The sequence below is a fragment of the Flavobacteriales bacterium genome, assembly GCA_020635795.1.
Classification (GTDB): Bacteria; Bacteroidota; Bacteroidia; order Flavobacteriales_E; family Vicingaceae; genus Vicingus.
Window position 1 is genome coordinate 1 of record JACJZD010000007.1, and the last position, 57,671, is coordinate 57,671.

General features: G+C 33.1%; 49 protein-coding genes (1 of these 49 running past the window's edge). 34 read left to right on the forward strand and 15 right to left on the reverse strand.

The window, feature by feature from the left end:
* Positions 1 to 183: 183 nt before the first annotated feature.
* The 6 genes from H6589_12300 (at position 184) to H6589_12325 (ending at position 4,482) form a co-directional block, all read left to right on the forward strand.
* A complete protein-coding gene (locus H6589_12300; protein MCB9175383.1) occupies positions 184 to 1,161 on the forward strand; it encodes a hypothetical protein in 978 nt (325 codons plus the stop codon).
* Positions 1,162 to 1,682: 521 nt separating this feature from the next.
* Positions 1,683 to 1,916: a thioredoxin family protein gene (locus H6589_12305; protein ID MCB9175384.1), complete on the forward strand. Its 234-nt coding sequence runs from the start codon at positions 1,683 to 1,685 to the stop codon at positions 1,914 to 1,916.
* A gap of 82 nt (positions 1,917 to 1,998) precedes the next feature.
* Positions 1,999 to 2,736 carry a hypothetical protein gene (locus tag H6589_12310; GenBank protein ID MCB9175385.1) on the forward strand — a complete coding sequence of 246 codons (738 nt, stop codon included), beginning with the start codon at positions 1,999 to 2,001 and terminating at the stop codon, positions 2,734 to 2,736.
* Between the two features lie 145 nt (positions 2,737 to 2,881).
* Positions 2,882 to 3,145, forward strand: a complete 264-nt coding sequence (locus H6589_12315) for a DUF2024 family protein (GenBank protein ID MCB9175386.1) — start codon at positions 2,882 to 2,884, stop codon at positions 3,143 to 3,145.
* Positions 3,146 to 3,751: a winged helix-turn-helix transcriptional regulator gene (locus tag H6589_12320; protein ID MCB9175387.1), complete on the forward strand. Its 606-nt coding sequence runs from the start codon at positions 3,146 to 3,148 to the stop codon at positions 3,749 to 3,751.
* Positions 3,748 to 4,482, forward strand: coding sequence for a YggS family pyridoxal phosphate-dependent enzyme (locus H6589_12325; GenBank protein ID MCB9175388.1), 735 nt, complete (start codon positions 3,748 to 3,750; stop codon positions 4,480 to 4,482). The genes H6589_12320 and H6589_12325 overlap by 4 nt, the downstream gene beginning before the upstream one ends.
* A gap of 550 nt (positions 4,483 to 5,032) precedes the next feature.
* On the opposite strand, the gene H6589_12330 is transcribed toward H6589_12325, so the two are convergent.
* The gene (locus tag H6589_12330; GenBank protein MCB9175389.1) at positions 5,033 to 5,653 is read right to left on the reverse strand and encodes a hypothetical protein; all 621 of its coding nucleotides are present in this window, start codon (positions 5,651 to 5,653) and stop codon (positions 5,033 to 5,035) included.
* Positions 5,654 to 5,776: 123 nt separating this feature from the next.
* Here H6589_12330 and H6589_12335 point away from each other — a divergent pair, with 123 nt between their 5' ends.
* From H6589_12335 to H6589_12360, 6 genes are all read left to right on the forward strand, one after another.
* Positions 5,777 to 7,126 (forward strand): 2-oxo acid dehydrogenase subunit E2, encoded by a 1,350-nt coding sequence (locus tag H6589_12335; protein ID MCB9175390.1) that lies wholly within the window; start codon positions 5,777 to 5,779, stop codon positions 7,124 to 7,126.
* A gap of 85 nt (positions 7,127 to 7,211) precedes the next feature.
* Complete coding sequence (locus tag H6589_12340) at positions 7,212 to 9,581, forward strand: PD40 domain-containing protein (protein MCB9175391.1); 2,370 nt, start codon at positions 7,212 to 7,214, stop codon at positions 9,579 to 9,581.
* A 14-nt stretch (positions 9,582 to 9,595) separates the two neighbouring features.
* A complete protein-coding gene (locus H6589_12345) occupies positions 9,596 to 11,929 on the forward strand; it encodes a PD40 domain-containing protein (GenBank protein MCB9175392.1) in 2,334 nt (777 codons plus the stop codon).
* A gap of 64 nt (positions 11,930 to 11,993) precedes the next feature.
* The gene (locus H6589_12350; GenBank protein MCB9175393.1) at positions 11,994 to 13,538 is read left to right on the forward strand and encodes a PD40 domain-containing protein; all 1,545 of its coding nucleotides are present in this window, start codon (positions 11,994 to 11,996) and stop codon (positions 13,536 to 13,538) included.
* Between the two features lie 26 nt (positions 13,539 to 13,564).
* Positions 13,565 to 14,332 carry a 3'-5' exonuclease gene (locus H6589_12355; GenBank protein ID MCB9175394.1) on the forward strand — a complete coding sequence of 256 codons (768 nt, stop codon included), beginning with the start codon at positions 13,565 to 13,567 and terminating at the stop codon, positions 14,330 to 14,332.
* A 1-nt stretch (position 14,333) separates the two neighbouring features.
* Positions 14,334 to 14,945: a fumarylacetoacetate hydrolase family protein gene (locus H6589_12360; GenBank protein MCB9175395.1), complete on the forward strand. Its 612-nt coding sequence runs from the start codon at positions 14,334 to 14,336 to the stop codon at positions 14,943 to 14,945.
* A gap of 2 nt (positions 14,946 to 14,947) precedes the next feature.
* Here H6589_12360 and H6589_12365 read toward each other — a convergent pair whose 3' ends face one another.
* The gene (locus H6589_12365) at positions 14,948 to 16,522 is read right to left on the reverse strand and encodes a tetratricopeptide repeat protein (protein ID MCB9175396.1); all 1,575 of its coding nucleotides are present in this window, start codon (positions 16,520 to 16,522) and stop codon (positions 14,948 to 14,950) included.
* Positions 16,523 to 16,713: 191 nt separating this feature from the next.
* On the opposite strand from H6589_12365, the gene clpB reads away from it, so the two are divergent.
* Positions 16,714 to 19,323: an ATP-dependent chaperone ClpB gene (clpB, locus tag H6589_12370; GenBank protein ID MCB9175397.1), complete on the forward strand. Its 2,610-nt coding sequence runs from the start codon at positions 16,714 to 16,716 to the stop codon at positions 19,321 to 19,323.
* A gap of 56 nt (positions 19,324 to 19,379) precedes the next feature.
* On the opposite strand, the gene H6589_12375 is transcribed toward clpB, so the two are convergent.
* Positions 19,380 to 19,724 carry a hypothetical protein gene (locus H6589_12375; protein ID MCB9175398.1) on the reverse strand — a complete coding sequence of 115 codons (345 nt, stop codon included), beginning with the start codon at positions 19,722 to 19,724 and terminating at the stop codon, positions 19,380 to 19,382.
* Between the two features lie 208 nt (positions 19,725 to 19,932).
* Between H6589_12375 and H6589_12380 the strand changes: the two genes are divergently transcribed.
* Positions 19,933 to 20,304, forward strand: coding sequence for a helix-turn-helix transcriptional regulator (locus H6589_12380; protein ID MCB9175399.1), 372 nt, complete (start codon positions 19,933 to 19,935; stop codon positions 20,302 to 20,304).
* Between the two features lie 81 nt (positions 20,305 to 20,385).
* A complete protein-coding gene (locus H6589_12385) occupies positions 20,386 to 20,760 on the forward strand; it encodes a hypothetical protein (protein MCB9175400.1) in 375 nt (124 codons plus the stop codon).
* On the opposite strand, the gene H6589_12390 is transcribed toward H6589_12385, so the two are convergent.
* The 3 genes from H6589_12390 to glmM form a co-directional block, all read right to left on the reverse strand.
* Positions 20,761 to 21,522 carry an MBL fold metallo-hydrolase gene (locus H6589_12390; GenBank protein MCB9175401.1) on the reverse strand — a complete coding sequence of 254 codons (762 nt, stop codon included), beginning with the start codon at positions 21,520 to 21,522 and terminating at the stop codon, positions 20,761 to 20,763.
* A 107-nt stretch (positions 21,523 to 21,629) separates the two neighbouring features.
* The gene (locus H6589_12395) at positions 21,630 to 22,766 is read right to left on the reverse strand and encodes a cysteine desulfurase (GenBank protein ID MCB9175402.1); all 1,137 of its coding nucleotides are present in this window, start codon (positions 22,764 to 22,766) and stop codon (positions 21,630 to 21,632) included.
* 77 nt (positions 22,767 to 22,843) lie between these two features.
* Positions 22,844 to 24,229, reverse strand: a complete 1,386-nt coding sequence (gene glmM, locus H6589_12400; protein ID MCB9175403.1) for a phosphoglucosamine mutase — start codon at positions 24,227 to 24,229, stop codon at positions 22,844 to 22,846.
* 375 nt (positions 24,230 to 24,604) lie between these two features.
* Between glmM and H6589_12405 the strand changes: the two genes are divergently transcribed.
* From H6589_12405 to H6589_12420, 4 genes are read left to right on the forward strand one after another with little or no spacing between them, the layout of a single operon-like run.
* Positions 24,605 to 26,020, forward strand: coding sequence for a tetratricopeptide repeat protein (locus H6589_12405; GenBank protein MCB9175404.1), 1,416 nt, complete (start codon positions 24,605 to 24,607; stop codon positions 26,018 to 26,020).
* 1 nt (position 26,021) lies between these two features.
* A complete protein-coding gene (locus H6589_12410; GenBank protein MCB9175405.1) occupies positions 26,022 to 26,804 on the forward strand; it encodes a phosphosulfolactate synthase in 783 nt (260 codons plus the stop codon).
* A gap of 9 nt (positions 26,805 to 26,813) precedes the next feature.
* Positions 26,814 to 27,113 carry a rhodanese-like domain-containing protein gene (locus H6589_12415; protein MCB9175406.1) on the forward strand — a complete coding sequence of 100 codons (300 nt, stop codon included), beginning with the start codon at positions 26,814 to 26,816 and terminating at the stop codon, positions 27,111 to 27,113.
* A gap of 9 nt (positions 27,114 to 27,122) precedes the next feature.
* Positions 27,123 to 28,043, forward strand: a complete 921-nt coding sequence (locus H6589_12420) for a DUF368 domain-containing protein (protein ID MCB9175407.1) — start codon at positions 27,123 to 27,125, stop codon at positions 28,041 to 28,043.
* Here H6589_12420 and H6589_12425 read toward each other — a convergent pair.
* From H6589_12425 to H6589_12435, 3 genes are all read right to left on the reverse strand, one after another.
* Positions 28,040 to 29,506 (reverse strand): aminotransferase class V-fold PLP-dependent enzyme, encoded by a 1,467-nt coding sequence (locus tag H6589_12425; GenBank protein ID MCB9175408.1) that lies wholly within the window; start codon positions 29,504 to 29,506, stop codon positions 28,040 to 28,042. The two genes, H6589_12420 and H6589_12425, sit on opposite strands and share 4 nt — an antisense overlap.
* A gap of 58 nt (positions 29,507 to 29,564) precedes the next feature.
* A complete protein-coding gene (locus H6589_12430; GenBank protein MCB9175409.1) occupies positions 29,565 to 31,193 on the reverse strand; it encodes a hypothetical protein in 1,629 nt (542 codons plus the stop codon).
* 117 nt (positions 31,194 to 31,310) lie between these two features.
* Positions 31,311 to 32,711, reverse strand: coding sequence for a T9SS type A sorting domain-containing protein (locus H6589_12435; GenBank protein MCB9175410.1), 1,401 nt, complete (start codon positions 32,709 to 32,711; stop codon positions 31,311 to 31,313).
* A gap of 90 nt (positions 32,712 to 32,801) precedes the next feature.
* On the opposite strand from H6589_12435, the gene H6589_12440 reads away from it, so the two are divergent.
* The 3 genes from H6589_12440 (at position 32,802) to uvrB (ending at position 36,987) form a co-directional block, all read left to right on the forward strand.
* Positions 32,802 to 34,253, forward strand: coding sequence for a hypothetical protein (locus tag H6589_12440; protein ID MCB9175411.1), 1,452 nt, complete (start codon positions 32,802 to 32,804; stop codon positions 34,251 to 34,253).
* A 356-nt stretch (positions 34,254 to 34,609) separates the two neighbouring features.
* Positions 34,610 to 34,768, forward strand: a complete 159-nt coding sequence (locus tag H6589_12445) for a hypothetical protein (GenBank protein ID MCB9175412.1) — start codon at positions 34,610 to 34,612, stop codon at positions 34,766 to 34,768.
* Between the two features lie 209 nt (positions 34,769 to 34,977).
* Positions 34,978 to 36,987 (forward strand): excinuclease ABC subunit UvrB, encoded by a 2,010-nt coding sequence (gene uvrB / locus H6589_12450; GenBank protein MCB9175413.1) that lies wholly within the window; start codon positions 34,978 to 34,980, stop codon positions 36,985 to 36,987.
* Positions 36,988 to 37,074: 87 nt separating this feature from the next.
* On the opposite strand, the gene H6589_12455 is transcribed toward uvrB, so the two are convergent.
* A complete protein-coding gene (locus H6589_12455; protein ID MCB9175414.1) occupies positions 37,075 to 37,968 on the reverse strand; it encodes a rhomboid family intramembrane serine protease in 894 nt (297 codons plus the stop codon).
* Between the two features lie 139 nt (positions 37,969 to 38,107).
* Here H6589_12455 and H6589_12460 point away from each other — a divergent pair, with 139 nt between their 5' ends.
* The 3 genes from H6589_12460 (at position 38,108) to H6589_12470 (ending at position 44,382) form a co-directional block, all read left to right on the forward strand.
* On the forward strand, positions 38,108 to 41,269 hold the full coding sequence (locus H6589_12460) for a T9SS type A sorting domain-containing protein (protein MCB9175415.1): 3,162 nt from the start codon (positions 38,108 to 38,110) through the stop codon (positions 41,267 to 41,269).
* Positions 41,270 to 41,397: 128 nt separating this feature from the next.
* Positions 41,398 to 42,672, forward strand: coding sequence for an adenosylmethionine--8-amino-7-oxononanoate transaminase (gene bioA, locus H6589_12465; protein ID MCB9175416.1), 1,275 nt, complete (start codon positions 41,398 to 41,400; stop codon positions 42,670 to 42,672).
* A gap of 165 nt (positions 42,673 to 42,837) precedes the next feature.
* The gene (locus H6589_12470; GenBank protein ID MCB9175417.1) at positions 42,838 to 44,382 is read left to right on the forward strand and encodes a hypothetical protein; all 1,545 of its coding nucleotides are present in this window, start codon (positions 42,838 to 42,840) and stop codon (positions 44,380 to 44,382) included.
* On the opposite strand, the gene rlmB is transcribed toward H6589_12470, so the two are convergent.
* The 3 genes from rlmB to rmuC form a co-directional block, all read right to left on the reverse strand.
* On the reverse strand, positions 44,371 to 45,114 hold the full coding sequence (gene rlmB / locus H6589_12475; protein MCB9175418.1) for a 23S rRNA (guanosine(2251)-2'-O)-methyltransferase RlmB: 744 nt from the start codon (positions 45,112 to 45,114) through the stop codon (positions 44,371 to 44,373). The two genes, H6589_12470 and rlmB, sit on opposite strands and share 12 nt — an antisense overlap.
* Positions 45,115 to 45,242: 128 nt before the next feature.
* Positions 45,243 to 46,541, reverse strand: a complete 1,299-nt coding sequence (locus tag H6589_12480; GenBank protein ID MCB9175419.1) for a GWxTD domain-containing protein — start codon at positions 46,539 to 46,541, stop codon at positions 45,243 to 45,245.
* 11 nt (positions 46,542 to 46,552) lie between these two features.
* On the reverse strand, positions 46,553 to 47,902 hold the full coding sequence (gene rmuC, locus H6589_12485; protein MCB9175420.1) for a DNA recombination protein RmuC: 1,350 nt from the start codon (positions 47,900 to 47,902) through the stop codon (positions 46,553 to 46,555).
* A 133-nt stretch (positions 47,903 to 48,035) separates the two neighbouring features.
* Here rmuC and H6589_12490 point away from each other — a divergent pair, with 133 nt between their 5' ends.
* From H6589_12490 to H6589_12505, 4 genes are all read left to right on the forward strand, one after another.
* Positions 48,036 to 49,100 (forward strand): peptidoglycan-binding protein, encoded by a 1,065-nt coding sequence (locus tag H6589_12490; protein MCB9175421.1) that lies wholly within the window; start codon positions 48,036 to 48,038, stop codon positions 49,098 to 49,100.
* Positions 49,100 to 50,002 (forward strand): hypothetical protein, encoded by a 903-nt coding sequence (locus H6589_12495; protein ID MCB9175422.1) that lies wholly within the window; start codon positions 49,100 to 49,102, stop codon positions 50,000 to 50,002. Before H6589_12490 ends, H6589_12495 begins: the two co-directional genes overlap by 1 nt.
* Before the next feature lie 107 nt (positions 50,003 to 50,109).
* Entirely contained in the window at positions 50,110 to 50,571 is a 462-nt protein-coding gene (coaD, locus tag H6589_12500) for a pantetheine-phosphate adenylyltransferase (protein ID MCB9175423.1), read from the forward strand.
* A complete protein-coding gene (locus tag H6589_12505; GenBank protein MCB9175424.1) occupies positions 50,549 to 52,045 on the forward strand; it encodes a TlpA family protein disulfide reductase in 1,497 nt (498 codons plus the stop codon). The genes coaD and H6589_12505 overlap by 23 nt, the downstream gene beginning before the upstream one ends.
* Positions 52,046 to 52,117: 72 nt before the next feature.
* Here H6589_12505 and H6589_12510 read toward each other — a convergent pair whose 3' ends face one another.
* Positions 52,118 to 52,735 carry an NUDIX domain-containing protein gene (locus tag H6589_12510; GenBank protein ID MCB9175425.1) on the reverse strand — a complete coding sequence of 206 codons (618 nt, stop codon included), beginning with the start codon at positions 52,733 to 52,735 and terminating at the stop codon, positions 52,118 to 52,120.
* A gap of 7 nt (positions 52,736 to 52,742) precedes the next feature.
* Here H6589_12510 and H6589_12515 point away from each other — a divergent pair, with 7 nt between their 5' ends.
* The 3 genes from H6589_12515 (at position 52,743) to H6589_12525 (ending at position 54,082) form a co-directional block, all read left to right on the forward strand.
* Positions 52,743 to 53,384 (forward strand): orotate phosphoribosyltransferase, encoded by a 642-nt coding sequence (locus H6589_12515; protein ID MCB9175426.1) that lies wholly within the window; start codon positions 52,743 to 52,745, stop codon positions 53,382 to 53,384.
* Positions 53,385 to 53,486: 102 nt separating this feature from the next.
* The gene (locus H6589_12520; GenBank protein ID MCB9175427.1) at positions 53,487 to 53,888 is read left to right on the forward strand and encodes a hypothetical protein; all 402 of its coding nucleotides are present in this window, start codon (positions 53,487 to 53,489) and stop codon (positions 53,886 to 53,888) included.
* A 17-nt stretch (positions 53,889 to 53,905) separates the two neighbouring features.
* Positions 53,906 to 54,082 carry a hypothetical protein gene (locus H6589_12525; GenBank protein ID MCB9175428.1) on the forward strand — a complete coding sequence of 59 codons (177 nt, stop codon included), beginning with the start codon at positions 53,906 to 53,908 and terminating at the stop codon, positions 54,080 to 54,082.
* Positions 54,083 to 54,337: 255 nt separating this feature from the next.
* Here H6589_12525 and H6589_12530 read toward each other — a convergent pair whose 3' ends face one another.
* Positions 54,338 to 55,099 (reverse strand): biotin--[acetyl-CoA-carboxylase] ligase, encoded by a 762-nt coding sequence (locus H6589_12530; GenBank protein MCB9175429.1) that lies wholly within the window; start codon positions 55,097 to 55,099, stop codon positions 54,338 to 54,340.
* Between the two features lie 228 nt (positions 55,100 to 55,327).
* On the opposite strand from H6589_12530, the gene rsfS reads away from it, so the two are divergent.
* Both rsfS and hflB read left to right on the forward strand, forming a co-directional pair.
* Positions 55,328 to 55,705 carry a ribosome silencing factor gene (gene rsfS, locus H6589_12535; GenBank protein ID MCB9175430.1) on the forward strand — a complete coding sequence of 126 codons (378 nt, stop codon included), beginning with the start codon at positions 55,328 to 55,330 and terminating at the stop codon, positions 55,703 to 55,705.
* 8 nt (positions 55,706 to 55,713) lie between these two features.
* Positions 55,714 to 57,671 carry the 5' portion of an ATP-dependent zinc metalloprotease FtsH gene (gene hflB / locus H6589_12540; GenBank protein MCB9175431.1) on the forward strand. It continues 109 nt past the right edge of the window, so only the first 1,958 of its 2,067 coding nucleotides appear in the window; the start codon lies at positions 55,714 to 55,716; its stop codon lies off the right edge, out of view.

Consider the following 57,671-nt stretch of genomic DNA (forward strand, 5'->3'; position numbering starts at 1 on the left):
ACGAAAAATAATAATTGAAAAATAAGTGCAGCCGCTAACAATGTATATAGCAAATAGGCGAAATAGTAGTAAATTCAACGGTTGTAGCCCGCTTCAACTTCATCTCGGTTTGATAGGTTTGAAGTCCGCAATCGCCTACTTGCCATATACTCACCGTTACCACACATTTAAAAACAAACGACAATGAAGAAATTAACAGTATTGACAATTTTAAGTCTTTTTGTATTCAACTTTACATTTGGACAAGACAGAGAAAAATATTCTGAACTGATAAAAACTGCTTGGAGCTTATATGAAAGCAAGGACTATTTGAAATCAGGGGAAAAGTATTCAGAAGCTTTTGTTGCTCTAGGTGGAAAAGGAATGGTAAATGACAGATACAATGCTGCTTGCTCTTGGTCCTTGGCAAATAAACCCGATTCTGCTTTTATTCAATTGTTCAAAATTGCAGAAAAAGGTAATTATACTAACTATGGGCACATAACAACAGACGCAGACCTAAATTCACTACACAGTGATGAACGGTGGTCAAAGGTAATTGAAATTGTAAAAGCTAATAAAAAGAAAGCAGAAGCCAACTTAGACAAACCATTAGTTGCAATACTTGATACAATTTATCAAGAAGACCAAAAATACCGACAGCAAATAAAGGGAATAGAGGAAAAATATGGTTGGGAATCTGATGAAATGAAAGCCCATTGGAAAATAATCAATGAGAAAGACTCAATTAACCTAATAAAAGTTAAGAAAATACTTGATGAACGTGGTTGGCTTGGAGCAGACATCATAGGAAACCAAGGAAATTCAACCTTATTCTTGGTAATACAACACTCTGACATTGAAACTCAAGAAAAGTATCTCCCAATGATGAGAGAAGCAGTAAGTAAAGGAAATGCAAGAGCAAGCAGTTTGGCACTTTTAGAAGATAGAGTAGCTTTAAGAAAAGGAGGAAAACAGATTTATGGTAGTCAAGTTGGAAGAGACCAAGAAACGGGAGAATACTATGTTTTACCTCTAGTTGACCCTGATAATGTTGACAAAAGACGAGCAGAAGTTGGACTTGGAACAATCCAAGATTACATTTCAAATTGGGGTATGACGTGGGATGTAGAAGAGTATAAAAAGAAATTGCCAGAAATTGAAGCGAAACAGAAAAAATAAAAAAACGTGTGGTAACATTGGCTATAATTCATTGTTACTTTGTGCTAAAACCAAAGTTTTATACATTTACTCGGCTTGATTTCCTAAGCGGAAAAGTCTAACGACATTTTCCACAACGAAATCATAGCCTAACCGTTACCAGCAAGCGTAGGACGATCGACACGACCACCAACAGACGAGCGCTACTCGGCAGACAATTTCGCTGTAACTTGACACAAACCGACCTGACTTTACCAACACTCAAGCCGACCCAAATGGGTTAAAAAATTTTCCCACCGCACATTTTTAAAAATAATTTTGGCCAACCGCACGTTGGCACATTTGCAAAACCGCACAAGCCGACACACATCCCAAGTTTTGCAAAAGAGCCAATCCCCCCACCCTTATAAGATTTTTATCGCTTTGAATATCAATGATGTAAAATATTCTCTAAAAAAATCTCAGAAATAATTTGTGTAGTTAGGATTCCTTACTATATTTGCGGTGGCAATAATGCCAAACAACAATAAAAACTTAAAAAAATGGCAAAATCAATTTTTTATCACGCAGGATGTCCTGTATGTGTGAGTGCAGAGCACGACATCGTTAACCTAATTGGTGCAACTAATGTAGAAATCGTTCACATTGGCGAAGACCGTAATCGAATTGCGGAAGCGGAAAAAGCAGGTGTTAAATCTGTTCCAGCTTTGTTAACACCAAACGGAAATGTTTTACACATCAATTTTGGTGCGTCTATGGCTGACGTAAAAGGTTAAAAAATTTTTTCTTACAAAGTTAGGAGTCCTTACCTATCTTAGGGCTTCTGACTTTATTTCAAATCTTTAAATTTTAAAAAAAATGAAACAAATATTTCTTCTTCTCGGACTTTCGCTTTTCGCAGTTCAAAGCTATGCTTGCGACAAATGCGGTAACTACAACAATGATGATTTCCAAATCAAAAAAGTAAGCGTAAAACACTCACCTGAAATTGGTGCAACCATTTGGGAAATTACCGTAAAAGGAACGGCAGGAAAAACCACGCCAACACCAGTAGGTCAACTCAATGGAGCACCTGTTTTGGGGTACGTTTTCCCAACTTCCTTGAAGCCAACTGATGTTGGATTTGGCAACACCGAAGGCATTGTAGCTCTAGCCTTAACTTCACATCCTGATTTTGACGACACGCCACTTTGGGATGAAAACAATGATGGCAACTATGGAAATGACGGCATAGTGTGGCATCCACATTGGGTGGTATTAACAGAAGACAAACGTGTGGAAGGTGGTTTAGCAGTAAAGCAATTCGACCCCAAAGACACAACAGTAGTTTTACCTCCTACTAATCCTGGAATGCCAATGTATATGGATTCTCCTGGTTTTCAGGTTATCACAAAAGGAAACACGATTAGAGTTGTTGTTCCCGATTATCGAATGAACAATAAGAAAGATTTCTCCTATGACGGTGTTGCAGCCTATATGCAAGTAAATACAGGCGGTGATGGTGGACACGGTGGCGGAGACAAACCAATGCTTGGCGTTTACAAAGTGTATTCTATAGCAAGCGGTAATTTATCCCTACCATATAAAGTTAAGTAATTTTATTTGCCCTGTAAAGTTAGGATTCCTATCTTTGCAGGGTATTATTTTTCAAGTAAAGCAAAAGAAAATGAGAATTTTAAGTTTATCAATCATATTGCTGTTTGCGTTATCTGCAAACGCACAAAACAATAAAACAAAAACAATGGAAGTAGCAGTTTGGGACACCTATGTAACTAAGAAAGATGGTAGCGTAATGCACTTTGACATTATTGCACCATCATCAGTAAAAGACACTGCCGTTATTTACGAATATGGCAGAGTATATCTGAAAACTAAAGGTCAAGAAGGACAGCCCTTAACATCAAAAGAATGTAGGTTTTGCCACGTTAGAAGTATACAACCACAATGGGAAGCCGACATAAAAAAACAAGGATATTTTATTCTTGAAATGGAAAATTGCGAATAAATGAAACATTCATCTTTTCACTTAACGGAACAAAACCAAAAAATTGAAAGTCGCATTGTTGTTGCTTTGGAACGAATTTCAGAAGCATTCAGAGTATTGTTATGGAATGAAAGTAAAGAAAACTCATTAAGCCCGATACAAATTCAAATTTTGATTTTCATCTATTTTCATTCAACAGAAAAATGCAAGGTGGGTTATTTAGCTGATGAGTTCAATATGACAAAAGCCACAATTAGCGATAGCGTAAAAGTGTTACTTTCAAAAGAATTAGTAACAAAGGAAACTGACCCCATTGACACAAGGAGTTTTTCGCTATCACTTACAAACGAAGGAAAAAAAATAGCAAAAAAGGCATCATTATTTGCTTCATCAATAGAACAACCCATTGAAAAACTAACACAGGAACAAAAAACAATAATGCTTAATGGATTGCTAAAATTGATTTACGACCTAAATAAATCAGGCATCATCACTATTCAAAGAATGTGTTTTACTTGCTCTAACTATCAACTTGAAAAAGGTGTTCACTACTGCAAACTTTTGAAAAGTCAACTTGCTGAAAACGAATTGAGAGTGGATTGCCCTGAACACGAATTGCAGATATGAGCTTCATAATCGAAAACATAGCAAACATTAAGAGTAGAATAAGAGCAGCAGCCGGATTTTCGGGCAGAAACCCCAATGAAATTAAACTTCTATTAGCAACAAAAACAGTTTCGGCTACAAATATTATTACTGCCTTGGAAACCGGTGAAACCCTGATTGGAGAAAATAAGGTGCAGGAACTCAAAGAGAAATTTGAAGCAATAAAAGTTATCCCACACCAAACCCATTTCATAGGACATCTTCAAACCAACAAAGTCAAGGAAGTTATAAAATATGCCGACTGCATACAATCTGTTGACAGGTTGGAATTAGCTGAAAAATTGCAAAAGAGATTAGAATTTGAAGATAGAACCATTGATGTTTTTATCCAAGTTAACACCTCTTATGAAGCAAGTAAGTTTGGTGTTTCACCCGAAAATACTTTGACTTTTGCTCAACAAGTTAAACAACTTGACCGATTAAACATAAAAGGCTTAATGACTATCGGACTTTTTTCTGCGGAAACACAAAAAGTTCGAAAATGCTTTCAATTGCTCAAAAACATTCAACTAAGTATGCTAGATAAAGACTTATCTGTTCACGACTTATCAATGGGAATGAGTAACGACTTAGAAACAGCCATTGAAGAAGGCTCAACGATAATTCGAGTTGGAACTGCAATATTCGGCAAACGACCTTATCCGGACAGCTATTATTGGAATGATAAGATAGAAACCAACCCACAGGTGTAAGCACATTTGCAAACCGCTACAAGCCAACCCGCAGACCAAAGTTTGCAAAAGAGCTTCCACCTTTCCCACCCGAGTAAATTATTTTTTAAAATTTCCTTTCCTTCAAAAATTTTTAAACCCGCCAACCTTCAGCCGACATATAAAAACAAAAACACTCACTGGACAATGACAGCGAAACTCCTATGGGACCTGACTTACACGACAGACAGAACGCCAGCTGGTAACACGGGTTTTGCAAAAGTGGCGGTGCAGTGCTTCGTATGACAGTTTTTCGTAAATTTGAAGTTTGGTGTTTCGAATGAAGTCCGGTGCTAAAAATCGCCACCTTCGCAAAGCCCGAAAACGTTATGAGTAATTATCGAAAATGAAAAACTAACTTATAATATTCATACTAATTATTAGTGGGTACCCGCTTACTATTTCCCTTCTCTCAAAAGCATCCGCTTGTGAGTAACATAAAAATAGATTCCTGCCTACGCAGGAATGACGTATAGAAGGTATGTGCAAGTGTCATTCCTGTGTAGCGTAGCGAAAACAGGAATCTAGCTTGTTAATAATCACTATTCACCAACACCTTCTTGTTCTCCCATTTGCCTTGTAATTCTTCGGTGGATATTATGTTGCCTTCAGCATCTAAAAAATGGTGTTCTTGATCTTGCTTAATTATTTTCGCATAACCACTTTTAACTTTATTAATAATCAATTCTATTAATTTCTCCGTTGTTATAGTTTTGGCAATTTCTATCCCTAACTCATTGTTAAACAAATCCATCTCACTCGATATTTTATCAGGCAAAACACCATCTTCAGTTTTACCTTTTTTAAACTGTTGGTAGTTTCCTTTTTCGTGTGCTTTACCTAATTTTCTGGCTCTTCGCTCCCCTATTTCAAAAGTCAATAACGCCATCCAATAGGCATGTCTAAAAGCATCTACTTGGTCGCCATTGCCTTCACCTTTCAACAATTTTTGTTGTTTTACTTCTGCAGTCGATTTTCTTGCTTCCATCGAAATTTGCAAAGCCTTTTTTGCTACAAACGGATGAAACACAACCCACGATTTTTCAGCACAACTCAATTTCTTGAATTGTTTAAAAGCTGATTCCTGCCCTTTTAAATTGACAAAAAATAGCATTAAAAATAAAACAAGAAAAAATGGTTTATTTGTAAACATACACAATGGTTGCAATCGTTACATTTTAAACGAAAATACCCATATTATTTATTGAAAAATAGAAATTTTTAAGCTATTTTTGTGACTTTCGTAAAAACGACATTTTTAAACTATAGAAAATTTATGGCTCAAGTAGAATTAGTTATGCCTAAAATGGGCGAGAGCGTTGCTGAAGCAACCATTACAAGTTGGTTAAAAGAAGTTGGCGATACTATTGAAGCTGATGAAGCGGTAGTAGAAATTGCTACTGATAAGGTAGATTCAGAAGTTCCTTCAACTGCTCAAGGTATATTAATTAAAAAATTATTTAACGAGGGAGATGTTGTGCAAGTTGGTCAAGCCATTGCCATAATAGGGGCTGAAGGTGATGCTGTAGAAAGTACTCCAAAACAAACCGAAACTCCTGCTCCAGCAGCAGCTAGTACCGCTCCTGTTGCAGCTACAACAGCAAATACGGTAATTGCAAGCCATTCATCTGACGAAAAACTAGGAAAAACTTCTCCTTCAGGTAAATTTTTATCTCCTTTGGTTAGAAGTATTGCTGAAAAAGAAGGCATTTCTTCATCAGAACTAGATGCTATAAATGGCACAGGTAACGATGGAAGAGTTACAAAATCAGACATATTAAACTATTTACCTAATAGAGGAAATCAAACTTCAACTCCAGCCCCAGCTGTAAAAGAAGTTGTGGTAGAAACGCCTAAAGCAATGGAAGAGAAATCGGTTACTGCTCATGTTAAAAAACAAGCAGTTCCATTAATGCCAGGCGATGAAATCATGGAAATGGACAGAATGAGAAAAATCATTGCTGAACACATGGTAATGTCGAAACACACCTCACCACATGTTACTTCTTATGTTGAAGCAGATGTTACCAATATTGTAAATTGGAGAAATAAAGTAAAGGATTCGTTCAAGAAAAGAGAAAATGAGAACATTACCTTCACACCTATTTTTATTGAAGCTTTAGTTAAAGCCATTAAAGATTTTCCAATGATTAATGTATCGGTTGATGGTGATAAAATCATCAAAAGAAAAAGCATTAACATGGGTATGGCTACTGCTCTTCCTTCAGGTAATTTAATTGTCCCTGTAATTAAAAATGCTGACCAATTAAATCTTGTTGGAATTACTAAAGCAGTTAATGATTTAGCTAACCGTGCAAGAAACAATAAACTTTCTCCTGATGATATTTCTGGAGGAACATACACCATTACTAATGTTGGTTCTTTTGGAAATGTGATGGGGACACCTATTATTAATCAACCACAAGTTGCAATTATGGCTGTTGGTGCAATTAGAAAAATGCCTGCAGTAATTGAAACTCCTGATGGAGATGCCATTGCAATACGACACAAAATGTTCTTATCACATGCTTACGATCACCGTGTTGTAGACGGTGCTTTAGGCGGAATGTTTGTTCGTAGAGTTGCTGATTATCTTGAAAATTTCGATGTTAATCGAGAGTTTTAACTATTTAGTAGAAAGATAATTACAACTTATATTTGCTAAGTGACCTAAATAAAATATATTTGTAAAGTACATTTAAAAAAAATTGATGAAAAAATTTGCCCTTTTAATTACACTAAGCTTCGTATACTTTTTTTCTATTGCTCAAGATTCTTTTAATCAAAAATTTCTTGAAGCAAATACCTTAATGGAAGAATCCATGTTTAATGTTGCACTTCCTATATGGTTAGACCTTCTTTCTCAAAAACCTGACAATTCAAACATCAATTATAAAATTGGGGTTTGTTACATCCATTCAGGTAATGAAAAGAAAAAAGCGTTGCCTTTTCTAAAAAAAGCCATTGAAAAAACCACATCTAACTACGACCCGTTTTCATCTGCTGAAGATAAAGCACCAGTTGAAACAAATTTTTATTTAGCTAGAGCCTACCATTTAAATTACGAATTGGATTTGGCTATGACACATTACAATTCATTAAAAGAAAAAATAGGTAAAAAGCATTACTTATTTAATGAGTTAGAACATTACACTAAACAATGTGTTCATGCCAAAGAAGCAATGGCTAAGCCAGTAAATATTGAAATACAGAACTTAGGTAAAAGCATCAATACCATTTATCCTGAATACAGCCCAGTACTTTCTTTAGATGAATCTACCATATATTTTACCTCTCGTAGATTAAGACCTGATAGCTCAAACTATTTTATCAAAGATGTTTCCGACGGTCTGTATTATGAAGATATATATGTTTCGAATAATTACGATGGTGCGTGGACTGAACCAGAATTAATAAATATTAATACAGAAGGGCATGAGGCGACAATTAATATTTCAATAGACGGACAAACATTATTTATTTACAAAGATGATAATGGAAATGGAAATTTATATTTCAGTAATTTAAATGAAAATGAATGGTCAACTCCTAAACTATTAGGTTCTGATATTAATTCAGATGCACAAGAGTCTCACGTTGCTGTTACTCCTGATGGAAACACCTTGTATTTTGTTAGTGATAGAAAAGGCGGCTTAGGTGGTCAAGATATTTATTTCTGCAATAAACTTCCAACTGGAGAATGGGCTAAAGCTCAAAACATTGGTTCAGTAATAAATACGCCTTACAATGAAGATGGAGTATTTATTCATCCTGATGGTAAAACCCTATATTTTAGTTCTCATGGACATTCAAGTATTGGTGGTTACGATATTTTTTATTCTACTAAAGATAAAGAAGGCAATTGGTCAACCCCAGTTAACTTAGGTTACCCTGTTAATTCAACTGATGATGATGTGTTTTTTGTAACTTCGGCAGATGGAAAAAGAGGATACTATTCATCTTTCCAAGAAAAAGGATTTGGCGAAAAAGATATTTACATGATTTCGTTAACAGATGCTGATGCAAAACCTCTTACACTTTTAACTGGTATTTTAAAAGTTATTGGTGAACCTGAAACCCCTGCCGACGCTCAAATTGTTATTACTGATAATGCTACTGGTAATTTAATTGGTATATTCAAGCCACGTAAAAAAGATGGTAAATTCAGTATTATTTTAGAGCCTAACATCGATTATCATATCGTTTACTCAGCCTTAACATTTAAACAAGAAGAAGATTTGTATGTTCCAGAAGTCTCTAGTTTCAAAGAAATTAATCGTGGAATTGATTTACAAGACATCATATTTGGTGAAAAACAAAATGTAATTGACTATTTAAAAGGATTCTTAGAATACAAAAATTTGCTTTCAGCAGGAACAAAAATTAGTTTGTTAGATGAGAACGACAAGTTACTTGAATCTACCACTACTGATAAAAATGGTTTCTTTAAATTCAATAAACTGAATCCTAACGATTATTATTTAGTAAGGTTGGACGATGTTGATAAGAATTTTATTGACGATGCTAAAGTTTATATTGTTAATGAAAAAGGTGAAAAAGTGATGTTGGCTATTAAAAAATCTAAAAATAGAAGATTATTTAGGGCGCTACCAACTGATGAACTTAATAAATTAGCATTACTAAACGAAAAAGATAATAAAGATGTCAACGCTAATAACAATAATACAAATACAGTTGACATCAAGAACGTATTAGCTTCTTATCAAGAATTTTTCAATTACAATGTAAAAGAACTTAACGCTTCTAACGCAAAGTATATTGAGTTAATATCTAAAGTTGTTGAAAATGTTAATAGCGATAAGAAAGTTACAATTGAGATAGAAGCAAGTGCATCTAAAGTTCCAACTAAAACATTTAAATCGAACGATGCTTTAGCTAAAAACAGAGGAGAAGAAGCGAAAGAAGCTATAATCAATGCCTTAAAAGCAAAAGGTATTAATATGGATAAAGTAGTTTTCAAAAAAATAAAATCTCTTGTTCAAGGACCTTCTTATAAAGGTGATTTCGAAAATAAAGATGTTTATGAGAAGTATCAATATGTAATCATCACTGTTAAATAATAATTACGATTAATATGCTCCTAAATTTCAGAAATAGTTTTACAAAAAGTCTTTTAATTAAGACTTTTTGTGTTTTAGTTGGCTTCCTTTCTTTACTAAATGTAAATGGACAAGAAATCAATAAAAAAAAGACACTTCGTCAAGCAAGAAAGGCTTTATATAAAGAACAATATATTAATGCTCAAAACGAATACATGAAACTGGTAAATGCCGAACCAACAAACGACATTTACAATTTTGAAGCTGGTTTAAGCTATTATTTATCTACTCATCAACAAACCAAGAGTATCCCTTTATTTGAAGCTGCTCTTCAAAATTCAAAAGAAGATACTATAGTAGAACTCTATTACTTTTTAGGTAAATCTTATCAATTAAACAGTGAATTTGAAAAAGCAAACGCATCATTTGAAAAATTTGATCGTTTCATTGATCATCCTACAAAGTCTGGGAAGATGTTAAAAAATGATGTTAACCGTGAAATAGAAAACAACAAAAACGGCATCAACTATCTAACAAATAAAAATGACAAAGTATTTATTGAGAACATTGGCGAAAAAGTAAACTCTATAGATAGAGAATATGCACCTGTAATCAATAAAAATGGAGATATTTTATTATTTACTTCTAGAAGAAACTATAAAGGAAATAAAAAAGATAAGGGAGATTTACTTCCTTATGAAGATATTTACGCCGCTAAAAAAACAGAAGCTGGCTGGAATTTATTAACTGATAAAGCTGAATTAAAGAAATATTTACCTGACAACGTAAACACTAAAAAACATGATGCAAGTATTACTTATTCAACCGATGGTAATACCATATTTACTTATAAAAAAGATGCTATCTGGCAATCTAATTTTAAAGACGGAAGCTGGTCAACACTGAAAAAACTTGACGACAAAATTAACGCTAGTAAATTTAATGTACCAAGTGTTACTATTTCTGCTGATGGAACAACCATGTTTTTTGTTTCTACAAAAAAGGATGGTATTGGAGGAAAAGATATTTATAAATCCGTTAAAAAATCAAACGGCGAATGGGAATTACCTGTCTTATTAAGCAATAACATTAATACCGTTGATGATGAAGATGCTCCTTATTTAACCGAAGATGGAAAAACATTATATTTCTCATCAACTGGTCATGCAACAATGGGTGGTTACGATATTTATAAATCAGAACTTGTTAACGGCGAATGGAGTTTGGCTGAAAATTTAGGTTTCCCTTATAATTCACCTGCTGACGACATCTATTTTATTGTCGATAAATCAAATGAGAACGGCTTTTTCTCATCTTCAAGAGTTGAAGGAAATGGAACTTTTGATATTTATAGCTTCTCTGCAACTTGTAAAAACCTTGAGAATACTGAAATTAGAGGTATAGTTTACAACAACGAACTTAAACAACCTATAAAAAGCACTTTAACTCTTACCAATTTAAGTACAAACAAAGAAGAAACTAGTGCAACTTCATTGAGTACAAATGGTAAATTTTTATTGGTTGCTAAACCAGAAAGTCAATATAATTTATCAATAGTTGCAGAAGGATTTAATCCTCAAACAATAAAAATTAGCACACCTAAACAATGTGATTATTTTCAGTTATTTAGTGAGATTAGTCTAGAAAAAGCAAAAGTAAATGGAGAAGATGTTCAAATAGCTACTTTACGTAACTCTTTCTTTAATAGTGAAGAAGCAAAAAACAACCCAGCATTTACTGGAATTGACACTGCCTCTATTTCAAAAGAAGTTCCATTAGTTAAAGTTGAAACTGATAACAATTATACCACTGACAAGGAATTGATTGCTCTATCTAGGAAACTAGACCCTAAAACTACTGCTGAATTTACTATGATTTCTGACACTATAAAAGTGGATAGACTAGTTGTTACAAATACAACCAACACTCCTGCATTTGGTCCTATTTATTTCGATTTTGATAAACACAATTTATCAAACGACGCAAAAAAAGAATTGGATAAAATTATAAACTTCCTTAAAACAGAAGAAGGAAAAGAAATGGTATTGAACATTAAAGGTCATACCGATGGAAAGAGAGACATGGAACTAAACCAAAAGATTTTTGCAAAACGTAAAATAACTTTTACCAAAGAAGCATCAGAACAACGTAGTAAAAATTACAATATTGAACTCTCGAAACAAAGAGCAGAAACAACCGTTAAATACTTAAAACAAAAAGGGATTAAAGCCATTCAAATTACAACTGAAGCTGTTGGCGAAGAAGAACCTTCTAAACCAAATTTAAATTCAGATGGAAGTAACAATCTAGAAAACCAAAAACTAAACCGACGAGTTACCTTTAAATTGAATAAACAAAGTGTTCTGTAACTTTATTAATGGTTAACTTTATTGTTTGGTATTGATTTTGTTATTGTATGAATAAACATTGATTTTGAAAAGAATTAAGAAACATATCCTATTAACATTAGCTGTTTTACTAACGTTAACAAGTTTTGCCCAAAAAGCTGACCCCGCTGATGCTGAAGAACACTTTAAGTTTCATAATTATATCGATGCATTAATCGTTTATAAAAAACTTATTGAAAAAGATCCTAAAAATGCTGATTATCCTTACAAAGCAGGTTACTGTATTTTACATACTGATAGAGATAAAAGTGAAGCCATAAAGTTTCTTGAAACTGCATCAGAAAGAAAATCAGACCCTGATGTAGATTTTTATTTGGCTAAAGCCTACCATTACAACATGAAACTTGACGAAGCTTTAGATGCTTTTGAGAAATACCAAAAATCTGGGGCAGGAACAAAACAAACTGAAGTTGCTAGAGAAATTGAAATGGTTAAAAATGCCATGTTATTGGTAAAATCACCTATTGATGTATCTTTCGAGAATGCTGGAGACAAAATCAATACTGAATATCCTGATTATTACCCTCTAGTTACCCCTGATGAATCTTACTTATTTTTTACTTCAAGAAGAAAAGGTGTTATGGGTGGTGCTCGTGAATTTGATGGTTATTATTCATCTGATGTATTTTACACTAAAGTTGAAAATGGTGAATTTATTCCTGCAAAAGGAGCTGGTGCAATGGTTAATTCAATTTATGACGAACAAGCCGTAGGTTTATCATACAACGCAGACAAACTATTTGTCTATATGGATAACATCAAAGAATTTGGGGACATCTACGAGTCTAAAATGTCGTCGGGGAAGTTTAAGAAAATAGAAAAACTTGGTGAGGCCATCAATTCAAAAGGATTTGAAAGTTCTGCAACCATTTCTGCAGATGAAAACATTTTATTTTTTGCAAGTAGACGAGATGATGGTTTAGGCGAAAAAGACATTTATATGACAAGAAAACTTCCAACAGGTGATTGGGCTGAACCTCAAAACTTAGGAAGTACCATTAACACTCCTTACGATGAAGATTTCCCGAACTTATTTTATGATGGAAAAACACTCTATTTCTCTTCAAAAGGACATAACAGTATGGGTGGATACGATTATTTTAAATCAACTTGGGATGAAGCAACAAATACTTGGTCAAAGCCACAAAATTTAGGATACCCATTAAATACCCCTGAAGATAATTTATGTATATCGTTTATCGAAGATCAAAGTCATGCCTATATTTCAACTTGGAGAAAAGATAGCAAAGGCGAGAAAGACATTTACAAAGTAACTTTTAATGAAATAGATTCTCGTCAAACCATTATCAAATCAAAAGTGATTGCACAAGGGTCAACCGAAGCTATAAAAGATGCACTAATAAATGTTGTAGATGTTAGAACACAAGAAGAAATAGGCAACTACACTCCAAACCCAAAAAGTGGAGCATTTACCATTATATTAAAACCTGGAACCTATCAGGTTTTAATTGATGCCCCTGGTTATGCTCCAAAAACAGAAAATGTAACAATACTAGGCAAAAGTGATTTCATCGCTTTTAAAGAACAAGAATTTGTTGTTACACCTTAATTTCTTTAAAAAACATACACAAAATAATGAAGCTAAAATTAGCCAAACCCATTGCATTTTTTGACTTAGAGACAACTGGTGTTGATGTAGCAACCGATAGAATTGTAGAAATTTCGATAGTTAAATTAATGCCAAATGGCGATAAAGAAATTAAGACTAAACTCATAAATCCAACCATTCCTATACCTCTTGAGTCTTCGGCTGTACATGGAATTACAGATGCAGATGTTGCTAACAAACAAACATTTAAAGAAGTTGCGAAAGAATTAGCAAAATTTATTGAAGGTTGTGATTTAGCTGGTTTTAATTCAAACAAGTTTGATGTTCCGCTTTTAGCTGAAGAATTTCTCAGGGCCGATGTTGATTTTGATATCTCAAAACGTAGTTTAGTAGATGTTCAAAACATCTTTCATAAAATGGAACAACGAACGCTCTCTGCTGCATACCAGTTTTATTGTTCAAAAAATTTAGACAATGCTCATAGTGCCGAAGCAGATACCATGGCTACTTACGAAATTTTAGAAGCTCAGATTGAAAAATACGATGAATTAAAAAATGATGTGAAGTTTTTAGCCGAATTCTCGCAACGAACTAACAATGCCGATTTAATTGGTAGAATTATATTTGATGAAAATGGTAAAGAAGTTTTTAATTTTGGGAAACATAAAGGTAAATTAGTTGAACACATTTTAGAAGTTGAACCTGGTTATTACAGTTGGATGATGAATGGTGACTTCCCATTATACACAAAAAAAGTATTGACAAACATTAGATTAAGAGCTTTAAAAAAGTAATATGAAAATCATTTGTATTGGTCGTAATTACATTGACCACGCTAAGGAACTCAATAATCCTATACCCAAAGAACCTGTATTCTTTTTAAAACCCGATACAGCCTTGATTCAACCTAGAACCCCCTTTATTTATCCAAGCTTTACTAACGACTTACACCATGAAGTTGAACTTGTAGTAAGAATTAATAAAATTGGAAAACACATTGAAGAACGATTTGCCCACAAATACTATAATGAAATCTCTGTAGGTGTTGATTTTACAGCTCGAGATGTTCAACAACAATGTAAAGAAAAAGGATTGCCTTGGGAAAAAGCAAAAGCTTTTGATGGCTCTGCTCCTACTGGGAAATTTGTTGACATTTCAGCATTTGATGACATTAATAACTTAAACTTTAGTATTCAAATAAATGGTGAAACAAAGCAAATTGGGAATACTAAGGATATGATTTTCAACATCAACCAAATTATATCTTATGTATCTCAATTTTTTACCTTAAAAATCGGAGACTACATTTTTACTGGTACACCTGCTGGTGTTGGTCCTGTAAAAATTGATGATAGGATTGATTGTTTTATTGAAGATAAAAAATTGCTTTCTTTTAATATCAAATAACTTTATCCTTTTAATCTTTTAATACTTCTCTCAATATAGGCTTGTGAAGTAAGTAATGCGTCTTGTATTCGTTTAGCATATCTTATGCTATCCAAAACCTCCTTGTGCTTTTCTTCAATGATGTGTTTCTGTTTTTCAACAATAACATTTTGGTTTTCAATTACAAGTTTCTGCCGGTTAGTTACTTTAAATCGATTATACATAAATCCTGCAAAAATGAGTACTAAAATCAAGCCTCCATACAATGCTATTCGTTTTGTTTTTTCTTGTTTAAGTTGAGTTTTTTGAACAAGAATTTGAGCTTGAATTATTTTCTTTTCTTCTGCATTTTTAATACTATCTGCAACCGCTTGTTTTTCATAACTATATTGTAATTGGCTTCGTATTGCCTCTTTTTTGTTATTATCATTAATCATGCTATCATGCATTAATGACCTAAGCTCGTACATTTCTAGAGCTTGTTTATAATTTCCCTTATCCTTATTTACAGTATATAATAGTGCAGCGGCATCCCTTATTGCCTCAATATAACCTCCCTCTTTTGCATATTTCATTGCCAACAACCCAAAATATTCAGCATCCTTATACTTTTTTTGTTTGATGTTTAGGTTTCCTAAATTTATCCCTGATATCGCAATTAAGTTTATATTATTTAGCTGAATATTTAAATGCATACTCTTTTTAAAATAGCTCTCAGCAAGATGCAGCTCATTGTCATTAAAATAAATTAATCCCAAGTTGTTGTAACAATTTGCCACACCATTATGTTCACCAATAGAATCTAACGTAGATATTGCTTTTAAATAAAACTCTATTGCTTGTTTTTTTAAATTTTTTAGCCTGTATATATCTGCTAAATTAATAAAGGTATAACCCAAGCCATGTATGTCATTAATCTCAATCTTTAAATCCATCGATTCTAACAACAGCTTTTCTGCTTGGTCTAAATCATTATTTCGACTGTATATTAAACTTAAATTATTCAACACCAAGGCAATTCCCTTTTTGTTTTTTAACTCTTGATTTAGTTTGAGTGCTTTTTGATAATATTCAACTGCTTTAGGAATATTACCTTGATAACGAAATATATACCCCATATTGTTATAAGTATCGGCCAATCCTACCCTATCTTTAATTTCGTTAAACACAAATAAACATTTGTTGTAATAAAATAATGCACTATCCGTTTTTCCTTGTATATCTAAATAGTATGCTATATTATTTAAACATGCTCCAAGTAGTTTTTTATAATAAAATACTTCTTCTTTTTTGAAATCTTTTTTTGTGTTTAGTTTGTTTGAAACTTGTAAATAAATTTCATCATTATATTTTGGCCACACATTATCGTCCCAACAATCTTCAACTATAGCTGCTAATGCAGATAGTTTTACAGTGTCGACATTGGCTTTATGGTAAATTTTAAGGCAAGAATCAATAAGTAACTTATCGTTTTCACTTAACTCTTTAAGATTTAATGCTTCAACCAAATAGAAGGATTTATCTGCATAGGTCTGTGCTTTCAACTCAAAAAAATTAAAAACAACTAAAAATATTATAATACTATTTATCCTAAACATTGAAACCTATTTAACACAAAGCTAATTTAAAGATATTTATTACATTTTCAACTTCAAATATCAATTAACAAAATCCAAAAAACTGCTATTTTGTCATTAAAAACCTCAATAAACTGCCATAAATTCACATAAATTCAACAAAATAGCAATTGGTTAATTTTTTGACAAGCGTTAATCAAAACTTACACTTTATGAATTTCGATAAATTTACCATCAAATCGCAAGAAGCCATTCAACAAGCTCAGCAAATTGCAATGTCTTCGTCAAATCAAAGCATTGAAACTGGGCATATTTTAAAAGGTATGCTTGAAGTTGATGAAAATGTTACTCCATTTATTTTGAAAAAACTTGGCGTTAATGTTCCTATTTTTAAACAAGCTTTAGACAAAATAGTTGAATCGTACCCAAAAGTAACTGGTGGAAATCAATACTTATCAAACCAAGCAAATAGTGCTTTAAATAAAGCCACCTCATATTTAAAAGAGTTTGGCGACGAATATGTTTCTATTGAGCATCTTTTACTTGGTTTATTGAGTGGTTCTGATACTATTGCTCAATTATTAAAAGACAATGGCGTAAAAGAAAAAGAACTAAAAGCAGCTATTCAAGAACTCCGAAAAGGCGAAAAAGTAACCTCTCAAAGTCAAGAAGAACAATACAACGCTTTAAAAAAATACGCTAAAAATCTTAACGAATTAGCTAAAGAAAATAAATTAGACCCTGTTATTGGTCGTGATGAAGAAATACGAAGAGTTTTACAAATTTTGTCTCGACGAACAAAAAACAACCCTATTTTAATTGGTGAACCAGGTGTTGGTAAAACAGCCATAGCAGAAGGTTTAGCTCACCGTATAATCTTAGGCGATGTACCTGAAAATTTAAAAGACAAACAAATCTTCTCGTTAGACATGGGCGCACTGATTGCAGGAGCAAAATACAAAGGGGAGTTCGAAGAACGTTTGAAAGCAGTTGTTAAAGAAGTAATTAGTGCAGAAGGCGATATCGTTCTTTTTATTGATGAAATACATACTCTTGTTGGTGCTGGAGGAGGAGAAGGTGCTATGGATGCAGCCAACATTTTAAAACCTGCCCTAGCACGTGGTGAATTAAAAGCCATTGGTGCTACTACCTTAAACGAATATCAGAAATACTTTGAGAAGGATAAAGCATTGGAACGTCGTTTTCAGAAAGTAATGATAGATGAGCCCTCTACCGAAGATGCTATTTCGATATTAAGGGGTATTAAAGAAAAATATGAATCACACCATAAGGTTCAAATAAAAGATTCGGCTATAATTAGTGCTGTAGAATTATCTCAACGATACATTACCGACCGCTTTTTACCTGACAAAGCTATTGACTTGATTGATGAAGCTGCTTCAAAACTTCGTATGGAAATTAACTCTAAGCCAGAAGCATTAGATGAAATTGAGCGTAAAATAATGCAACTCGAAATTGAACGCGAAGCCATTAAAAGGGAAAAAGACGAAAAAAAACTCAATATTATTAAAGAAGAGTTAGCCAATTTAAACGAAGAAAAAGCAAGCTTAACAGCCAAATGGCAAGCAGAAAAAAATGTGGTAGATGGCATTCAGAAAACCAAAGATGAAATTGAACAACTAAAATACGAAGCCGACCAAGCTGAACGAAATAGCGATTTTGGAAAAGTTGCTGAGATTCGATACGGGAAGATTAAGGAAGCTGAAGACAAGTTAAATCAGTTCAAGAACCAATTAACTGAACTACAGGAAAATTCAAAAATGATTAAAGAAGAAGTTACACCTGAAGAAATAGCCGAAGTAATTTCGAAATGGACGGGAATTCCTGTAACCAAAATGTTGGAAAGCGAACGAATGAAACTATTGAAATTGGAAGATGAACTACACAAAAGAGTTGTAGGACAGGAAGAAGCGATAATGGCTGTTTCGGATGCAGTGAGAAGAAGTCGTGCAGGATTACAAGACGAAAAACGACCAATTGGTTCATTCATCTTTTTAGGAACAACAGGCGTAGGTAAAACTGAATTAGCAAAAGCATTGAGCGAATACTTGTTTAATGATGAAAATTCAATGACCCGAATTGATATGAGTGAATACCAAGAAAAACACGCTGTATCTCGTTTAATTGGTGCTCCTCCAGGATATGTTGGTTACGATGAAGGCGGTCAATTAACCGAAGCTGTTCGAAGAAAGCCTTATTCTGTGGTGCTTTTAGATGAAATTGAAAAAGCTCACCCTGATGTGTTTAATATCTTGCTACAAGTGTTAGATGATGGTAGATTAACCGATAATAAAGGACGGGTGGTAAACTTTAAAAACACCATTATCATCATGACTTCTAACATTGGTTCTCACATTATACAAGAAAATTTTGAAAACTTAGGGGATGTTGATAGAGACAATGTAATTGAAAAAACAAAGGTCGAATTGTTTGGTTTACTTAAACAAACCATCAGACCAGAGTTTTTAAACAGAATAGATGAAACCATAATGTTTACTCCGTTAACCAAAAACGATGTGTTACAAATTGTAAAACTTCAGTTAAAAGGCTTATCGAATTTGTTACTAAAAAATAATATCACATTAAGTTATACTGATGAAGCGGTACAACATATTGCAGAATTAGGTTACGACCCTCAATTTGGAGCTCGCCCTGTAAAACGAATTATACAACGAAATGTGTTAAACGAACTATCTAAACAAGTTTTATCGGGTACAGTACAACCAGATTCAGCAATAATACTCGACCAATTTGATGGGCAGTTTGTTTTTAGAAATGAAAATGATAAAATAAAAAGCTAATACCTTGTCAAAAGACAAGGTAAGCGATGAGTAAAATCATGCTTTTTTTAAACCAATTAAAATAAATTTGAGATATTATTTGTTGGACATTGGTTGCAATTGGTGAGATCTTTATGCATAGAACAATGAACTTTCATTTTACTCATTTGCTCTTTGTAAAAATCGCATTTTTTCTGCACTCCGTACATTTGAGCGGTAGTTTGTTGAAGTTTATCAAATGGTTGAATTTTTTTAAACAATTTAATCAATTCGTTATTTTGTTTTAGAGCATTTTCTGCCAACTCTAAAAGTTCATTTTGTGTTAAAACAGTATTAATTTTTGAATTATTATCGGAACGTAAAATACTACCCAATAGCAGATCAACTTCTTCTTTTTCTAACCAAATAATAAAAGGTGTCATAGTATTAATAAATTAGTTAATTAGTTAATTAGTTAATTAGTTAATTAGTTAATTAGTTAATTAGTTAATTAGTTAATTAGTTATTTTGTATAAATAAAATAATATTTTTTCATTATGTGCAAATTGTTTGCATATTTAGCAAATATTTTAGAAACAAAATATGATTTTAATCAAAATATCTAATAATTAGGTATTTATACTGAATTTTATGTCCTTTTTAAGTAGAGAAACCATATTAAAAAAAATTAGAAAAACTCGATTATCAAAAGAAGTTAGTCAACTCGAGATGGCTAATCAATTAAAAATTTCTATCCCTACCTATTCGCGTTTTGAGCGTGGGTTAACTAAAACAGATTTGATTTTATTAAAAGATGTCTGTAAAATTTTAGAGATAGATGAAAACATGATTAACTACCCCTCAAATTATGTTGACCCTTATGCAAATTATAATTTAGAAGGAACAGCTGAAGAAATCCATAAACAACTCAACGAATTGATTACTTTACTCGAAAAACAACAAGCTGCTAATGAAATTCTTTTAGAAAAACTCCATTTGTTAGCGAAAAAGAAAAACCTTTAAACAACAAAACTTTACCTAACAAATATCATTGTTTTAATATCAAAGATGGTATAGCTTTGTGTTGAATTAAAAACAAACGCTATGAAGTTACATATAGAAGATTCAAAAAAAATCGCAGAAATAAAGTCAGCTTTTAACAATTCTTTTAAATTTTTAAACTTAGGTTTTTTCACTAAATCACATCAAGTTGGCGAAGCTTCTGCTAAAAAAGATTTAATTGATGATGAAAAAACGTTAGCAGAAATTAGACAAAAACATACTGCTGGTAACTTAATAATTAACCCCGATATGCTTGTCAGTGAAGTTGAAAGTGCATTCGAAAATCAGTTTGGTGTTCATGTTCAAGTTTTTAGAAAACAAAATGATGTGTGGTTAGAAACGACTAATACAGACCATTGGACATTGGCTAAACAAAACGAAACTGGAGAATTTATGAGTTCTAAATTAGAGGACTAACTAAATTTCAATCACTAAACCATCATGAGCTATCTGAATAAAATCGGGTAGCTCTTTTTGTACCTCATCATGTTTTCCCATTAAATGACTAATATGTGTAAGATAAGCTCTTTTTGGCTTTAATTCCTTCAACAAATCAACAGCTTCATCTAAAGTAAAATGGGAAATGTGCGGCTCTTTTCTCAAAGCATTTAACACAATAACTTCCGAACCTTTAATTTTTTCTAATTCTTTCTCCTCTATTTTATTGGCATCAGTAATGTAGGTAAAATTACCAACTCGGTAAGCCTTTACTGGAAGTTTGAAATGTTTTACATTAATAGGCGTAAAAGGAATACCTGCAACCTCAAAAACCTCATCGGAAACAGTATGCAATTTTAACTCTGGTACTCCAGGGTATTTATATTCATCAAATGCATAATGAAATTCTCTACGCAAAGCATTTTGAACATGGTTTGTTGCGTAAATATCCATATCTTTTTGTTGCTTAAAATTAAACGCACGCACATCATCCAAGCCTGCAATATGATCTTTATGTTCGTGTGTAAAAACAACCGCATCTAACTGTTGAACATTGGCTCGTAACATTTGTTGTCGAAAATCAGGCCCCGTATCAATAACAATGGTTTTACCTAAATACTCGATTAAAACTGAAACTCGTAAGCGTTTATCTTTTTCATTTTCAGACAAGCAAACATCACAACTACAAGCAATAACTGGTATTCCTTGCGATGTTCCTGTTCCTAAAAATGTTATTTTCATGCTCATTTACTATTGATCGTCATTCCGTGCTTGACACGGAATCTATATTTTTTGTTTTTTATTATCAATATTTCAGATTGCTAGTCAACCCAGCAATGAAGTATGAATTAAGCTTTGAACCAATTTTCTATAAGTTTCATCGTAAAATCTATTTCTTCTTTAGTATTAAATTTACTAAACGAAAAACGAATAGACGGTTTTGTTTTATCTGAATTAATAGCCTCTAACACATGAGACCCTATACTACTACCAGAAGTACATGCACTTCCTCCCGATACACAAACTCCTTCAATATCAAAATTATACAGCAACATTTCATCCATTTCGCTATTTGGAAAATTAACATTCAATACCGTATATAAACTATCTCCTTTTGGGTTTCCGTTAAACGTTATATTTTTAATATTTCCCTCTAACTGTGCTATCATATACGATTTTAACCCTTGAATATATTGCTGATGTTCAGGTAAATGAGCATAAGCAATATCCATGGCTTTTGCCAAACCTACAATACCATAAATATTTTCAGTTCCAGCACGCATATTACGTTCTTGTCCGCCACCAGTAATAATAGGTTTTAACTGTACATTTTGGTTGACAAACAAAAACCCAGTCCCTTTTGGCCCATGAAATTTGTGTGCCGAACAGGTTAAAAAATCAATATTTAATTCACGTACATCAAACGCATAATGCCCCATGGTTTGAACCGTATCGGAATGAAACAAAGCTTGATGCCTCTTACATATTTCTACTACCTTTTTCAATGGTAACAGATTACCTATCTCATTATTCGCATGCATTAAAGAAACTAATGTTTTTTTATCTGCATTTTGCTCTAATAATTCTTCAAGACTTTTTAAATCGACCGAACCAAACTCATCGAGTTTTACTAAACTCAATTTGGTGTGTTTTTCGTGTTCAACTTTTTCTGCCGTTTCTAAAACTGCATGATGCTCTATTGGAGATGTAATAATGTGAGTAACACCCAAATCTGCAACAGCACTTCTAATCACCATATTATTGGCTTCTGTACCTCCAGCAGTAAAAAACAATTCAGCAGGAGCAGCATTAATGTGTGTAGCCACTTTTTTTCTAGCTTCCTCCACTACTACTCTTGCTTTTCTGCCTAAAGCATGAACCGCCGAAGGATTGCCATAAGTATTTTTCATTACAGCAACCATCGATTCTATCACTTCAGGATCAAGAGGAGTTGTAGCAGCATTATCGAGGTATATTTTTTTCATGGGTGCTGGTGTTAGGTTTAAGTTGGAAGACCGAAGTCAGAAGCAACCTCCATCTTCGGTCTTCCAACTTCCATCTTCTAAATCAATTCTTTAATATCTCGTATTATTCTATTTGCTAAAGCATCAGCCGATTGCATGGTAGCACTTTCGGAATAAATACGAATAATGGGTTCGGTGTTCGATTTTCTCAAATGAACCCATTCCGTAGGAAAATCAATTTTAACACCATCAATGGTATTTACATTTTCGTGTTGATATTTCTTTTCCATTTTTATCAAAATCTCATCCACATTAATTTGGGGTGTTAGTTCAATTTTATTTTTAGAGATGAAATAGTTAGGATAAGATGCTCTTAATGCTGAACAAGTCATGTTAGATTTTGCCAAATGTGTTAAAAACAAAGCAATACCTACTAAAGCGTCTCTACCATAATGCAATTCTGGATAGATAATTCCACCATTCCCCTCTCCTCCTATTATCGCATTTTTAGCTTTCATCATTTCCACCACATTAACCTCTCCAACTGCTGAAGCAAAATAAGTGTTTCCATTCTTTTCAGTTACATCTCTTAATGCTCTGGTTGAAGATAAATTTGACACAGTATTTCCAGGTGTATGTTTTATTACATAATCAGCGATGGCAACTAGCGTATACTCCTCGCCAAACATATCTCCATTTTCACAAACTATAGCTAGTCGGTCCACATCGGGGTCAACTACAAAGCCCACATCAGCTTTTTGGGATTTTATTTGATTCGATATTTCTGTTAAATTTTCTGGTAAAGGTTCTGGATTGTGAGGAAACTGACCGTTTGGCTCACAATACAATTCCAAAATATTGGTCACTCCTAAAGCTTTTAATAATGCTGGGATAAAAATTCCCCCCGTAGAATTTACACAATCAATAGCAACTTTAAAGTTTTTTGATTTTATAGCATTTACATCAACCAAAGGTAAATCTAGCACCGCCTGAATGTGCTTCTGCAAATACGAATCGTCTTTTTTATAAGCACCCAATGCGTCCACATCGGCATAAGCAAATGAACTGTTTTCAGCCAAAGTCAACACTTCTTCTCCATCACTTGCAGAAATAAACTCTCCTTTTTCGTTTAATAATTTTAACGCATTCCATTGTTTAGGATTGTGACTAGCAGTTAATATAATTCCTCCTTGAGCATTTTCCATTGGCACTGCAACCTCAACAGTCGGAGTGGTTGAAAAATCTAAATCAATCACATCTATACCCAAACCTTGAAGCGTTCCAACTACAATGTTTTGAACCATTTCACCAGAAATACGAGCGTCTCTACCTATCACTACTTTACACTTTTTACCCGCGTTTCTTCTTATAATCCAAGTACCATAAGCAGAAGTAAATTTTACAATATCTAAAGGTGTTAACCCATCGTTTGGAGCTCCTCCAATGGTGCCTCTTATTCCCGAAATTGATTTTATTAATGTCATACTATCTCATTTTTGTTATTGGTAAAATTAGCCTAAAGTTTTTAAATGTTACTCATTAAAAATGATTGAACCATCTAATTGTTCTTATTGATGTTTATTAATAAACCACATAGAAACATAGACTTTATTGACTACCTTAAATTAAAAAATAAAGATCCACAATAGGTATATCCCGATAAATCGGGATAACTATGTTTAACTTAATTATTCTTTGTTTGAGCATTATAAACTATGTACCTATGTGGTTAGTTATAGCTAAAAGCTAATATTGTAGAAAACAGTATTAAAATTTATTGTTAACTAATTGTTGAAAAATATGATAGAAATTAGCTTTTTGAATTACTAAAGGGTTAATTTTGTGTAGATACGATATACATGGACGAGGATTTTGACCCATACAACGAAGGTAACGACGATTTAGAATTGTCGAACCGGTTTGAGCAAATGCTCGAAATGAACGAACATTATTTTTTTGATGTTGAAGAGTTTGAAGATTTAATTGATTTTTATTTAGAAAAAAACGAGATGGAGAAAGCGAACAAAGCCATTGAATTTGCTTTGTATCAACACCCTAACTCTTCTGCATTAAAAATTAAACAAGCTCAATATTTAATCGAAAATCATCAACCCAACAAAGGTTTAGATATTTTAAATGCTTTGGAAAACATGGAACCGTTTAACCATGAATTGTATTTAACCAAGGCAAATATTTTTAGTCAGATTAGACAGCATCAAAAAGCTATTGAAAACTATTACAAAGCAGCAAAATTAATCGACGATAAAACTGAAAAAACAAACATTTTATTCAATATTGCATTTGAATACGAAAACCTATCTCAATACGACAAAGCTTTAACCATTTTAAAAGATTTATTGAAGGAAAACCCTGAAAATGAAACGGTATTGTATGAAATATCATTTTGTTTTAATCTTAAAAACGACACTGAAAATAGTATAACATTTTTTAAGAGTTTTATTGACGAAAATCCTTACAGTTATTTGGCTTGGTTTAGTTTAGGAATTGCTTACAATAAAGCCGAATTATACGAAAAAGCCATTGATGCTTATGATTATGCCTTAGCAATTAAAGAAGATTTTTCATCAGCTTATTTTAACAAAGCAAACTCCTTAGCCATGTTAGAACGCTATGAAGATGCTATACAAACTTTTAAAGAATCGAACGAATACGAAGAGCCTGATTCAACAACATTTTACTACATTGGAGAATGTTACGAGAAATTGGAAGATTATGTTAACGCCGAAAACAATTATTACAAGGCAATAAACATTGACCCATATTATGCCGATGCTTACGCTGGAATAGCTGTGGTTAGTGAATACCAAAAGAAAAACCACGTAGCAGCTTTTTACATTCAAAAAGCCATTGATTTAGAAACCAACAATTCAGAGTTTTGGTATATCTATGGTGACATTCTTGCCAATTTAGAAAAATACGAAGAAGCCATTAATGCTTTTAATAAAGTGATAGAAATTGACGAAACCAATGAAGAAATTTGGTTAGACATTTCTGAGGCATATTTAAACAAAGACGGTTTACAAAAAGCGATTGATTTCTTAAACGAAAGTTTAGAAAATCAACCAACCAATCAGCAAATAAACATTCGCCTTTCAGCATTATTACTAAAAGCTGGAAAAACTGTAGAGGCAAATGCAAAATTAAACATCGCTTTAACCATTCAACCTGAATTGGCGAGCGATTTTATAGAATATTTCCCAGAAGCCATTTCGTTTCCGGAAATTTTACACACCCTTGAAAATTATAAACACTAACATGAATTTTGAATTACCATTTATCCCTACTCGGGAATCTCACCCCCGTAATGTTGGGTTAACCATGATGATGGATAAAGGACTAAGCTGGAGAGAAGCTGAAAACTTTGCTCATTCATCGGCTCATTTAACCGATTTAGTAAAATTAGGTTTTGGAACATCTTATGTAACTAAAGATATTGAAAAGAAAATAGCTACTTACAAGGATGCTGGATTAAAAGTATACCTTGGAGGCACTCTGTTTGAAGCATTTATTGTTCGGGGTATGTTTGATGATTACAGAAAATTATTAGACAAACTTCAATTGAACTGTTGTGAAGTTTCTGATGGCTCTATTGCTATTCCTCACGACAAAAAATGTGAATACATTTCTACTTTAGCAAAAGATTTTACTGTTTTAAGTGAAGTAGGTTCTAAAGAAGCAGGAATTTTAATCAGTCCATCGAAATGGATAAAAATGATGAAAAACGAATTGGAAGCTGGATCATGGAAGGTAATTGCTGAAGCACGTGAAAGTGGAAACGTAGGTATTTACAGACCAAACGGAACTGCGCATGTTGCCTTGGTTAATAAAATAATCAACAATGTGAAGGTTGAAAATATTCTTTGGGAAGCTCCAATTAAATCTCAACAAGTATGGTTTATCAAGCAATTTGGTGCAAATGTTAATTTAGGAAACATTGCTCCACATGAGGTTATTCCTTTAGAATGTTTAAGACTTGGATTAAGAGGTGATACCTTTTTTGACAATCTCCCACAAGAAATTATTGCTGAATTTAAATAAGAATATTTAATGAAGATTTCGGCTGAAAAACTTAAAGAAAAGTTTGAAAACGGAGAAGACTTTCAACTTATTGATATCAGAGAACGTTACGAATTCAAAGAATTTAATATTGGTGGAATTAACATTCCTATGGATGATGTATTAAAAAATTTAAAAAAACTTAATATCTCCAAGCCAATCGTTTTTTGTTGTAACGAAGGCTTAAAATCACATGCGCTGGTTATCGTTTTAAAAAGAAAAATAAATAACAACCAACTTTATTCGTTAGAAGGTGGAATTACCGCTTATTACGAAGCTTTTGAAGTTTAATTAAAAACTATGCAACGAACACTAAAAGATTATTTTATTTTAAGTGCAAAAGGTATTGCAATGGGAGCTGCAGATGTTGTTCCAGGTGTTTCTGGAGGTACAATAGCCTTTATTTCAGGTATTTACGAAGAACTATTGGAGACTATTGACAACATTAATTTGTCTGCTTTTAAAGTGTTAAAAAACGATGGCATTAAAGCCGCTTGGAATCATTTAAACGGTAATTTTTTAGCGGCGTTATTATCTGGAATAGCCATAAGCATTATCTCATTAGCAAAACTAATCACTTACTTGTTAGAATTTCATACGGTTGTGCTTTGGAGCTTTTTCTTTGGGTTAATATTATCAAGCATCTATTTGGTTGGTAAAAAAATTAAAGCTTGGGACATCTCAAAAATAATAGCCCTAATTGTTGGAAGTGCTTTTGCTTACTACATTACGATATTACCTCCAATGGAAAATCCTCACGCTATGTGGTTCATCTTCTTATCTGGAGCAATTGCCATTTGTGCAATGATTTTACCTGGAATTTCAGGTAGTTTTATTTTACTTTTACTTGGGTCTTATGAGTTGGTACTATCAGCAATTAAAGACATGAAAATTGCTACCATTGCTGTTTTTGGTTTAGGATGTATTACTGGATTATTATCGTTTTCGAAGTTGTTAAATTGGATGTTTAAAAAATATCACGACTTAACTATTGCGCTTTTAACAGGTTTTTTGGTAGGTTCGTTAAACAAAATTTGGCCTTGGAAAAAAATATTACAAACCAGAATTAACTCTCACGGCAAGGAAGTTCCTTTTATTGATGAGAATGTTTTACCTGCAAATTACGATGGCGACCCACAACTTATATACGTTGTACTTTTTGCTATTTTAGGGTTGGGAATAATTATCGTAATTGAAAAAATAGCGACAAAAAAAGCCTAATAGTTAAACCAATCGTTTACTGTATTATAAAGTAAATCTTTCTCTTCTTTAACGTGTTTATACTCATTAGTTGAAGAGTTGTAACTATAATCCTTTGCCCAATCTTTATGATTCTTCGCTAATTCTTTTAGTGCTTCCAACGCAAAATTAAGTTCTTCATTAGTAGTTGTTGGGTGTAACGACATTCGAACCCAACCTGGTTTTTTATCTAAAATTCCACACGAAATTTCACTGGTTATAGAATGAGAAAAATCCTTATCAACATTTAACAAATAATGACCATAAGTTCCAGCACAAGAACATCCTCCACGAGTTTGAATACCAAACTTATCATTTAACAATTTAACCGCTAAATTGTAATGCAAATCATCAATATAAAACGAAACAATACTTAATCTGTCTTTTATGTTATTCGCTAAAATATGCAGATTTGAAACTTCTTCTAATTCACTCCAAACCATATCAAGTAATTCATGCTCTCGTTTAAGCATATTCTCAACACCCATATTGTTTTTAAGTTGAATACTTAAAGCCGTTCTGATTACCTGTAAAAAACCTGGAGTACCTCCATCTTCACGAGCTTCAATGTTAGCTACATATTCATGCTCTCCCCAAGGGTTTGTCCATTCAACTGTTCCTCCACCTGGGTTATCAGGTATTTTGTTGGTATATAAATTACTATCAAAAATCAACACGCCTGATGTTCCAGGCCCACCCAAAAATTTATGAGGAGAAAAATAAATAGCATCTAGTTTTTCATCTGCATTTTTTGGATTCATATCAATATTGATGTACGGAGCCGAACAAGCAAAATCGACAAAACACAAACCATTATTTTGGTGCATGATAGCAGCAATCTGATGATAAGGTGTAAAAATCCCCGTAACATTTGAACAAGAAGTGATTGCAGCAATTTTTTTTGTTCTGTTCTTGTATTGCTGTAACAACTCTTTTAGATGTTCTAAATCTACCAATCCATCTTTTGTTGGATTAATAACAACCACCTCTGCTATGGTTTCTAACCAAGAAGTTTGATTAGAATGGTGCTCCATATGGGTAACAAAAACAATTGGTCGTTCGTTTTCAGGTATCGTTACTTGATTTTTAAATTTTTCATGAATTCGAAAACCTAATATTCGTTGGAATTTGTTTATTGCCCCTGTCATTCCAGCATCACAGGTAATCAACACCTCATTATTTGAGGCATTTACATGTTCTTTAATAATGTGTTGAGCTTTATGGTAAGCAACAGTCATACTAGAGCCTGTTTGAGTAGTTTCGGTATGAGTATTCGCTACAAACGGATAAAACTTTTGTAACAGTGTATCTTCAATTTTTTGATACATTCTGCCACTTGCTGTCCAATCGGTATAAATTATTTTTTGAGTACCAAATGGCGACTCAAAAGTTTGATTAATTCCAATAATGTTTTCTCGAAATTGTTTAAAGTAATCTTGAAGCATAAGGTCTTTTGAAAGTATGTTTTTCAAAAGTAATTAAAGATGTTGGAAGTAAATAAATTTAGTCGAGCAACATTTTTAATTTCTGGACTTGATACAATCCTTTTACAGATAAAATGTAATAGCCCTTTTTATGAGTTGGTAATTCAATATGAATATTTCTATCGTTAGCCTCTTGTTCAAAAATCACAATACCATAATTATTGGTAATGGTAACAAGGTCTCCCTCCACCAAACCTGTTAAGGTAAATTTGCCTTTATTAGGGTTTGGAAATAAATTTAACTCATGATTTTCTCCAATACAATTCGAATTTATTGGATAAAAATATTCATACACTCCATTATAATCAACTTGTTTTAGACGGTAATATGTTTTTCCTTTTAAAATTGTATTGTTAGAGGTTTGATCTAAAAAAGTATAATGTTGCTCAATGTTTGAATTTCCATTTCCATTAATTCTAGCTACTTCAAAAAAATTCAATTCATCTTTTACATTATTTTGAATGGCCTTTTCTACAATGAAATAATCATTATTTATTTCTGTAGTTGTCGTCCAATTTAGCTCCGCCTTGCCTTTATTACATGTTATTTCGTAGTTGGTTAGTTTTACTGGAAGAGTACTGCAGCCTCCATCTCCACCAGCAAGCATTTCAATATAAAATTCAGATTGAGTTCCAGATTGTCCATCTAAAACAAAAATATATTCATCACCTATGGTCAATCCACTCAACGAATACCCCTGATTCCATGCATAACCACCTGCATAGGAACCGTTAAAATATTTTGTTATATGCGGCGACCCAGCAAACAAATCTGAAGGACCACACCCTCCAGTAACAGCAGAATAAGATGAACAATCAGTGGTTTTGAAAACTGAGCTTTCTTGAACTGTACTAAACCCTGAAGCTGAAATAGTAGCTGTTGTCGATGAAGCTTTAAAATAAAACCAAGCCATATTGTCTTTTTGCCCATTCCAACCGCATCCACCTACTGTATTTGGAGGTGCTGATGCTTGATTAGTCGGATAGCCAACATTTCTAGCCCAAAATAAATCTCCTGTTTGAAAACATTGACGATTTGCACAACTTTGATTTGGATTGGTTCCCCTGATATCGGTAACAACAAATGGAGGTCCGAAAATCAATTCAACACTATTAAATGTTCTAGCATAAGAAGTAGAATAGCCACTCATTCTAAACCCCCAAGTACCATTAACGTTTGTAGTTGTATTAAACGACGAAAAATTACCTTCGGGTTTATAATAACCTTGATTAAACGGATATCCTTTAGATAAGGTACTACTAGTAGCCGTCATTTGGGCTTTTGGCGTTTTTAAACCCGCGTGGTCTCTAAATTTAATATTAAAAATTTTATTTGCAGAATTGGAACTCCCACTAGTAGTAAATGAACCACTAGGGGTTATTAAGTTTACTACATTTCCACTTGGATCGGTTAATGTCAATGTAAATCCGGACATATCTCCACTATATAAGCTTGACCCATTACCAAAATATACATTTACCTGACGAAGAACCATTCCTGTTGTTGGAACTCCTGACACTGTAACATTTCGCAAAGTAACTGCAGTACTATTTACTGACGCAGTAGTTGTATTAGAAAAAGTATATGTTTGAGCATCAACAATGCTAACAAGGAACAGAAGAGCAACAACTAAGAAATACTTCTTCATAAATAATTTATTTTAAGTTAGCCAAAATTAGACTTAAATAAACTCCATAATAGCTGGCTGTTAATATTCAAGAGTTATACCAATATTCTGTTAAATATTATTTTGCTAGCTTTTCAATCATTTAGAAACAATTATTCGTTTTGTAATTGCATTAATCTTAATTATATAAACCCCTTCACTCAAATGACTCAAATTAATGGTTGAGTTGTTTTCAATTTTATAATCAACAACCAGTTGTCCGACAGCATTATAAATTTGAACATTTTCGTTAATTAAGTTTATTCCTTTAACCGTTATCAATCCTTTAGTTGGATTAGGATAAATATTAAACTGATTAAACCCATAACCATCTATACCAACCGTATTTACATTATATGGTAACGATGTTTCTGGGCAACCATTTGCATAAGTAACCTCAACAGTATAATTACCATTTTGTGTTGCAGTAATCGAAACACTATTACTACTAGCAATAGGAGTCCCATTTAAAAACCATTGGTAACTCGTTCCTGTTTGAGTCGATGTTAATACATAACCCGAAGCAGTAATTACTGGAACTGGGTTTGTTACACATGCTTGAAGATGGCTAATTCTTACCGAAGTATTCAACGAATCTTGAAATTCATTAAAAGCATTACAATCTCCTTTTAAGGTATAGTCTAACCAAAGATTTACAAAATCATAAGTGATGTCTTGTTGTTGTGCTCTAGTAATTGATATTCCTGTTGAGGAGGTACTTTCACCAAAATCACAATTAAAGTTGGTGTTGGCATAATAACAATGTCCCCCACCCAATATGTTTATGAATGTTTTGCATGATGATGCTAAATTATTATACATGGGAGTATGATGATCTGCCGCTGGAGTTACCCCATCATTGCTGCCAGAAAAAACAACTGAAGGAACCGTTACTCTTGTTGCTGATGTTATTGAAGAAACACCATTTGTTGAAGACTCCGCTGGAGCTAAGCCTATTAAGGTTTTTAAATTAACATTTCCATTACCGCACAACGAATCGGCAGCTAAAAAAGCAGCTCCTCCACCCATTGAGTGCCCCATAAGAGCAGTTTCAACAGCAATTTTATTAAAGAATATAGAGCCAGAAGTAGTTCCCTCTTGCTGCATTCTATTTACTAAAAACTGTAAATCCCATCCAAATTTTTGATGATCTGTACCAATAATACTACCTTCAGTTCTAGGAAAGACCATGATATAACCTCTTGGTACAATTTCCGACCAAATGTTAGTATAAGCATCCCAAGCCATTACAAACCCATGTCCGAAAACAATAACAGGATAAGTTCCAGCTGCAACTGCTACATTATCTCCTGCGGTGTTTGCTGGGTAATAAATTTCAGTTTGTATTGACCGGTTACTTCTAGCAGGGTCTTGAAAAGTAATTTGTTTATGCCCTATTTGATAGGGTTGAGCAAATAAGCCCGTAAAGGCAAACAATAAAAAGAATAAGAGTAGAAAAATTAAAGAGTCTTTGGTTAAAGTAGTCGTATTTTTTCTCATAACATAAAGTTTAATAATTTGTGATGTTAAAGTTATTTTAACTTATTGTTAAAAAAAATTCTCGTATTTTTATCAAAATAAGATGAAAAAATGGGGTTTATTATTCAGAAAATAATTTCAATCGCTAACCCTAATCAACTTAAATCGTTTAGTAAATATCTTAAATCGGGAAACTATAACTTACCTCTTAAACTGGTTGAAACCATTATTCATCATCCAAATGAAACTTCCGCATTTTATGCCTTAAAAGTTTACGGAAATCAAAAGCCAGAATCGTTGGTTAACTTGAATCAATTGGCTAATTACACGTTTAAGTTAAGCGCCTTTTATAGTCAGCATTATCCCAATTATATCTTAAACATTGTCCCTTTAATAGATGTTTTACTGTTTGAAAATAAAAAAGAAGAGGCTTTAGAATTAATAAAAAACGGTATTGATGTTGCTAAAAAAATTGAAGACTATCAGTCTTTATTGATTATGTTCAATTATATTGAAATGCACTTTTATAGCTTCGAAAAAACACTTCCTAAAAATTATTTTAATGATGCTTTAACCCATTTCGAAAATATAAATACCATTACTCAACGTCAAGACGAATTATTGAGAAATACCGAACAAGAGTCGATAAAAAAAAGAATTGAAAAAGAATTGACTTTTTTCAAACCCTTTTTTAAGTCGAAATCAAAGTCTGTTCAAATTATTGCAAAACAATCGTACTTGCATTTGTTAAGTCATTTTAACCACAAAGGTTTTTATTCTACCGAAACATTAACCCTAATCAAATCAACCCTAAAAGACATCGAGAGTCATCCGTACTTATCCGTTTCGAAATACAAGGAAAAAATGATGAGTTTGGACTATATGTATTTAAAGCATACGCGATTGGTTTTAGATGAAAAAGCAATCAATTCAGCTTGTTCTAAAATCATTTCTAAATGGCGAATCAACTACCTTAATGAAACTTCGCTTGATACAGGATTGTTTTTAGCTCTGAGCATACAAGGAAGTTATTTAATTACCAATTATTTTTTTAATAAAATTAACGCCAACTTAAAGCAAAACATTGAAGAAACCATTGATTTATGTGAATCATTAACCCACAAAATTGATTGGGACAAAGAAGGTCATCTTAAACACATCAACTTTTATAATGTTTACGCCATTTTCCTCATTTTATCTAACCAGGAAAAAAAGGCCATTAAATTAATTGAAACCACACTACACCATTACCAACAAAAGTCGTTTAAGAAATTGTACGATGGTTTGTTTGTTATTTTAATTATGGCGTACATTAAAGCAGAAGATTTTGACAAAGTAATAGACTCTTACAATCGTTATAAAAAACTCACTAAAGATGAAATTAGCATTGTAGAGAATGATTTAATTATTAAAGCACTCTACTACATTGCTCAATTAAAAATTCAAGCTAAAAATCAATATCAGCAAAAACTAGACAATGTAATTACTGATTTAAAATCGGACCCCAAACTCAAAAACAATTTATTGCTTATTGAGCGTACCATGAACTCATTGAATGTTTAGTTTAAAATTGAAGCCGATTGATTAATTCGAAATCTTATAAAACTTGACTTTGTCAGAAAAATGCATTATCTTCGTTTATTAACCGAATCTATCGCATTAAAACGCGACATAGACAGGCGTTAAGTAATATAGAACTATTCAATTGAAACTATATGATTAAGAGTACTAGGCTTCTTTTGTCTATTGTTATTGTTTCGATGACAATACTTTTAACATTTACAACTTCTTGCAATCATACTAGACTGATTAATATCTCCAAGAAGGAAATATCTGAGTTAGATACAGTTTATTATCAAAAGTTCGTCCAAAAGCTTTGGGACACGGAATGGATATTTTATGATAAACAGATTTGTCAAATGAGAACAGAGTTAATTGGTAAAAAGACTTATACAGGAACTTGGAAAGAAGCCCAAGACACCTTAACCGTAAACTTTTTCTACGGAAAAAAAGTAGCAAATGAAAGAAAATTCTATATCAACCCGGAAAATAATAAATTGATCGAAATAAGAAACTAGGAAAACATGGCTTAACTTTCCTTTTTCTGTAACTTTATTGCAACTAACCATCGGTCGATTCTTTCCTTCGGACGAATCGCCACGATTGTTTAGCCTAGAACGATAAACGAAAGAATCAAAAAACAATATCGGTTTTCTTTTTAAATACTTCCATTTACCAACATTAAAACTTCGAATAAACTTTCATTGTAAAAAAGTAACTTTGCCACATGGCATTTCAATTAGTATCCGATTTTAAACCCACTGGCGACCAGCCCGAAGCAATTAATCAATTGGTTGCTGGTTTACAAAACAACTCCAAAGCGCAAACCTTATTAGGTGTTACGGGTTCTGGTAAAACATTTACCATTGCCAATGTAATTGAGCAAGTTCAACGACCTACGCTAATTTTAAGCCACAACAAAACGCTTGCAGCACAATTGTATGGCGAGTTCAAACAGTTTTTCCCAAACAATGCGGTAGAGTATTTTGTATCGTATTACGATTATTATCAGCCTGAAGCTTATTTGCCTGTTACCGATACCTACATTGAAAAAGACATGTCGATTAACGACGAAATTGAAAAATTGCGTTTAAGCACCACTACTTCGCTTTTATCGGGGCGTCAAGATGTTATTGTGGTTGCTTCCGTTTCGTGTATTTACGGTATTGGAAACCCTGCCGATTTTGAAAAAAACATTGTAAAAATTAAGGTGGGAGATGTAATTCCTCGCAACAAATTTTTATTGCAATTGGTGCAGAGTTTATACTCTCGTACCGAAAACGATTTTCAGCGTGGTAATTTTCGAGTAAAAGGCGATACAGTAGATGTTTACCCAGCTTATGCCGAAATTGCTTACCGTATTTATTTTTTTGGTGATGAGATTGAAGAAATCGAATCGTTCAACCCCATTGATGGAAGTAAGTTGGAAGAATTTAAATATTTGAATATTTATCCCGCCAACATCTTTAACACAACTAAAGAATCGATGTTTGATGCCATACACGAGATTCAAATTGACCTTGGTAAACAGGTAGAATATTACAAAGAAATTGGCAAACACCTTGAAGCAAAACGATTGGAAGACCGCGTAACTTACGACATGGAAATGATGCGTGAATTGGGTTATTGTTCTGGTATTGAAAACTATTCGCGTTATTTCGACAAGCGTCCGCCAGGTTCTCGACCGTTCTGTTTGTTAGATTATTTTCCAAAAGATTTTTTAATGGTTATCGACGAAAGTCACGTAACCGTTTCGCAGATTGGAGCCATGTATGGTGGCGACCGTTCTCGTAAACAAAATTTGGTAGAGTATGGTTTCCGTTTACCTTCGGCAATGGATAACCGACCATTAAAGTTTGAAGAGTTTTATTCATTAATGAACAATACTATTTACGTAAGTGCAACTCCTGCCGATTTTGAATTGAAAGAAAGCGAGGGTATTGTGGTAGAGCAAGTTATTCGTCCAACAGGATTATTAGAACCTATTATTGATGTACGCCCAAGCTTAAATCAGATTGATGATTTGATGGAGGAAATTACCATTAGAGCGGAAAAAGACGAACGCGTTTTGGTTACCACACTTACCAAACGTATGGCTGAAGAGTTGGATAAATATTTCGATAACAATGGTATTCGTTGCCGATATATCCATTCGGAAGTAGATACCATTGAGCGTGTTGAAATTTTACGCGATTTACGATTGGGCTTGTTTGATGTTTTGATTGGAGTAAACTTATTGAGAGAAGGTTTGGATTTACCAGAAGTATCGTTAGTAGCTATTTTAGATGCTGACAAAGAAGGTTTTTTACGTTCTGAACGTTCGTTAACTCAAACTGCCGGTAGAGCTGCTCGTAACATTAATGGAATGGTAATTATGTATGCCGATAAGATTACCAAATCGATGCAAAAAACCATTGACGAAACCAACAGAAAACGCGAAAAACAGATTCAATACAATTTAGACCATAATGTGCTTCCAATGGCATTGAACAAATCGAAGAATGAGATATTAGGTCAGACCAAAGTGATTGATGATGTTTATGATTACAACAACATTGACCAACAACCAAGCATTGCTGCCGACCCAATTGTTCAGTACATGAACAAAGACCAACTTCAAAAATTATTGGAAGAAACACAGAGCAGAATGAAAAAAGCTGCAAAATCGGAAGACTTTATGGAAGCTGCTCGTTTACGTGATGAAATGATGGAAATTTCGAAGATGATTAAGAAGTAGTTTTTTGTGTATAGTATTTAGTGTTTACATAGGTATTCGTTTCTAATAACCACAAACAACGAAACACTATACACCAATTACCAATAACTATTTCTTACTAGCATCAAACAAAATAGCTTTCTCCTCCCCTGTTAAACTATCATAACCCGATTTAGAAATTTTATCTAAAATGGCATCTATTTTTTGTTGATTGGCTTTTTTCTGTTCGTTAAATTGGTAATCATCTCTCGACTTTGGCGATTTGTACACCACTTTCATTTTTCGTTTAAACGAAAACAAGCCTTTTAAACTATCTAAAAATCGGTTAAATCCTGCCGTTAAATCTTTGCCTTTTTGCAATTGAGAAATGTAAACAAACCCAAACAAAGCTCCACCCAAATGTGCAATGTGCCCACCAGAATTTCCTTTAGGAATACTGATAACGTCTAACACCACGTAGATTAATGCTATGTATTTTAGTTTTACATTTCCTAAAAAGATTAATCGAACTACAAAATTAGGAACATAAGTAGCTGCAGCAATTAACACTGCCATTACTGATGCCGACGCTCCTAAAGCAAACGACAATGACGTTTGTTGCTCAAAAACAGGTAGTACATTAAACAACAACACATACAACAATCCACCCGATAAACCACCCAACAAGTAAGTAGAAAGTAATTTTTTATTGTTTAAAAATTGAAGAAAAATTTGCCCACCAAAATACAACACCAACATGTTAAACAACAAATGAAAAATTTCCTCGTGTAAAAACATGTAAGATAAAATTGTCCAAGGTCGGTAAAGTAACTTCGTAACATCCGATGGCAACGACAACCAATACACCAACTGTTGTATGCCGTTTTCGATATTGAAAAAATACAACAACAAGCCAATAATGTTAACAGCTAAAAACACCAACACATTAATAAAAATCAATTTTATTAATACCGAACCATTTTTGTACTGGTTTTTAATGTCTGCTATAAAAGGGTTTTGCATATTTTACGTTTACCGCACAAAATTAACCATTAAACTGATTTTTGTAACCTTTAAATAAATCAAGTTAAAAATAATTGACTTGCCTTAAATAAATACATATCTTTAATTCAAATTCAATTAGTTATTAAACTTTGAAGCTATGGTAAAAAATTTACTTTTTTTGGTTTTTGTTATATTTAGTGGTTTCACATATTCCCAACCTGGGACATTAGACCTAACCTTTTCACCTCCATCTACTACATCCATTAATGTTTCTACATCATGTATTCAATCTGATGGAAAAATACTTGTCGGAGGCACTTCTTCTCCATATATCTTGAGATATAATTCTGATGGAAGTATTGATAATACCTTTTTAGCAAATCCCAGTTATTGGATTCATTCAATAAAAATTCAATCTGATGGAAAAATACTTGTCGGAGGAAGTTTTACTTCTTTTAATGGATTTTCTAAAAAAGGATTAGTAAGACTTAACAATGATGGAACCATTGATAATACATTTAATATTGGAACTGGACCAAATTCTGAAGTTCGAGATATAGTTATTCAACCCGATGGGAAAATAATAATTGTAGGTAATTTCTCCCACATTGATGGTGTTCTCCGAAGTAAAATAGCACGAATTAATATTGATGGTTCTTTAGATTCTTCTTTTAATGCAAATATTCATAACGATATTATTCACACTATATTTAAAGTTAATATCCAGTCTAATGGTAAAATACTAATAGGAGGCGATTTTTTTATCATTGGAAGACCCTTTACAGGTTTAGAACGTTTAAATCCTGATGGATCTGTTGACAATGGATTTAATATTGGTACTGGTCCACAATCAAGTGATGTTTATTCTATAAGTATTCAACAAGATGGAAAAATCATTCTTACAGGAGGGTTTAATTTTTTTAATGGAACACCTGTAGGGTATATTGTTAGATTAAACTATGATGGAAGTATTGACCCGTTTTTTAACACTAATGGTGCTGATGCATTTATTACTGCATCAAAAGTACTTCCAAATGGAAAAATATTACTTGGTGGTTATTTTGTGTTTTATGACAATACTAATAATGTTGAAAAACGTTTAGTTTGCTTAAATTCTGATGGAACTATCGATTTTATTTTTAATACTGGTTATAAAGTTGATGGTTTATATATATCTTCTATAAATACTCAAACTGATGGAAAAATCATTATTGGTGGAAACTTTACAAGTTATGACGGGACTTTAACACCAAATATTGCCCGGTTAAATGCCTATAGAGGAATTCAAGGTATTATTTATAATGATATAAACAATAATTGCATTAAAGATAGTAATGAAAAAGGGATTCCTAACCGATTTTCAACTATCAATCCAGGCAACATTTTACTAGAAACAAACATTGACGGAGTTTGGCATCTAGATTCATTACCTATAGGAAGTTATTCCGTAACAAACCAAACTACAGATAAGTGGCTATCTAATTGTCTTACAACAACAAATTTCTTTATATCAAACAATGATAGTCTAAAAATTGTTGATTATTTTGGATTAAACGCTGATTTTGGATTTGCCAATGGATTAATGTTTAAAGATTTTAATACCAGTTGTATAAATGATTCTAATGAGTTAGGTCTAAGTTCAAAATTAGCTATAATTAACCCTGGCAATATTATAGTTCAATCTGACTCACTAGGTTTTTGGACTTCTGACACCTTAAATATTGGTTCTTATACGATAACCTTAGACTCTGGTAACAATTGGAATCCATCTTGTATTTCAACTTTAAATTTTGATATTTTACCTTATGGTTTAATTGATACACTTTATCAACTTGGATTCACTTCTAATCTACCCTGTCCTTCTCCTGTAGTCTCAATAGATATGCCCTTTATGCGACCTTGTATTTCCAATCAAAAAATTTACGTAGAAGCTTGTAATTCTCCTTCTGGAACAGTTGCATTATCAAGTACATATGTAATCATTGAGTTAGATTCTCTGATAACTTTAACTTCATCTACATTACCATATACCAATTTAGGCAATAACACCTATAGTTTTGACGTAGGTACTTTAAATCCTAATGAATGTGTTAATTTTGTAGTAAACACCGATGTTAGTTGTAATGCTATATTAGGGCAAACCTTATGTATGCAAGCCAACTTATACCCTGCCGATAGTTGTGTTTTTGATACCGTTCCAACACCAATTATAGGTGGAGTACAACCCTGTACTTCACCTTGGGATAAATCGAGTTTAAGTGTAAATGGTTGGTGCCAAAACGATAGTATTTATTTTACTGTTACCAATACGGGTGCTTTAGGTAATGGCGATATGCAATGTTATGCTCCTGTTAGAATATATATTGATGGAGTTCTAACAACTCTCGATTCTGTATTGTTAGTTGGTGGACAAACCCAAACTTTTATTTTTGAAGCAGATGGTAGAACTTGGCGATTGGAAGCCGACCAACATCCTTTACATCCTGGTAATTCTCATCCAAATGCAACAGTTGAACTGTGTGGCAATATTGCCAATTGGACACCTAATTTAGTTAATAGTTTACCTCAAAACGATGCTGACCCTGTAGTAGATATTTATTGTGGAGTAGTTAGAGCTAGTTACGACCCGAATGATAAAACAGGGTATCCTTTAGGGGTTAGTTCAAATCACTTTGTTACTCCAAACGGCAAAATAGATTATGTAATTCGTTTCCAAAATACTGGAACCGATACCGCTTTTACTGTTGTTATTCGAGATACACTTGATGTTGATTTAGATATTTTTTCAGTTCAATCAGGAGTTTCTAGTCATAACTATACTTTTAGAATGTTTGGTCCAAGAGTTTTAGAATGGACATTTAGTAATATTATGCTACCCGATAGCGCAGCCGACCAAGAAGGCAGCAACGGTTTTGTAACCTTTACGGTAAATCAAAATCCAGATTTAGCAGATGGTACAGAAATAAACAATTCGGTAGGGATTTATTTTGATTTCAATGCCCCAGTAATAACCGACACTACTTCTCACATTATAAACAGAGGAATTAACTATTTACTTTCGGTAAAAGAAAATAAGAATAAAACCTATAATAATTTGATGGTTTTTCCTAATCCGACTAAGAACCAATTGAATATTATTTTATCATCAAATCAAAACACAAAACTCGAGATTTTCTCTATCGAAGGAAAGTTAGTTGAGCAGCAAACTATTCAAAAAAATACGGTTGTTGATGTAAGCAAATACAATACTGGTTTGTATTTTATTCAGGCAACTACTAATGACGGTAAAATTTATAGAAACAAATTTGTAAAAGAGTAACCTAACGTCATTCCTACGTAGGCAGGAATCTAGCAAAACAAAAACTAGATTGCGGGTCAAGCCCGCAATGTCGTTGTATAGTGTAAGTTTGTTGAAACACAACAAAATTCTCATCTTTGTACTCAACCATGAGTTTACAAGAAAAAGACAAACAATACATTTGGCATCCGTTTACCCAAATGCAAACTGCCCAAAACATTTTGCCAGTTGTTAAAGCAGAGGGGTTGTATTTATTTACCGAAGATGGTAAAAAAATTATGGATGCTGTTTCTTCATGGTGGACCAATGTTCACGGGCACAGTCATCCACATATTGCCAAAGCTTTAAACGAGCAATTTAAAACTTTAGACCACGTAATATTTGCTGGTTTTACTCACCCAAAAGCCATAGAACTTGCTGAGCGAATTATTGGTAAACTACCCTTTTTAGACAAAGTATTTTTTTCTGACGACGGTAGTACATCTGTTGAAGTAGCTATTAAAATGGCTTTTCAATATTGGTACAATAAAAAAGAACCTAAAACCAAAATAGTTGCATTTAAAAATGCTTACCATGGCGATACATTTGGGGCGATGAGTGTGGGCGGACGAGATACATTTAACAACCCGTTCAATCCTTTTTTGTTTGATGTTGAATTTATTGATGTTCCAACAACTGGAAATGAAGATAAAGTAATTGAGCAACTCATTGATAAAGTTCAACATAACGATGTTGCAGCGTTTATTTTTGAACCCTTAGTACAAGGTTCTGCGGGTATGGTTATGTACTCACCCGAGGTGCTTAATCAATTGATTAATGTTTGCAGAACACATGAGGTAATTACCATTGCCGATGAAGTAATGACTGGTTTTGGTAGAACAGGAAAGTTTTTTGCAACCGATTATATCATCAACAAGCCTGATATCGTTTGTTTATCAAAAGGACTAACTGGAGGGGTTTTACCATTGGGATTAACAGTCTGTACCAATCAAATTTACAACGCATTTTTATCGAACGACCACAGCAACACTTTTTTTCATGGTCATTCCTTTACTGGTAATGCTTTATCATGTGCAGCAGCTTGTGCTAGTTTAGATATTTTTGAAGAACAAAACACATGGAATCAAATTGAAATGATTATTGATAGTCATAAAAAGTTTGCTAAAAAATTATCGAACCACAAAACATTTAAAGAGATTAGACAAACAGGAACTATTTTAGCATTGGAGATCGAAAATGGGGAGTCTTCCTACTTTAATAACCTAAGAGATATCTTGTACCATTATTTTTTAGAAAACAACATTTTACTTCGACCTTTAGGAAATGTCTTGTATATTTTACCACCGTACTGCATAAAACAAGAAGAATTAGCCAGAATTTATACTGCTATTGAAATGTTCCTAACCAAACGTACAAATAACTAAAACCGTTAATTGTTTAAAACGACCGTTAATTGTTAAAATTGACCGTTAATTGAACAAATCGTTAGTTTTTACCTTATATTGAAATCCTATCACTAATTTTACATCATAGAATGAATTTATTTATTTAACTTTATACTTAATTTCACAATTTAATATTGAAATGCTATGAAACCTTCTCCAGAGTTATTTAACTTGATAAAATCGCTTTCTAAGTCAGAAAAGAGATATTTCAAGCTTACTTCTTCACTTCAATCTGGTGAAAAAAATTATTTAAAACTCTTCGAAGCCATTGAGTTACAAGATGATTACGATGAGGATGCGATTAAAGAGCAATTCAAAAAAGAAACTTTTATAAAACATTTACCTTCAGAAAAAAACCATTTATACAACCTTATTCTCAAAAGCCTAAGAGGCTTCTATTCTGATAATTCTGCTGCATCAATTTTACAAGAGCACATCAGAAACATTGAATTGCTATTTAACAAAGCGTTGTATAAAGAATGTACCAAATACATCAATAAAGCAAAAACCATAGCTTACAATTACGAAAAGTATTATTTCTTGTTAGACCTTATCAATTGGGAAAAGAAACTGGTTGAAGAAGGCTATTCTAGAGGTGAGTTTGAAGCGGATTTAAATAAATTGGTGGAAGAAGAGTCGGACTGCATTGAGAAATTAAGAAACATTGCAGAGTACCAAATGTTGTATTCTCAAATTAATGCTGTAATCAGAAAAAGTGGGTTTACTCGAAATGATGAAGAGGCAGAATTAACTCGTGAGATATCTAATCACCCATTAATTAGTGGAAAAAACACAGCGCTGACATTAAAAGCTGCTACTGCTTGCTACTCAATTAAAGCCATGTGTTTTGTTACCAACAGAGATTACAATTCGGCATTTGAATACCTTAGAAAGGTTGTTAAAATAATGGAATCGAACCCTTTCATTATGAAAGAACTTCCTAAAAGATACATCAAAGCCTTAAACAGCATGGTGTATGCCTATTTAAACAGTGGTGATATTGACAACTGTTTAGCAACCATAGAAAAAATCAGAGCTTTAACCGATAAACCTGGCTTTGAAAGCATTGACATACAACTTAGCTTATTTTCATTACCAAACAACGCCGAACTATTGGCATATTCTTATTCTGGAGAATACAAAAAGGGTATTGATGAAGTAGTTCCTCGAATTTTAAATGGAATTCATAAATACCATGGAAAATTAAGTGCCGAAAGTGAATTATTGCTTTATTACAACATTTCAAGAGTCTATTTTAGTGCCGGAGAATACAAATTAGCATTAAAATACAATAACATTGTGTTGAACAGCAACGATAATATTTTACGCCAAGACGTATTCACTTTTGCTCGCTTGGTAAATCTTATTATACACTTCGAGTTGGGCAACTTCGATTTATTAGAATACACCATAAAATCTGCCAAACGATTTGTTACCAAAAATCAACGAAACTATCAGTTCGAAACTGTTTTCTTGAAAAACATCAAAAAAATGGTAAGAGCAAAATCGCCAGAAGACACGGTTCGTTTATTTACTCAATTCAGAATGGATATTTTGAAAGTATTGGAAGATCCGTATGAAAAAACAGCCAACCGTTATTTCGATTTTCTTACATGGATTGACAGCAAAATCAAGAAAAAACCTTTTGCAGCTATAATTAAAGAAAAATCTAAGCCATCAGCTATCTAAACGCTGTTTCGAAGCCTCGTATATAACCATACCTGCTGCAACCGAAACATTTAAAGAAGCAATTTCTCCAACCATAGGAATTTTAGCTAAGTCGTTACTATTTTTTAGTAGTTGGTTGGCAATACCTTTTTCTTCGTTACCCATTATAATTGCAGTTGGCTGATTAAAATCAACCTCAGATATCAGTCTATCCGTTTTTTCGGTACACGAAACGATATTCAAACCACTGTCTTTTAATAAAAATAAGGTGTCGGTTAAATTATCAACCTTGCAAATGGGCATTCTAAAAATAGCTCCAGTTGAAGTTTTTATTGCATCTTCATTAATTTGAGCCGATTCTCTTTTTGGAATAATGATAGCTTGAACACCTAAACATTCGGCAGTTCTTGTTATCGCACCAAAATTACGAACATCAGTAACCCTATCTAAAATCAGCACCAATGGCACTTTCCCTTCTTCAAAAACGCGAGCCAAAACATCTTCTATATCTTGCGTTTCTATTGGAGAAATAAAACATAAAACTCCTTGATGAGCTCCTTGTGTATATTTATTTAATCGTTGAACAGGCACATGCGAAAAAGGAACTTTCGATTTTTTAATTACATTACGTAACTCAGTAAGCCCCTGACCTTGAATATCTTGTTGAATATAAACCTTTTCAATTTCTTTGCCCGACTTAATAGCCTCAATTACAGGATGTATTCCAAAAATGATGTTTTCTTTTTCTTTCATATGTAAATGTTTACTGTTTTAAAGCGGTCACATGGAATAAGCCATGTTATCTTATTCACATTTTTTATGTTGTTGCACATGGCAATTTCATGTCGCGAAATTAATTGAAAAATAGTGATAAATGTAAATTAAAATACTCGACCACTGCGCCAAGTATCCACAGCACGATACCACATGCTTTTGTAAATGCCAGAACGGCTCAAACTATAATCGTTATGCGTTAAATAATTTTTTACTTTATAAAATACAAAATTCATGGAAGTGATATTATTCTCTTCTCCGTAAATCCAGTTTTCATAATCTTTGTTTTTGTATACCACATTTGGTGGACCGTAAATAATGTAAATCAACCCTCTGTCAGATTTCCAACCTTCTAAATAACTAGTAAAATACAAATTGGCACTTTCAACACGGTTAAAATATTCTTTAATTAATGTTCTAGCACGTTCTGTTCCTCCAGCTGTTTCCAACCAAAACTCATCCATCGCCAATTTCTTATTTTCAGCTTCCAACAGGGTATTGTACTCTTCACGTGTGGTAATGTAGCGCATGGGTTCAATCATGTTTTCTACATCTTTAACTTCTGGAAAATTATTCTGAAAACTAAAAAATGTAGGTCCTTCATTTAACCCCTCGCTAGTTTGTAAAAAATACAAGCCTTTTGCAGGAATATCAAACCTAACTTTTCGTGTTGAGTCAAATTCTAAAACGGTAAACGAATCTGGTTTAAGCACCACATTTTCTACTTTTTCGGTTTCAGAAAACGGAGGTTTTGCAATGGGTTGATTTACAAAGAAATATTTTAGCGTAATATCATTACTTGGATTAGACCAACTCTTTTGAATAACCACCCCTTCATTTAAACCCAAATAATTTTTGTAAATAATTCCGCCTAATGTATCAGTAGCTAAAAAGTTTTGCGAATTATGGATAGTACCTCTATTAATAGCCAATTTTTTCTTTAAATAATTATCTCGGTTGGCATCATAAAATGAAATCAATAAATCATAATTGGTGTTCAATTCGGTTTTTAACTCTACAATGCCCTCCAAAAACTTTTTTTGGTTATTCTGACCGTAATCTACAAAGTAAATGGTTGCACTATCAATTAACTTTTCTCCCTCACCAAGCAACTCATACTTTACTTGAACATTAGCAGTAAATACAGAATCTGTTCTTCTACGGGTGTACAATAAATTTTCTGAATGTAATCTAAAATAAACCTTCGTCAACGAATCGTTCTCGTGAAAAACTTTGTATTCGGGCTCTAATAAATTAATTCCTGGCAAATAAATTCCAGCTACATTTCTATTAGAAAGATTTTCGGATGAAGAACAACTTGAAAGAAATGCAATAACACAAAAGCCCACAACAGCTATCATTAACTTTGCTGTTCCTAATTTATTTCTGTGCGTTGTAAATTTCATTCCTCTATCGTTTAAACCGATTCATCCAACAAATTATCATCTTCTGTAAAATTAGAAGGCAATGTTTTTGAAGCCTTTGCTCCAAGTTTTTTTATCTTCTCAACCCTTCCAATCAAATTACCTGAACCCGTTTTCATTTTATTAAAAGCACCATCGTAAGCTTGTTTAGCGGTAGATAATCCTTTATCTATTTTTTCTAAATCCTCCAAAAAACCAACAAATTTATCATACAATGCACCACTCTGTCTAGCAATTTCTAAGGCATTCTGATTTTGTTTTTCTTGATTCCAAATAGAAGAAATAGTTTTTAATGTTGCTAATAAGGTAGTTGGACTTACTATAACTATTTTTTTATCCCACGCGTAATTATACAAGTTTGGGTCGGCCTGCAAGGTAAAACTAAACGACGGTTCTGAAGGCATAAACATCAATACAAAATCAGGAGTATTCAGTCCTGGTATCTGGCTATAATCTTTTTTCGAAAGTGTATCAAGATGATTTTTAACCGACACCAAATGTGCTTTTAGTTGAATGTTTTTCTCATTCTCATCATCCGTATCCAAATAATTGGTGTAAGCAGTTATAGATACTTTAGAATCAATAATAATCTGCTTGTTGTCGGGCAATTTAATTACAATATCTAACCTACTTCCACCACCACTTTGATTGGTGTAGTAATCTTCTTTTTCGTAGTGTTCACCTTTGGTTAATCCCGAGCTTTCTAGAATTTTTTCTAAAATCAACTCCCCCCAATTTCCTTGAGTTTTAGAATCGCCTTTTAAAGCCTTTGTTAAGTTCTGAGCATCCGATCTCATTTGTTGGTTTAATTCCGACAACGATTTTATTTGTTCGATTAATGAAGTACGCTCCTTCAATTCATTGTCATACTTGTCTTCAACTTTCTTTTCAAAGGCTTTGATGTTTTCTTTTAAAGGCGTTAAAATCTCATCCAATCGTTTTTGGTTAGATTGAGCAAACTCGGTAGAATTTTCTTTGAGCAACTTGTTGGCAATGTTTTGAAATTCCAAAGTAAATTTCTCCTGAAGCTTCGTAATCTCACCTTTTTGTTCGTTCAACTTTTCTTCAAGGTTTTTGTTTTGAGTTTCAAGCTGGGCTGATAATCCAATCAACTCACTATTTTGAGCGGCTAATTTTTCTTCTTTTTCTTTTTGTTCTTTGTAAACTTGTCCAGCATTTTCTAATCGTGTTGCTAATTTGGTGTTTTCGGTAGAAAGCTCATTTATTTTAGCCAAATCCTCATCACTCAATTGCCCTGATTGATTACTTTTTTTAATTAAAAAGCCTATCACCAATCCTAGAACTAGTCCGATAATTAAAAAAAGTATTGATGATATTTCCATAACAATGTTTAGGCTTTAAAATTAAGATAAAAAATTAATTATTACTCGAATCATTTTAAACACGAAACCAAAAAAAATGGTTGATTTTTGAGTTTCCATTTTTGTATATTTACCCAACTTAAATTTAAAAATCATGTGTTGCAACAACGAATTTCTACCTATTTTCAAATCGGCATCATTCAAATTAGAAAAAGGACTAAAGAACAGTGATGCCGTTAAACAACTGCAAAACGTTTTAAATCATTTGGGATTTAAAGAGGAGTTGCAATGGAACAAATATGGAGCTGATGGCGATTATGGAAACCTCACACAAAAAGCAGTTGCTTTATTTTTGAAGAAAAACAACATGAGTGGTGATGGTAGTTTTGTAGATAAATCAATAGCAATAGTGTTAGAACAAAAACATGATACGCTTGATGAACTTCAAGTTTTGAATACAGACATTACTGAAAACACTATTGAAACGGAATATTTTTACAAATCAAAAAAGAAAACCAAAATACAAGCTTTACAAACCTTATTAAACGAGCTTGGTTACGGAAAAACCTTACAGTGGAGCAAATACAAAAACGATGGCGATTATGGCGATTTAACCACCAAAGCTGTTGCTTTATTTGCAAAAGATAGAGGAATAACAGTTGATGGAAAAATATTAACCCTTCCTTTAGCAAAGCTCATTGTAACAGAACTATCATCAACTTATGGTAAACAATGGAATACAAACACTTTATCTGAAACAGTTGAAGACAACTCCAATCCATTAGTAGAATTTTCTGCTTCAAATTTTGTAGGTAAAAAAGTAATTGCTGACAAAGATTTTGTTCCTGCTTTAAAACGAATTAACCAATATGCAAAAGATAGTGAGGTGTTAATTCATGTAACCAGTAGCTTTAGAAAAGATACCAACGTAGCTAATGCCATTGTTACACCAGCAAAAATGTCGAACCACCTAATTGGACATGCTATTGATATGAATATTCGTTACGATGTTAATCATAGTAAATGGTGCAACTCAAGCGCTTTAGCAAAAGCAACATTACCAGCCCCTGTCGCAAAATTTATTAATGCAATTAGAAACGATATTGGCTTAAGATGGGGCGGCGATTTTAGAAAAAAAGACAGCGTACATATTGATGATTACTACAACCAAGATTTAGCCAAGTGGCAAAAGAGATACAATAAGATTCATCAGGCTTAATGAAAAGCATTTTATCTATATTCCTATTGTCATTGCTGAATTTTGTATCAGCCCAAAACTATGTGGATTTGGCTAAAATTGGTTACGCGGTAACTCCTTTTAACAATTACGACAGCCTAAAAGGAATATCTACACAAATACAAGAATTTTCTAGCGATATTACGTTGCCTATTGCTTTAGACTCATCAAAATCAATTATTACTGGTGTATTGTTTGAGCAAATTAGCTTAGTAAATCAGCCTGCCAATCAAAGTACTTTTTATACCATTAACCCAAAAATTGGCATAAACATTAACCATTCCGAAAAAGTATCAGGAACGTATGTTTTACTCCCAAAAATTTCGTCCGATTTAACGAGTGGCTTAACCTTAAAACATTTTCAATTTGGTGGACTTGGTTTAGTTCAAATAAAAAAATCATCGCAATTCAAATACAAGTTTGGCGCATATTACAACCAAGAATTGTTTGGTCCATTTTTGGTTCCTTTACTTGGTTTTTACTACCAAAGCAAAAACAAAAAGTTTGAAGCTAATTTTACCCTTCCTGTTTCTGCTGATGCCAATTACCAAGTAGTTAAAAACACAAAAGCAGGGTTAAATTTCAATGCATTTGTAAAGAGTTTTTATGCTCCGCAATTCAACAACAATTACCTCACTAAAACCACCAACGAATTGTTTGCTTACCTACAATTTAATTTCCCATCGTACCGAATATTAATTGAACCACAAGTGGGTTATTCCGTGGCTCGAAGCTATCGTGTTTATAATACTTCCGATAAATTAGATTTTAAACTTTCTGCATTTAAATTTGGACCCGACCAACAGCCTTTAAACTTTGATTTTAATGATGGTTTGATTTTTAAAGTTCGCTTAGTGTACCGATTTATGTTAGAGAATAATTAGTTTTGTGAATTGAGTTGTGAGTTATCGGTAATGAGTGATTTGACCTTAAATTATTAGGTGATAGACTCTTTATAAACTTTTAACCTTATAAACTTTTAACCTTATTTATGAAAACTGCTTTATTTCCTGGTTCGTTCGACCCCATTACTAAAGGGCACGAGGATATTATTTTAAGAGCTCTACCATTGTTTGACAAGATTGTTATTGGCGTTGGTACAAACACCGCAAAAAGCTATTTATTTACTATAGAACAACGTATAAATTGGTTAAAGGCTACTTTTAAAAACCAACCAAAAATTGAGGTAATTGCTTACGAAGGTTTAACCATTGATTTCTGTACTAAAATTAACGCCACTTTTTTATTGAGAGGTCTTCGAAACCCTATTGATTACAATTACGAAAGCAACATTGCCTTGATGAACAAAATGCTGAACAACAAGATTGAAACTATCTTTTTGTTGACTTCTCCTGAACTAATGGCAATAAATTCGACCATTGTTCGTGATATTATCATTAACAAAGGCGATGCAAGTAAATTTGTTCCTGATGCAATACAAAATGACTTTTAGAGTTCCTTTTTATATGTTTAAAAAATTAAGTTTCTTCTTTCTTGTTCTTTTTTGTGCCAATCAACTTTCGGCTTCAAAAACAGTAATCAAAGGATTTGCAAAGGCTTTTGGCACACAAGAGCTAACTGTTTTTACGTATACCGATTACATTACCAATACCAAGAAAAACCTAGGTTATGTTACCATTAATAAAGACGAAACCTTTACCTACGAGTTTGATTATACCGAAACCACAGCCATTTATTTAAAAATTGAAGACAAAACCACTTGGTTCTACATCGAGCCTGGCAAGGTTTATAACATTTCGTTGAGCTATAGCGATGAGTATAACAAAGGTAGAGTTTACGACAAACAACTATCGCTAAAATTCAACTTTCCAGCACCCAACGAACTGAATCAAGAAATAAAAAAATACAATCAAAAATATGATGCTTTTTTTGACGAAAACTACGTGTTGTTTGTTCGTCGCGACCGCTCTGTTGAACCAAAAATTAAAGCATTTAAAACCAAAATGCTAAAAGAAATAGAATCGGTTTCTACCGACTTTGTGAAAAACCACATCATCTACTCTATTGCTCAATTAGAAAACTCCATCAATGTATCGTATAGCGATAAAGCTACTGGAAAAAACAGCAAAAACACTAAAGCTAACCTGTATTTAGAATATCTCAATAATAAACCCATACTTTACAATAACAAAGAATACATGGGATTGTTTACCGATTTTTTTGAAACCGAGCTAAAAGACATGACCTTGCAAATAAGTGGTTTAGATGTAATAAAAGCTATTAATGAACAAGCAAGTATGGCCAATTATTTAAAGTCGTTAGAAAAATACCCTTTTTTACCTGATGCTGAATTTCGCGAACTTTTTGCCATTTACGGTTTGTATAAAATCAAAGACGATAAATATTTCAACAAAAAAAACATTATTGGGTTGATGAACGAATTTAGAACCAAATCAAAATATGCCCATCAAAAAATAATTGCAGAAGAAATTTATACGCTGTTAACACAAAAAAAATTAGACAAAGGTTCAAAAGCAGTGGAGTTTAGTTTGATGAACAAAAACAACGAGTTGGTTTCTTTAAACTCATTTAAAGGCAAACATTTGTACATTAATTTTTGGGCAACTTGGAACATACCGAGCCAAAAAGAAATGAAAGTGATGGAAGCTTTGTATAAAAAATACAATGGTGCAGTTGAGTTTTTAAGCATTTGTACCGACAACAACATTGAAAAAATGAATAATTTTTTGGCAAAAAACCCTAGCTACACTTGGAAATTTTTACACCTTGGTAAAAATCAAAAATTGCTCGACGATTACGAAGTAGCTACTCTACCCATGTATGTATTTTTGGACAACAATTTAAACATCATCAGTTCTCCTGCTCCTCGTCCTGGAGGTTCTGCCGAAAGAGCTACAGAAGATAATATCGAAAAGATTTTCTATGATGTGATGAATAAGAAATAATTTGTGATTACCGTCATTACGGGCTTGACCCGTAATCTTTTTATCCATTGTTTTCACGTATGAGATCGCGGATCAAGTCCGCAATGACGAAGCTAAAAAATCAGCTATAGACGAGTACGTATTTTTCAGTGCAATTTCTTTGATTTGTTCGTCAGTAAACCATTCCACTTTTTCAATACCTTCTTCAGTTTGAGGAATCAATTTACCATCAAAATCAGTTTGCATTTCAAACCAATAGGTTTTCTTTAAAATAGGGTTGTCGTTTAAATGATAAATGTGATACGAATCGTTTAAAGGTTTTACAATCTTCAAACCAGTTACCGCACACTCCTCTTCTACTTCTCTAATAGCAGCTTCTTCAATTTGTTCACCTTTTTCAATTTTACCTTTGGGCAAATCCCAATTGTCCAATCGATAAATAAACAAGGTTTTATGTTGTTTGTTTTTTACCACACCTCCAGCAGCTTCAATTAAGGTAAAACTAGATTTAAACTGATTAAAAGCATTTTCAACGTCATCAACAACAATTACAATTTCTTGCAATCGTTTTACACGATGTAATAAATCGAGTAAAATGGTCGTTAAATCTGAAGAAAAAAAACGAAGTCGTAATTCCGACTCAACGTTATCAACATACTGTTGATTATTGGTGAACACGATTCGTTTATCCTTTATAAAAACTTTATACATTTGCAGCATGATATTGAATAACGAATCAGCAAAAAAAGTAGCTCAATCGCTATTGCAAATTAAAGCAATAAAATTACAACCAAACCAGCCTTTTACTTGGGCTTCGGGTTGGAATTCTCCTATTTATTGCGACAACAGGAAAATTCTTTCTTACCCAAAGGTAAGAACTTTTATTAGACAACAGTTTGTTGAAGCCATAAAAGAGCATTACCCAAAAGTAGAAGTAATAGCTGGTGTTGCCACTGGAGGTATTGCTATTGGAGCATTGGTAGCCGAAGAAATGGGCTTGCCTTTTGTGTATATCCGCTCAGCAGCAAAAGGGCACGGTTTACAAAATTTAATTGAAGGAGAAGTACCAACCGACAAAAATGTGGTAGTGATTGAAGATTTAATTTCTACCGGAGGAAGCAGTTTAACAGCAGTTGCAGCCTTGAAACAAGAAAATTGCAATGTATTAGGTATGGTTGCCATATTTACTTACGATTTTGAAACAGCCAAAGAAAACTTTAAAGCAGCACAATGCCCGTTAGTTACGCTAAGCGACTACAATGTATTAATTGCTACTGCCGAAGCCGACAGTTTTATATCTGCAAACGACGTAGCCTCGTTAAGCGAATGGAGAAAAGACCCTGCGGGATGGAGGAAATAGTTTTCAGTCTTCGGTTAGCAAATCACTAAAAACAGAACACTTTACACCAAACACTATAAACAGAACACTATACACTAAAAACTATACACCAAACACCAACAAATGAAAATAAACACCACACCAAAAACAGTTAATGCAACACCTGAAAACGTTTTTAACTTTTTGTTTGACATGAACAATTTTCAAGAGTTGTTTCCTGCAGAAAAAGTAGAAAATTGGAACTCGACCGACGAATTTTGCACTTTTAGAATAAAGGGTATGACCGACATTGGCTTAAAAAGAGTTGCTGCAACTCCAAACTCGTTGATATATTTAGACTCGCATGGTAAAGTGCCTTTTAAATTTACCTTAAACATTTTTTTAAACCCCATAAACGACAACCAAACCGAAGCTCATTTAGAATTTGACGGTGAAGTAAACCCTTTCTTAAAACTGATGGTAGAAACCCCGCTAACCAACTTTTTTAACATGCTTTCGGATAAATTGGTGGAAAAGTTTGGGTAACTTTCATTAAAAAAATAATGGATCTAGATCAAAAAATTGTCATCGGCGAGTTTACTGTTTCAAGTTCTATTTTTTTTGACTTTCAAAATCTACTAATTAAAAACAATATTGATTTTGAAATTAAGAATCGAACAGATTACGACGAAGGTGTTTCTTTTGATATAGCCATATTTTATATCAATGTAAAAGACTAAGATAGAGCTAAAAAAATTAAAAATGATGTATTAAAAAATTCCCAAGACCATCCAATATATTGGAAATATGTAAGAAAATTTATTTATATATTTATTCTTGGGTGTTTAGTCATTCTAATCCTCTTCTTACTTAAATTATAAATTAGATAAGAAACCCAATTTTGCCTTCGTTTGTGTCCCACAAACGAGCAAATTACTTACTTCAAGCCCTTTAAATTGTTGTTTGTGAGACACAAACAAAAGCATCATCGAAATTCAACTAATTAAACTAATCTCCTTCAAATCAAACTCTTTTATCTGTGAATTTATTTCTACTTGCAATTTACCAATAGCAGAAACACCTCTAATTATTCCTGTAACTCGCTCGTTATTTACCAAGTAATGTAAAGGTTTTTGGTAGCCCAACAGTACATTTAAATAGTCTAGTTTTAATTGTGTGTTTTTCCCTGCTTTTAATTGCAAATAGCGGTATTCAATGTGTTTGAGCAAGTCGCTTAAAAGTTGTGATAAATCAAACTCTTTATCGTCAAACTCTTTATCGGTTAAAATGGCTAACGAAGTAGCATTTATGCTTGGCGAAAATTGTGTTTGGTTTACATTCAAACCAATACCCACGATACAATTGCCAATTTTATTGGCACTAAGCGTATTTTCAATTAAAATACCAGCTATTTTATTGCCATCCACATAAATATCGTTTGGCCATTTAATCGCTACTTGCTCAAAACCCATTTTTGCCAAAAAATCGTAAATACCCAACGAAACCACTTGGCTCAACACAAATTGTTCTTCAATCAACACATTAGGCTTAAGTAAAACCGAAAAAGTTAGGTTTTTTCCGCTTTCGCTTTCCCAAGTGTTACCTCGTTGCCCTTTGCCTTGTAATTGATTTTTGGTAAGCACCACCAAGCCTTCAAAACAGGTTGAGTTCACCAACATTTCTTGCAAAAAAACATTGGTAGATGTTGTTTCATCTAATTTAACTATTCTATTACCGAGTATTAAGGCATTTTCCATTGTTTACAAAACTAATTAATAATTCCGCTTCAATACGCTATTCGTCATTCCGGGCTTGACCTAGAATCTATTTTTTGTAGCATTTAGATTCCTGCTTTCGCAAGAATGACGTTATTAATAAGTTTTTATCGCAAAATAAACGTCTCAATAATCTTTTAACTTTATAAACTTTTAACTTCTAAACTCAAGGATATTTCGTTATTTTGCAGCTTAATAATTTAACAGTAAATGGCGAAGAAGAAAAAAGAATTAAGTGAATCACAAATTTTAGTAGACGTTGTAATTAAAGGATTGCAAGATAAAAAAGCTGAAAACATTGTTACCATTGATTTAAGAAGTTTAGAAAATGCGGTTTGCGATTTTTTCGTAATCTGCTCAGGAACATCAAATACGCACGTTGGTGCATTATCAAAAGCTGCTGAGGAAGAAGCAAGAAAAACATTAGGCGAAAAGCCTTGGCATTCTGAAGGTTTCGGGAATGCTGAATGGGTCTTATTGGATTATGTAAATACCGTTGTACATATTTTTCAGGAAGAAGCAAGAGAGTTTTATAATTTAGAAGGCTTATGGGCTGATGCAGTAATAACAGAAATAAAAGAGGCGTAATTTTTCACATGGAAAAGAAAGAAAATAAAACTAAAAAACCATTTCCTAAACCTAAACCAGGAGGAAATAACAACAGTAAAAAACCATTTAATTTTTATTGGATTTATGCCATTATTGGTATTGCTTTAATCTCATTAAACTTGTTTAACTGGCAAGGTGGTAGTTCTACTATTACTCCATCAGAATTTGAAAAAATGGTGGTTAATGAGCAAGTAAAAGAGGTAATTGTAGTTAACCATAAAATTGCTAAAGTTTTTTTAACCCCCGAAGCATTAGAGCAAGCACCACACAAGGATAAAATCAAAAAACCTGTAATGGGCGTTCAAAATCAAGGCCCACATTACACCTTCGAAATTGGTTCGGGCGATGTTTTTGATGCTGATTTAAAAACGTGGTCGAAAGACTACAATTTAAAATACAAATACACCACCGAAGAAGATTGGTTCGGAGGCTTATTAGGACTGATTTTACCCATCTTAATTTTTGTCGGAATTTGGTTTTTTATCATGAAACGAATGTCTGGTGGTGCTGGAGGAGGTGGTGCTGGTCAGATTTTTAATATTGGTAAATCGAAAGCCCAACTGTTTGATAAAGAACGTAGCATTAATGTAACATTCGAAGATGTTGCAGGTTTAGAAGGAGCTAAAGAAGAAATTCAAGAAATTGTAGATTTCCTTAAAACACCCCAAAAATATACCGATTTAGGAGCAAAAATTCCAAGAGGAGCATTACTTGTTGGTCCTCCAGGAACTGGAAAAACTTTATTAGCAAGAGCTGTAGCTGGTGAGGCAAAAGTTCCTTTTTATTCGCTTTCAGGTTCTGATTTTGTTGAAATGTTTGTTGGTGTTGGAGCATCACGTGTTCGTGATTTGTTTAAACAAGCAAAAGACAAAGCTCCTTCTATCATTTTTATTGATGAGATTGATGCCATTGGTAGAGCAAGAGGAAAAGGCATGGCACAAGGCGCTAACGACGAAAGAGAAAACACCTTAAATCAGTTGTTAACTGAAATGGATGGTTTTGGAACAAACACTGGAGTAATTGTGTTGGCTGCAACCAACCGAGCTGATGTATTGGATAGAGCGTTGGTTCGCCCTGGTCGTTTCGACAGACAAATACATGTTGATTTACCAGAAGTTCATGAGCGTCAGGAGATTTTTAAAGTACATTTAAAACCAATAAAAATTGACGATACCGTTGATATCGAATTTTTATCTAAACAAACTCCAGGTTTTTCTGGTGCTGATATTGCCAACATTTGTAACGAGGCTGCTTTAATAGCTGCGCGTAAAAACAAAAAGAAAGTTGGGCGTCAAGATTTCTTAGATGCTGTAGATAGAATTATTGGTGGTTTAGAAAAGAAAAACAAAATTATTTCTGACCACGACCGTAAAGCCATTGCTTTCCACGAAGCTGGTCATGCTGCAGTAAGCTGGTTGGTAAAATATGCTTCACCTTTGGTTAAAGTTACTATTATTCCAAGAGGGCGTTCATTAGGTGCTGCATGGTACTTGCCAGACGAAAGACAAATTACTACTACCGAACAATTGATTGACGAAATGTGTGCAGCCTTAGGTGGTAGAGCTGCCGAAGAAATTATGTTTGGAAAGGTTTCTACGGGTGCATTAAGCGATTTAGAAAAAGTTACCAAACAAGCTTATGCAATGGTAAGTATTTATGGTTTAAGCGATAAGGTTGGAAACATCAGTTATTACGATTCTTCTGGTCAGAGTGATTATTCGTTCTCAAAACCTTACTCTGAAAAAACGGCTGAATTGATTGATGCTGAAGTAAAAAACTTGATTGAAACTTCATACATCAGAACCAAAAAAATATTAGAAGAAAACAAAGATAAACTGATTGCTTTGGCAGAAAAATTACTTGAAAAAGAAGTTATTTTTAGAGACGATTTAGAGGAAATCTTTGGGAAAAGTATTTTTGAAGCAGAGCTGAAGGAAGAGAAAAA

Excerpts from the sequence above, each read along its gene's own strand:
- H6589_12530 (MCB9175429.1), bottom strand. The coding sequence starts at position 55,099 with ATGGAAAATGCCTTAATACTCGGTAATAGAATAGTTAAATTAGATGAA.
- H6589_12355 (MCB9175394.1), top strand. The coding sequence starts at position 13,565 with ATGAAGCTAAAATTAGCCAAACCCATTGCATTTTTTGACTTAGAGACA.
- H6589_12490 (MCB9175421.1), top strand. The coding sequence starts at position 48,036 with ATGTGTTGCAACAACGAATTTCTACCTATTTTCAAATCGGCATCATTC.
- rlmB (MCB9175418.1), bottom strand. The coding sequence starts at position 45,114 with ATGAAAGAAAAAGAAAACATCATTTTTGGAATACATCCTGTAATTGAG.
- H6589_12305 (MCB9175384.1), top strand. The coding sequence starts at position 1,683 with ATGGCAAAATCAATTTTTTATCACGCAGGATGTCCTGTATGTGTGAGT.
- H6589_12380 (MCB9175399.1), top strand. The coding sequence starts at position 19,933 with ATGTCCTTTTTAAGTAGAGAAACCATATTAAAAAAAATTAGAAAAACT.
- H6589_12495 (MCB9175422.1), top strand. The coding sequence starts at position 49,100 with ATGAAAAGCATTTTATCTATATTCCTATTGTCATTGCTGAATTTTGTA.
- H6589_12520 (MCB9175427.1), top strand. The coding sequence starts at position 53,487 with ATGAAAATAAACACCACACCAAAAACAGTTAATGCAACACCTGAAAAC.
- rmuC (MCB9175420.1), bottom strand. The coding sequence starts at position 47,902 with ATGGAAATATCATCAATACTTTTTTTAATTATCGGACTAGTTCTAGGA.
- H6589_12315 (MCB9175386.1), top strand. The coding sequence starts at position 2,882 with ATGGAAGTAGCAGTTTGGGACACCTATGTAACTAAGAAAGATGGTAGC.
- H6589_12435 (MCB9175410.1), bottom strand. The coding sequence starts at position 32,711 with ATGAGAAAAAATACGACTACTTTAACCAAAGACTCTTTAATTTTTCTA.
- H6589_12300 (MCB9175383.1), top strand. The coding sequence starts at position 184 with ATGAAGAAATTAACAGTATTGACAATTTTAAGTCTTTTTGTATTCAAC.
- H6589_12525 (MCB9175428.1), top strand. The coding sequence starts at position 53,906 with ATGGATCTAGATCAAAAAATTGTCATCGGCGAGTTTACTGTTTCAAGT.
- H6589_12430 (MCB9175409.1), bottom strand. The coding sequence starts at position 31,193 with ATGAAGAAGTATTTCTTAGTTGTTGCTCTTCTGTTCCTTGTTAGCATT.
- H6589_12325 (MCB9175388.1), top strand. The coding sequence starts at position 3,748 with ATGAGCTTCATAATCGAAAACATAGCAAACATTAAGAGTAGAATAAGA.
- H6589_12415 (MCB9175406.1), top strand. The coding sequence starts at position 26,814 with ATGAAGATTTCGGCTGAAAAACTTAAAGAAAAGTTTGAAAACGGAGAA.
- H6589_12410 (MCB9175405.1), top strand. The coding sequence starts at position 26,022 with ATGAATTTTGAATTACCATTTATCCCTACTCGGGAATCTCACCCCCGT.
- H6589_12505 (MCB9175424.1), top strand. The coding sequence starts at position 50,549 with ATGCAATACAAAATGACTTTTAGAGTTCCTTTTTATATGTTTAAAAAA.
- H6589_12345 (MCB9175392.1), top strand. The coding sequence starts at position 9,596 with ATGCTCCTAAATTTCAGAAATAGTTTTACAAAAAGTCTTTTAATTAAG.
- H6589_12405 (MCB9175404.1), top strand. The coding sequence starts at position 24,605 with ATGGACGAGGATTTTGACCCATACAACGAAGGTAACGACGATTTAGAA.
- H6589_12440 (MCB9175411.1), top strand. The coding sequence starts at position 32,802 with ATGGGGTTTATTATTCAGAAAATAATTTCAATCGCTAACCCTAATCAA.
- H6589_12390 (MCB9175401.1), bottom strand. The coding sequence starts at position 21,522 with ATGAAAATAACATTTTTAGGAACAGGAACATCGCAAGGAATACCAGTT.
- H6589_12340 (MCB9175391.1), top strand. The coding sequence starts at position 7,212 with ATGAAAAAATTTGCCCTTTTAATTACACTAAGCTTCGTATACTTTTTT.
- clpB (MCB9175397.1), top strand. The coding sequence starts at position 16,714 with ATGAATTTCGATAAATTTACCATCAAATCGCAAGAAGCCATTCAACAA.
- H6589_12395 (MCB9175402.1), bottom strand. The coding sequence starts at position 22,766 with ATGAAAAAAATATACCTCGATAATGCTGCTACAACTCCTCTTGATCCT.
- H6589_12375 (MCB9175398.1), bottom strand. The coding sequence starts at position 19,724 with ATGACACCTTTTATTATTTGGTTAGAAAAAGAAGAAGTTGATCTGCTA.
- H6589_12330 (MCB9175389.1), bottom strand. The coding sequence starts at position 5,653 with ATGTTTACAAATAAACCATTTTTTCTTGTTTTATTTTTAATGCTATTT.
- H6589_12510 (MCB9175425.1), bottom strand. The coding sequence starts at position 52,735 with ATGTATAAAGTTTTTATAAAGGATAAACGAATCGTGTTCACCAATAAT.
- bioA (MCB9175416.1), top strand. The coding sequence starts at position 41,398 with ATGAGTTTACAAGAAAAAGACAAACAATACATTTGGCATCCGTTTACC.
- H6589_12385 (MCB9175400.1), top strand. The coding sequence starts at position 20,386 with ATGAAGTTACATATAGAAGATTCAAAAAAAATCGCAGAAATAAAGTCA.
- coaD (MCB9175423.1), top strand. The coding sequence starts at position 50,110 with ATGAAAACTGCTTTATTTCCTGGTTCGTTCGACCCCATTACTAAAGGG.
- H6589_12335 (MCB9175390.1), top strand. The coding sequence starts at position 5,777 with ATGGCTCAAGTAGAATTAGTTATGCCTAAAATGGGCGAGAGCGTTGCT.
- H6589_12515 (MCB9175426.1), top strand. The coding sequence starts at position 52,743 with ATGATATTGAATAACGAATCAGCAAAAAAAGTAGCTCAATCGCTATTG.
- H6589_12420 (MCB9175407.1), top strand. The coding sequence starts at position 27,123 with ATGCAACGAACACTAAAAGATTATTTTATTTTAAGTGCAAAAGGTATT.
- H6589_12360 (MCB9175395.1), top strand. The coding sequence starts at position 14,334 with ATGAAAATCATTTGTATTGGTCGTAATTACATTGACCACGCTAAGGAA.
- H6589_12365 (MCB9175396.1), bottom strand. The coding sequence starts at position 16,522 with ATGTTTAGGATAAATAGTATTATAATATTTTTAGTTGTTTTTAATTTT.
- H6589_12460 (MCB9175415.1), top strand. The coding sequence starts at position 38,108 with ATGGTAAAAAATTTACTTTTTTTGGTTTTTGTTATATTTAGTGGTTTC.
- H6589_12445 (MCB9175412.1), top strand. The coding sequence starts at position 34,610 with ATGAGAACAGAGTTAATTGGTAAAAAGACTTATACAGGAACTTGGAAA.
- H6589_12310 (MCB9175385.1), top strand. The coding sequence starts at position 1,999 with ATGAAACAAATATTTCTTCTTCTCGGACTTTCGCTTTTCGCAGTTCAA.
- glmM (MCB9175403.1), bottom strand. The coding sequence starts at position 24,229 with ATGACATTAATAAAATCAATTTCGGGAATAAGAGGCACCATTGGAGGA.
- uvrB (MCB9175413.1), top strand. The coding sequence starts at position 34,978 with ATGGCATTTCAATTAGTATCCGATTTTAAACCCACTGGCGACCAGCCC.
- H6589_12425 (MCB9175408.1), bottom strand. The coding sequence starts at position 29,506 with ATGCTTCAAGATTACTTTAAACAATTTCGAGAAAACATTATTGGAATT.
- H6589_12470 (MCB9175417.1), top strand. The coding sequence starts at position 42,838 with ATGAAACCTTCTCCAGAGTTATTTAACTTGATAAAATCGCTTTCTAAG.
- rsfS (MCB9175430.1), top strand. The coding sequence starts at position 55,328 with ATGGCGAAGAAGAAAAAAGAATTAAGTGAATCACAAATTTTAGTAGAC.
- H6589_12480 (MCB9175419.1), bottom strand. The coding sequence starts at position 46,541 with ATGAAATTTACAACGCACAGAAATAAATTAGGAACAGCAAAGTTAATG.
- H6589_12455 (MCB9175414.1), bottom strand. The coding sequence starts at position 37,968 with ATGCAAAACCCTTTTATAGCAGACATTAAAAACCAGTACAAAAATGGT.
- H6589_12320 (MCB9175387.1), top strand. The coding sequence starts at position 3,146 with ATGAAACATTCATCTTTTCACTTAACGGAACAAAACCAAAAAATTGAA.